This window comes from Spongiibacter thalassae (genome assembly GCF_012272835.1).
Taxonomy (GTDB): Bacteria; Pseudomonadota; Gammaproteobacteria; order Pseudomonadales; family Spongiibacteraceae; genus Spongiibacter; species Spongiibacter thalassae.
Genome location: NZ_JAAWWK010000001.1, coordinates 634,387 through 692,057, shown reverse-complemented (window position 1 = coordinate 692,057; position 57,671 = coordinate 634,387). Strand labels below are relative to the sequence as shown.

Annotated in this window: 49 protein-coding genes and 1 pseudogene (2 of these 50 only partly in view); 19 read left to right on the top strand and 31 right to left on the bottom strand. The window is 57.0% G+C overall.

Annotated elements, in window-relative coordinates; translation table 11 throughout:
* Window positions 1-1,637 carry the 5' portion of a TonB-dependent receptor gene (locus tag HCU74_RS02900; protein WP_168448884.1) on the bottom strand. 802 nt of this gene lie to the left of the window's left edge, so the window shows 1,637 of its 2,439 coding nt (coding positions 1-1,637); the start codon lies at window positions 1,635-1,637; its stop codon lies off the left edge, out of view.
* Between the two features lie 356 nt (window positions 1,638-1,993).
* Entirely contained in the window at window positions 1,994-4,417 is a 2,424-nt protein-coding gene (locus HCU74_RS02895) for a TonB-dependent receptor (protein ID WP_168448883.1), read from the bottom strand.
* Window positions 4,418-4,667: 250 nt separating this feature from the next.
* Here HCU74_RS02895 and HCU74_RS02890 point away from each other — a divergent pair, with 250 nt between their 5' ends.
* The 4 genes from HCU74_RS02890 to HCU74_RS02875 all read left to right on the top strand — a co-directional run bounded on the left by HCU74_RS02890 (window position 4,668) and on the right by HCU74_RS02875 (window position 12,008).
* Window positions 4,668-6,653 (top strand): FAD-dependent oxidoreductase, encoded by a 1,986-nt coding sequence (locus HCU74_RS02890; protein WP_210425080.1) that lies wholly within the window; start codon window positions 4,668-4,670, stop codon window positions 6,651-6,653.
* A gap of 63 nt (window positions 6,654-6,716) precedes the next feature.
* Window positions 6,717-9,080: a glycerol-3-phosphate 1-O-acyltransferase gene (locus HCU74_RS02885; protein ID WP_168448882.1), complete on the top strand. Its 2,364-nt coding sequence runs from the start codon at window positions 6,717-6,719 to the stop codon at window positions 9,078-9,080.
* A complete protein-coding gene (locus tag HCU74_RS02880; protein ID WP_168448881.1) occupies window positions 9,073-10,572 on the top strand; it encodes a wax ester/triacylglycerol synthase family O-acyltransferase in 1,500 nt (499 codons plus the stop codon). Before HCU74_RS02885 ends, HCU74_RS02880 begins: the two co-directional genes overlap by 8 nt.
* Window positions 10,572-12,008, top strand: a complete 1,437-nt coding sequence (locus HCU74_RS02875) for an HAD-IB family hydrolase (RefSeq protein WP_168448880.1) — start codon at window positions 10,572-10,574, stop codon at window positions 12,006-12,008. Before HCU74_RS02880 ends, HCU74_RS02875 begins: the two co-directional genes overlap by 1 nt.
* Window positions 12,009-12,172: 164 nt before the next feature.
* Here the strand turns inward: HCU74_RS02875 and rrtA are convergent, their stop codons facing one another.
* The 6 genes and pseudogenes from rrtA to HCU74_RS02845 all read right to left on the bottom strand — a co-directional run bounded on the left by rrtA (window position 12,173) and on the right by HCU74_RS02845 (window position 18,777).
* Window positions 12,173-12,745: a rhombosortase gene (gene rrtA / locus HCU74_RS02870; RefSeq protein WP_168448879.1), complete on the bottom strand. Its 573-nt coding sequence runs from the start codon at window positions 12,743-12,745 to the stop codon at window positions 12,173-12,175.
* Window positions 12,696-13,145 (bottom strand): Zn-ribbon domain-containing OB-fold protein, encoded by a 450-nt coding sequence (locus tag HCU74_RS02865; protein ID WP_210425079.1) that lies wholly within the window; start codon window positions 13,143-13,145, stop codon window positions 12,696-12,698. Before HCU74_RS02865 ends, rrtA begins: the two co-directional genes overlap by 50 nt.
* A 77-nt stretch (window positions 13,146-13,222) precedes the next feature.
* A complete protein-coding gene (locus tag HCU74_RS02860; protein ID WP_168448878.1) occupies window positions 13,223-14,413 on the bottom strand; it encodes a thiolase family protein in 1,191 nt (396 codons plus the stop codon).
* A complete protein-coding gene (locus HCU74_RS20255; RefSeq protein ID WP_168448877.1) occupies window positions 14,413-16,713 on the bottom strand; it encodes an acyl-CoA dehydrogenase family protein in 2,301 nt (766 codons plus the stop codon). The genes HCU74_RS02860 and HCU74_RS20255 overlap by 1 nt, the downstream gene beginning before the upstream one ends.
* A 182-nt stretch (window positions 16,714-16,895) precedes the next feature.
* Window positions 16,896-17,654 (bottom strand): annotated as a pseudogene (locus HCU74_RS02850) (MaoC/PaaZ C-terminal domain-containing protein); the annotation flags it as partial.
* A 307-nt stretch (window positions 17,655-17,961) separates the two neighbouring features.
* Window positions 17,962-18,777, bottom strand: a complete 816-nt coding sequence (locus tag HCU74_RS02845) for an SDR family NAD(P)-dependent oxidoreductase (protein WP_168448875.1) — start codon at window positions 18,775-18,777, stop codon at window positions 17,962-17,964.
* A gap of 245 nt (window positions 18,778-19,022) precedes the next feature.
* Between HCU74_RS02845 and HCU74_RS02840 the strand changes: the two genes are divergently transcribed.
* The gene (locus HCU74_RS02840) at window positions 19,023-19,175 is read left to right on the top strand and encodes a hypothetical protein (protein WP_168448874.1); all 153 of its coding nucleotides are present in this window, start codon (window positions 19,023-19,025) and stop codon (window positions 19,173-19,175) included.
* Between the two features lie 135 nt (window positions 19,176-19,310).
* Window positions 19,311-20,822 carry a class I adenylate-forming enzyme family protein gene (locus tag HCU74_RS02835; protein ID WP_168448873.1) on the top strand — a complete coding sequence of 504 codons (1,512 nt, stop codon included), beginning with the start codon at window positions 19,311-19,313 and terminating at the stop codon, window positions 20,820-20,822.
* On the opposite strand, the gene HCU74_RS02830 is transcribed toward HCU74_RS02835, so the two are convergent.
* Both HCU74_RS02830 and HCU74_RS02825 read right to left on the bottom strand, forming a co-directional pair.
* Window positions 20,823-22,628, bottom strand: a complete 1,806-nt coding sequence (locus HCU74_RS02830; RefSeq protein ID WP_168448872.1) for a CocE/NonD family hydrolase — start codon at window positions 22,626-22,628, stop codon at window positions 20,823-20,825. It lies immediately after the preceding gene.
* A gap of 88 nt (window positions 22,629-22,716) precedes the next feature.
* On the bottom strand, window positions 22,717-24,249 hold the full coding sequence (locus tag HCU74_RS02825) for an acyl-CoA synthetase (protein ID WP_168448871.1): 1,533 nt from the start codon (window positions 24,247-24,249) through the stop codon (window positions 22,717-22,719).
* 249 nt (window positions 24,250-24,498) lie between these two features.
* On the opposite strand from HCU74_RS02825, the gene HCU74_RS02820 reads away from it, so the two are divergent.
* Complete coding sequence (locus HCU74_RS02820) at window positions 24,499-26,697, top strand: TonB-dependent receptor (protein WP_168448870.1); 2,199 nt, start codon at window positions 24,499-24,501, stop codon at window positions 26,695-26,697.
* Between the two features lie 70 nt (window positions 26,698-26,767).
* On the opposite strand, the gene HCU74_RS02815 is transcribed toward HCU74_RS02820, so the two are convergent.
* The 9 genes from HCU74_RS02815 to HCU74_RS02775 all read right to left on the bottom strand — a co-directional run bounded on the left by HCU74_RS02815 (window position 26,768) and on the right by HCU74_RS02775 (window position 35,154).
* Window positions 26,768-27,235: a nuclear transport factor 2 family protein gene (locus tag HCU74_RS02815; RefSeq protein ID WP_168448869.1), complete on the bottom strand. Its 468-nt coding sequence runs from the start codon at window positions 27,233-27,235 to the stop codon at window positions 26,768-26,770.
* A gap of 26 nt (window positions 27,236-27,261) precedes the next feature.
* A complete protein-coding gene (locus tag HCU74_RS02810) occupies window positions 27,262-28,068 on the bottom strand; it encodes an enoyl-CoA hydratase (RefSeq protein ID WP_168448868.1) in 807 nt (268 codons plus the stop codon).
* A gap of 153 nt (window positions 28,069-28,221) precedes the next feature.
* Window positions 28,222-29,244: an acyl-CoA dehydrogenase family protein gene (locus HCU74_RS02805; RefSeq protein WP_168448867.1), complete on the bottom strand. Its 1,023-nt coding sequence runs from the start codon at window positions 29,242-29,244 to the stop codon at window positions 28,222-28,224.
* Between the two features lie 24 nt (window positions 29,245-29,268).
* Window positions 29,269-30,423: an acyl-CoA dehydrogenase family protein gene (locus HCU74_RS02800; RefSeq protein ID WP_168448866.1), complete on the bottom strand. Its 1,155-nt coding sequence runs from the start codon at window positions 30,421-30,423 to the stop codon at window positions 29,269-29,271.
* Window positions 30,420-31,649: a CaiB/BaiF CoA transferase family protein gene (locus HCU74_RS02795; RefSeq protein WP_168448865.1), complete on the bottom strand. Its 1,230-nt coding sequence runs from the start codon at window positions 31,647-31,649 to the stop codon at window positions 30,420-30,422. Before HCU74_RS02795 ends, HCU74_RS02800 begins: the two co-directional genes overlap by 4 nt.
* Window positions 31,650-31,692: 43 nt before the next feature.
* Window positions 31,693-32,874 (bottom strand): acyl-CoA dehydrogenase family protein, encoded by a 1,182-nt coding sequence (locus HCU74_RS02790; RefSeq protein WP_168448864.1) that lies wholly within the window; start codon window positions 32,872-32,874, stop codon window positions 31,693-31,695.
* Window positions 32,871-33,941 (bottom strand): acyl-CoA dehydrogenase family protein, encoded by a 1,071-nt coding sequence (locus HCU74_RS02785; RefSeq protein ID WP_168448863.1) that lies wholly within the window; start codon window positions 33,939-33,941, stop codon window positions 32,871-32,873. Before HCU74_RS02785 ends, HCU74_RS02790 begins: the two co-directional genes overlap by 4 nt.
* A 10-nt stretch (window positions 33,942-33,951) precedes the next feature.
* Window positions 33,952-34,725, bottom strand: coding sequence for an SDR family NAD(P)-dependent oxidoreductase (locus tag HCU74_RS02780; protein WP_168448862.1), 774 nt, complete (start codon window positions 34,723-34,725; stop codon window positions 33,952-33,954).
* Between the two features lie 60 nt (window positions 34,726-34,785).
* Window positions 34,786-35,154, bottom strand: a complete 369-nt coding sequence (locus HCU74_RS02775; RefSeq protein WP_168448861.1) for a Zn-ribbon domain-containing OB-fold protein — start codon at window positions 35,152-35,154, stop codon at window positions 34,786-34,788.
* Window positions 35,155-35,392: 238 nt separating this feature from the next.
* Between HCU74_RS02775 and HCU74_RS02770 the strand changes: the two genes are divergently transcribed.
* Window positions 35,393-37,024 (top strand): AMP-binding protein, encoded by a 1,632-nt coding sequence (locus tag HCU74_RS02770; RefSeq protein ID WP_168448860.1) that lies wholly within the window; start codon window positions 35,393-35,395, stop codon window positions 37,022-37,024.
* A 106-nt stretch (window positions 37,025-37,130) separates the two neighbouring features.
* On the opposite strand, the gene HCU74_RS02765 is transcribed toward HCU74_RS02770, so the two are convergent.
* Window positions 37,131-37,802: a TetR/AcrR family transcriptional regulator gene (locus HCU74_RS02765; RefSeq protein WP_168448859.1), complete on the bottom strand. Its 672-nt coding sequence runs from the start codon at window positions 37,800-37,802 to the stop codon at window positions 37,131-37,133.
* A 290-nt stretch (window positions 37,803-38,092) separates the two neighbouring features.
* Between HCU74_RS02765 and HCU74_RS02760 the strand changes: the two genes are divergently transcribed.
* Window positions 38,093-39,094 carry a Rieske 2Fe-2S domain-containing protein gene (locus HCU74_RS02760; RefSeq protein ID WP_168448858.1) on the top strand — a complete coding sequence of 334 codons (1,002 nt, stop codon included), beginning with the start codon at window positions 38,093-38,095 and terminating at the stop codon, window positions 39,092-39,094.
* Window positions 39,095-39,160: 66 nt separating this feature from the next.
* A complete protein-coding gene (locus HCU74_RS02755) occupies window positions 39,161-39,481 on the top strand; it encodes a 2Fe-2S iron-sulfur cluster-binding protein (protein ID WP_168448857.1) in 321 nt (106 codons plus the stop codon).
* 23 nt (window positions 39,482-39,504) lie between these two features.
* Here the strand turns inward: HCU74_RS02755 and HCU74_RS02750 are convergent, their stop codons facing one another.
* Window positions 39,505-40,788 (bottom strand): outer membrane protein transport protein, encoded by a 1,284-nt coding sequence (locus tag HCU74_RS02750; protein WP_168448856.1) that lies wholly within the window; start codon window positions 40,786-40,788, stop codon window positions 39,505-39,507.
* Window positions 40,789-40,910: 122 nt separating this feature from the next.
* Here HCU74_RS02750 and HCU74_RS02745 point away from each other — a divergent pair, with 122 nt between their 5' ends.
* Complete coding sequence (locus HCU74_RS02745; RefSeq protein ID WP_168448855.1) at window positions 40,911-41,522, top strand: TetR/AcrR family transcriptional regulator; 612 nt, start codon at window positions 40,911-40,913, stop codon at window positions 41,520-41,522.
* A gap of 6 nt (window positions 41,523-41,528) precedes the next feature.
* Here HCU74_RS02745 and HCU74_RS02740 read toward each other — a convergent pair whose 3' ends face one another.
* From HCU74_RS02740 to HCU74_RS02730, 3 genes are read right to left on the bottom strand one after another with little or no spacing between them, the layout of a single operon-like run.
* Window positions 41,529-42,362: an alpha/beta fold hydrolase gene (locus HCU74_RS02740; protein ID WP_168448854.1), complete on the bottom strand. Its 834-nt coding sequence runs from the start codon at window positions 42,360-42,362 to the stop codon at window positions 41,529-41,531.
* Window positions 42,363-42,369: 7 nt separating this feature from the next.
* Window positions 42,370-43,023 (bottom strand): START domain-containing protein, encoded by a 654-nt coding sequence (locus HCU74_RS02735; protein WP_168448853.1) that lies wholly within the window; start codon window positions 43,021-43,023, stop codon window positions 42,370-42,372.
* Between the two features lie 17 nt (window positions 43,024-43,040).
* On the bottom strand, window positions 43,041-45,329 hold the full coding sequence (locus HCU74_RS02730) for a TonB-dependent receptor (RefSeq protein WP_168448852.1): 2,289 nt from the start codon (window positions 45,327-45,329) through the stop codon (window positions 43,041-43,043).
* A 117-nt stretch (window positions 45,330-45,446) separates the two neighbouring features.
* Here HCU74_RS02730 and HCU74_RS02725 point away from each other — a divergent pair, with 117 nt between their 5' ends.
* Together HCU74_RS02725 and HCU74_RS02720 are read left to right on the top strand one after the other, a co-directional pair.
* A complete protein-coding gene (locus HCU74_RS02725) occupies window positions 45,447-46,460 on the top strand; it encodes an AraC family transcriptional regulator (protein ID WP_168448851.1) in 1,014 nt (337 codons plus the stop codon).
* 97 nt (window positions 46,461-46,557) lie between these two features.
* A complete protein-coding gene (locus HCU74_RS02720) occupies window positions 46,558-47,775 on the top strand; it encodes an Nramp family divalent metal transporter (RefSeq protein ID WP_168448850.1) in 1,218 nt (405 codons plus the stop codon).
* An 8-nt stretch (window positions 47,776-47,783) separates the two neighbouring features.
* Here the strand turns inward: HCU74_RS02720 and HCU74_RS02715 are convergent, their stop codons facing one another.
* The gene (locus tag HCU74_RS02715) at window positions 47,784-48,464 is read right to left on the bottom strand and encodes a TetR/AcrR family transcriptional regulator (protein WP_345889647.1); all 681 of its coding nucleotides are present in this window, start codon (window positions 48,462-48,464) and stop codon (window positions 47,784-47,786) included.
* 239 nt (window positions 48,465-48,703) lie between these two features.
* Between HCU74_RS02715 and HCU74_RS02710 the strand changes: the two genes are divergently transcribed.
* Window positions 48,704-49,324, top strand: coding sequence for a superoxide dismutase family protein (locus HCU74_RS02710; protein ID WP_168448849.1), 621 nt, complete (start codon window positions 48,704-48,706; stop codon window positions 49,322-49,324).
* A gap of 51 nt (window positions 49,325-49,375) precedes the next feature.
* On the opposite strand, the gene HCU74_RS02705 is transcribed toward HCU74_RS02710, so the two are convergent.
* Both HCU74_RS02705 and HCU74_RS02700 read right to left on the bottom strand, forming a co-directional pair.
* Window positions 49,376-49,813 (bottom strand): ferritin-like domain-containing protein, encoded by a 438-nt coding sequence (locus HCU74_RS02705; RefSeq protein WP_168448848.1) that lies wholly within the window; start codon window positions 49,811-49,813, stop codon window positions 49,376-49,378.
* 215 nt (window positions 49,814-50,028) lie between these two features.
* Complete coding sequence (locus HCU74_RS02700; RefSeq protein WP_168448847.1) at window positions 50,029-50,454, bottom strand: CBS domain-containing protein; 426 nt, start codon at window positions 50,452-50,454, stop codon at window positions 50,029-50,031.
* 633 nt (window positions 50,455-51,087) lie between these two features.
* Here HCU74_RS02700 and HCU74_RS20395 point away from each other — a divergent pair.
* On the top strand, window positions 51,088-51,453 hold the full coding sequence (locus HCU74_RS20395) for a L,D-transpeptidase family protein (protein WP_428480330.1): 366 nt from the start codon (window positions 51,088-51,090) through the stop codon (window positions 51,451-51,453).
* Between the two features lie 9 nt (window positions 51,454-51,462).
* Here the strand turns inward: HCU74_RS20395 and HCU74_RS02690 are convergent, their stop codons facing one another.
* Together HCU74_RS02690 and HCU74_RS02685 are read right to left on the bottom strand one after the other, a co-directional pair.
* Complete coding sequence (locus HCU74_RS02690; protein WP_168448845.1) at window positions 51,463-52,605, bottom strand: acyl-CoA dehydrogenase family protein; 1,143 nt, start codon at window positions 52,603-52,605, stop codon at window positions 51,463-51,465.
* A gap of 102 nt (window positions 52,606-52,707) precedes the next feature.
* Window positions 52,708-53,478 (bottom strand): 3-hydroxyacyl-CoA dehydrogenase, encoded by a 771-nt coding sequence (locus tag HCU74_RS02685; RefSeq protein WP_168448844.1) that lies wholly within the window; start codon window positions 53,476-53,478, stop codon window positions 52,708-52,710.
* Window positions 53,479-53,671: 193 nt separating this feature from the next.
* Between HCU74_RS02685 and HCU74_RS02680 the strand changes: the two genes are divergently transcribed.
* The gene (locus tag HCU74_RS02680; protein ID WP_168448843.1) at window positions 53,672-54,697 is read left to right on the top strand and encodes an AraC family transcriptional regulator; all 1,026 of its coding nucleotides are present in this window, start codon (window positions 53,672-53,674) and stop codon (window positions 54,695-54,697) included.
* Here HCU74_RS02680 and HCU74_RS02675 read toward each other — a convergent pair.
* A complete protein-coding gene (locus HCU74_RS02675; protein WP_168448842.1) occupies window positions 54,685-55,275 on the bottom strand; it encodes a tRNA-uridine aminocarboxypropyltransferase in 591 nt (196 codons plus the stop codon). The two genes, HCU74_RS02680 and HCU74_RS02675, sit on opposite strands and share 13 nt — an antisense overlap.
* Window positions 55,272-56,432, bottom strand: coding sequence for an SMP-30/gluconolactonase/LRE family protein (locus HCU74_RS02670; protein WP_168448841.1), 1,161 nt, complete (start codon window positions 56,430-56,432; stop codon window positions 55,272-55,274). Before HCU74_RS02670 ends, HCU74_RS02675 begins: the two co-directional genes overlap by 4 nt.
* A 109-nt stretch (window positions 56,433-56,541) precedes the next feature.
* Here HCU74_RS02670 and HCU74_RS02665 point away from each other — a divergent pair, with 109 nt between their 5' ends.
* The 3 genes in view from HCU74_RS02665 to HCU74_RS02655 are tightly spaced (at most 32 nt apart) and all read left to right on the top strand, a layout consistent with a single transcriptional unit that may run on beyond the window.
* Window positions 56,542-56,985, top strand: coding sequence for a DUF411 domain-containing protein (locus HCU74_RS02665; RefSeq protein WP_168448840.1), 444 nt, complete (start codon window positions 56,542-56,544; stop codon window positions 56,983-56,985).
* 32 nt (window positions 56,986-57,017) lie between these two features.
* Window positions 57,018-57,497: a PaaI family thioesterase gene (locus tag HCU74_RS02660; protein ID WP_168448839.1), complete on the top strand. Its 480-nt coding sequence runs from the start codon at window positions 57,018-57,020 to the stop codon at window positions 57,495-57,497.
* Window positions 57,482-57,671: the beginning of a group II truncated hemoglobin gene (locus HCU74_RS02655; protein ID WP_246864396.1), read on the top strand. Its footprint extends 251 nt past the window's final position; only the first 190 of its 441 coding nucleotides appear in the window; it begins with the start codon at window positions 57,482-57,484; the stop codon falls past the right edge of the window. Before HCU74_RS02660 ends, HCU74_RS02655 begins: the two co-directional genes overlap by 16 nt.

Here is a 57,671-nt window from a genome sequence, read left to right as displayed (position 1 = left end):
CGACCACCAAGGCGTCCGGACCAGTCTGCCGCTTCGCCGTCGGTCACGTGATTGTTTTCTTCGTTCAATATCGCTGCCGTCAGGTCAACATCACAGAAGTTGTTTTCACAGCTGTACACGCTCGCCACAAAAGAGCGCTGACGGTGGTCCAGGGTTGCCTGCTCGTCGGTCCAGCGCAAACCGGCAAATACCTGGAAGGCTTCACTGAGATCGTAGGTAATATCGCCGAAGACCGCCCATGAGGTTTGTTTAAGATCATTCATATACGGATCAGAAACAATAAAGGGCGTTGGCGGCAGCGGAATGCTGGGGTTTTGGCGTACCCACACCGGCACAGCAACCGAGCCATCTTCGCGGTAGTTCTGGTAATAACCACCGGCGACCACGCTCATCAATTCATCGCCGTATTCAAAGCGCAATTCCTGGGTTTGATACTCCACGCCGTTTTTGCCACCAGAGCGACCTTCGGGAGAATAGTTGGTGCCATCAACCGCTACAGCAAACAGACCAAAGGTATTTTCGGTTTCAGTGCTATTGGCAGTGAGCGAGTTCAGGTTATTCAGGCTGGCCGGAGTGGAGTCAATATCCAGACCGAATTCCTGCTCCCAACCCCGAGCACTGGTCAGCGACTTCAGCGTCCAGTTGTCGTTCAACTGCCAGGTCAAATCTGCAACAACACCCCACTGTTCGAAGTTGTAGAAATCGGGTGAGTTGTTATTAATCGTAAACGGGTCCGCCATGATCTCGCGACCGCGTTGGGCATCGCCGTTACCCAGCGCCGTATAACGCGCCTCGGGATCGTAAAGCGTGTCGGTATCAAAGGTGACCAGCGGATTGCCACCGGTTTCGGAATCGTTGATGTCGGCGCTGAACATCAGGCTGACATCGTCAGAAAAATCAAAGGCCAACTTGAGCACGGCGGCAACGGTTTCATCGCCACCGGCATCACCGCGACCCGGGTGCAGGTTTTTGATATGCCCGTCGCGCTCTTTGCTCAGAATATTGAGACGCCCCATGACTGAATCCGAGATCGGGCCATTCAGCATCAGCTTCAATACGGTTTCAGAGTCATCCGTCACGCTGCCCGATACATAGGCTTCGAACTCCGGCGACGGCCCTTTACGAGTAATATTCAATGCACCGGCGGTAGAGTTACGACCAAATAGCGTACCCTGGGGACCAGTAATTACCTCGATACGTTCGATATCGCCCAAGTCGGCACTGAACTCACCGGAACGGGACAGCGGCACACCGTCGAGAACGGTTGAAACGCTGGGCTGTACGCCACCCTCAGAGGAGAACGACCCCAGACCACGCATGGAGATTGAGTTTGCCAGGCCACCACCGGTCGCCGCGGAGAAGGTAAACGACGGTGATACGTAGCGCAGGTCGCCCAGCGACTCAATACGCTCACGTTCCAGCTTTTCGGCGCCCAGCGCCTGAATGGACAGGGGAACATCAGCAATAGATTGGGCACGCTTCTGGGCCGTAACGATCACCTCTTCGATCACATTACGCGACTGCGCCTGCTGGGCGTGCACTGCCGTGGACACCGAGAGCAAACCCAGAGCCATCGTTGGCAGAGCCAGTGCAGATTGCCTCCACCCTGCTTTGATTGTTTTGTTCGTCGTCGTCATTCCTATCTCCAAGAGCCAGACTTATATTTCTTCAATAAGTGACTATTATTCAGTTTTGGAGAAATTTTACAATAGGGAAGACGAGGCAATAGTCTTGGCGCCAATCAAATTGATGTTATCAGCCTCTTGAAAACTTTCTCCGACATTTCTTCAAAACGCGCTAACTAATTGTAATTTATACAAATACCAAAAGCCTTCGAACACTGTGCCCGGCGATTTATGCGCAAATATTAAATTTTTTGATTTGGGCCATCACTCTCTTCGATATCATAACTGTTAACCCGTCATTTAAAAAAATGGCGCCCTCCTCCCGGAGCGCGCCATCTGATTTTGCCGCTTGAATTACTCGCCTACCATCAGAACTGGTATTTCGCGGCAATACCCCAGTAAGCCTGCGAGCCCCTGTTGGTAAACTGGAAGTAGCCACCAACCGGGTCAGCCTGCCCCTTGCTCAGGGAGTAGTACTCATCGGTGACATTCTTGCCAAACACCGACACTTCGTAGCGCTCCTGGGTATCGCGAATACCAAAGCTGACATTCAACAGACCGTAGGCATCCTGCTCAAGGCGGGGATCGCGGGCCAGGTCAGTGGCGGTTTCATCCTGCCAAACGTAACTCACGTTGGTGAAGCCCACCACCGGCAACGCTGGCAGCGGCTGCTCGTAGTTGGCCGACACGGTGTATTTCAGCTCAGGTGCCTGAGGTGGACGCTCGCCACTCAGATCCTGCTGCCCGCCCACACAGCCCTGCGCGGCTGTCTGACCAACATAGCAGTCCATTTCAAACTCCTGGAACTCCGCATCGGTATACGCCACGCCCAGCGTCAGCATCAGCATATCGGTGGCCAGCCAACTGGTGTTCAGCTCAACACCCTGACTGCGGATCTTGCCCACGTTAACCGGCGCGGTCAGCGTGCTGCCGGGGATACGCTTGGTCGACTGAATATCATCGACGGTCATGTGGTAGATCGCGCCGTGAACCTGAGCAGTTCTATCGAACAGGTCACTCTTGAAGCCCACCTCAAAGGAGTCGGCCACTGAAGGCTCGAGATAGGTGTTATCCGGCGTCGAAGAACGGGTGTAGTTCACACCGATACCGATAAAGCCACGGGAGTAACTGGCGTACACATTGCTTTCTTCTGTGACATCCCATTTGGCGCCCACGCGACCAGACCAGTCTGCCGCATCGCCATCGGATTCAAAGTCCACTTCCCGGTTCACATAGGCGGTGGTCAAGTCGACATCACAGATGTTGTTGGTACAGTCGAAGTCACGGGCCACATAGCTACGCTGCCGGTGCTTCAGGGTCGCTTCTTCGTCGGTCCAGCGGATACCGGCGAACAATTGCACCACCGCATTCAAGTCCCAGGTGACATCACTGAACAGCGCCCAGGTTTGCTGGCTGTAGTCGTTGTAGTACGGGTCAGACTGAATAAAGGGCGTGGGCAGGCCCGGCGCGCCGCGAATCCACAGCGGCACATCGATTGCGCCATCTTCCTGGTAATCCTGCACATACAAGCCGGTTACCAGGCTCAAATCCGCCCGCTGGTACTCAAAGCGGATCTCCTGAGTGAAATATTCCATTTCATTGCTGATCCCCGACCGACCGCCCGGCGACAAATTGGTGCCATCCAGGTAAACGCCGAACATACCGTAGGTACTGCCGCCGACGGTGGACGTCGCGGTGGTGCTGTCCAGGTTACCCATCGACGCCGGCGAGGAATCGATGTCCTGATTAAAGAACTGCTCGGAGCGGCGCAAGGCGCTGATCGACTTCAGCAACCACTCTTCATTGAGCTGCCAACTGACATCGGCGACCAAGCCGTTCTGGTTGTAGTCCAGGTAGTGCTCGGTGTTGGCATTCACGGTAAAGGGATCATCCAGCACCTGCTGCCCCCTTGCCGCATCGCCATTACCCAGCGCGACTAGACGTGTCTGCGGCGCCGGATACAGGGTATCCAATCCAAAGGTGACCAAGGGATTGCCACCCGTCTCGGTGTTAACGTAATCGAAGCTCAGCAACACGCTGACATCGTCGTTTACATCAACATTCATTTTCGCCATAAATCCGCGGGTTTTTTCGCCGCCGGCATCGCCCTGGGTCGCATCAAGGTTGCGAATGTGGTCGTCGCGATCTTTATAAAAAGCGTTCAGCCGCACCTGTACCGAATCGGTCAGCGCGCCATTAATCATCGCCTTGGTCATCACCTCGTCGTCATCGGTCGCCGCCACCTCTACCGACGCGGCGAACTCCTCTGACGGGCCAGCACGAACGATGTTCAGCGCGCCGCCAATAGAGTTCCGACCAAACAGGGTGCCCTGTGGCCCGGTAATCACCTCGATGCGCTCAATATCGCCAAGGTCAGAGCTAAATTCGGTCGAGCGCGCCAGGGCAACCCCATCCACCACGGTAGACACACTCGGCTGCACGCCGCCCTCGGTGGAAAATGAACCCAAACCACGCATGGAAATGGAATTGGAGAAGTTACCTGCCGTACCGTGGCTAAAGGTAAAGCTTGGAGAGATCAGCTTGAGATCCGCCAGTGACTCAAAGCGCTCTGACTCGAGCTTGTCGGCGGTCAGCGCATGAATCGCCAGCGGCACATCAGAAATCGCCTGAGCGCGCTTCTGGGCGGTAACGATGACCTCCTCGATCACATTGCCCCGAGTTCTCCCGCCATCCTGGGCAATCGCCGCGCCGGACACACTCGCGACACACATCGCCAGCATCGTCCGCGTGAACGTATTCCTGTTACTACCTGCACTATTAGCCTGTGACATTTTATTACCCACTTTGGTTATCGACCCATTTAAAACTTACTATTTGTCAGCTATTATGATGATACTCTTGGATGAACTGCTCCATTATAAGTAGTTCTACCTACTGGCTTAGTCAAGCAATACAACGAAATATGCCAGGGTCGGCCATTTATGGGCCTTGACGACAATAACAACGAAACGAAAAACAGGTAACTGACAATATCATAGTAATGGAAAGGATCTCTTTGATGTTTACTACGCGGAGCACCACTTGAATCACCCACTGCTTTTCAAGCCCTTGCAAATACGCAACCTGCTGATTCCCAATCGCACGGTAATGCCGCCGATGTCGACCCAACTTGGCACCCCAGAGGGCGAGGTCAGTGACGAGCAAATCGCCTTTTATCGCGCCCGCGCAGCGGGGGGCACCGGCATGATTATCGTCGAGTTTTGCTGCGTAGAGCGGCGCTCCGGGCAGTCCGAACCCAACCAGCTCGCCCTTGAGTCGACAGCGCATATCGCCGGACATAAACGCTTGGTCAACGCCATAAGAGCCGAAGGCAGCGTAGCCTGCCTGCAACTGCAACATGGCGGCGCAGCTGCAAAACGCAGTTTGCTGGAGATCGACACGCCTATTGGCCCCAGCGACATTTTCTCCCGCAAAGACCCCAGCCGCAGAACCTGCCGCGAAATGTCCCACGCCGAAATCGAGGCGATGATCGAGTGCTTTGGCATCAGCGCCGAGTTGGGCATAAAGGCGGGTTATCAAGCGGTGGAGCTGCATGGTGCCCACGGCTATTTACTCACCCAATTTATGTCGCCGCGCAGCAACCAGCGCAATGATGTCTGGGGCGGCAATGAAGCTGGACGACTGGAATTCCCACGCCGGGTGATCAATCGCGTGCGCCGGGCCATCGGCAACCGCCCGCTGATTTACCGGTTGTCGGCGGACGAATTCAGCAAGAATGGTCTGACCATTGAAGACATGGAGCGCATCACACCGATGCTGGTCGATGCCGGTGTTGACGCCATCCACGTCTCTACCGGGGTCGGCCCAGACAGCTTCGACAAGGTTATCGACCCTATGTCGGCCCCCGACGGCTGGCGCCTGCCCTATTCCCGCCGCATCCGCAAAATCTGCAATGTGCCGGTCATTACCGTGGGCCAGATACGTCATCCGGACACCGCCGAACAGGCCCTGCGCGACGGTGATGCCGATCTTATCGCTTTGGGCCGCACCTTACTGGCCGACCCTGAATGGAGTAACAAAACCCGCGCTGGCCGGGTCGATGACATTATTCCCTGCACCTCCTGTAATTTCTGCGTCGCCAACGGTTTCGCCGAAAACAGCATTCGCTGCGCCAACAACCCCCTTACCGGGTGTGAACGGGAGGGCGGCATTCCCTTATTGAGGGAGCCCGGCAAAGCCGTTGTGGTCGGCGGTGGCCCCGCCGGCATGGCCGCTGCACTGGCCCTTGCCGAGGCCGGCGCAGATACCACACTGCTGGAACGTCAGGATCATCTCGGCGGCGGTCTGGTGGTATCCGCTGCACCGCCGATGAAGGACAAACTGGAACGCTACCGCCAATACCTGTTGCGGCAGGTCGCCGCGAGCGCGATCAAGGTCAAACTGGGGGCAAGCGCCGAGCCCGGGGTTATCGAGGCCCTGCACGCCGACTTCGTGCTGTTTGCCACCGGCAGCCGCTCCCGCTCCCAGTCGTACCCGGGTTTGAACGAGCTCAACAGCTGCGATGCCTTCGATCTTCTTAATGACCTCGATCATCACCCCCTCCCGGCACCACAGGCAGGCCCGATTCTGGTACTCGGCGGTGGCGAGACCGGCTGCGAAGCCAGCGAGGCGCTACTGGAGCGTGGCTACCGGGTCATCCTTTCCAGCCGATCTCCAGCCCACAAGCTGGCCCGGTCAGCGGAAATGATCTATCGCGGCGACCTGCTGCGCAGACTGCTCGCCAACCCCGGGCTTGAATTTATCAGCGACAGCACCTTCACCAAACTCGACGGCGGCACAGCCTGTTTCAGGGCCGCCGACACGACAATCGAGCGCCGCATTGCCTATTGCGTGCTTGCTCAGGGGCGCGATCCAGAACAGCGCCTGCACAATGCCCTGGCTGCAAAAATCAGTGACGGCGCGACCATTGGCGACGCTAGCCAGCTGGGCCGCATCGGCGATGCTGTCGCCGCCGCTGACCGCGCCGTAAGAGATTTCGTGCAGCGCAAAAACGCCACCACACTCTAGCCTGGGCAGGAGAATCAGGACCACAGACAACAATAAATTGCAGTAGAGACAGGGATTACGTACATGAATGCATCTGGCAACACCACCGTCGAACAAGGCCTGGTTTACCTCGCCCAGACCCGCGGACCTACGGAAAAGAAAATTATCTCGCAGTGGTTACGCCAACAGGAAAACGGCAAACACGCCGAGATTATTTATATTGACTATCCGCGCATGGACGCCAGCCGAACAAACGCTGCACTCCGCCAACGGCTGGCGAGGGGCGACAACCCCCGACTGTGTCCGGTTCGCGTAGCGTGGCTGCCAAAATCCCGCAATGGCAAGCCTCAGGTTTATCTGCGCGACCTTATTATTATCGGCGACCCGCGCGCCCCCAGAGAATACGCCAAATATTTACTGGCAGGAAAACAGGCTGAGCGCACTCGCATTCTTGAAGGCGAGCCGGCGACAGTCGCCGAATTACGGGACATCTGGACCGCACAGACCAGTGCCACTGTCGAGCGGGAATTTGCCCGCTTTGTCGTTCGCCGCGCCACCCTGTCGCTTGAACGTTCGGCCTCGCAGGTGCTCGGCCCCCAATACAAGATGCCGCGACTGGTGCTGGAGGAAATCCGCAGTTCCGCCCGTTTCAAAGAGGGACTGCGCCGACTCGCTGAAGAGAAGAATCTGCCCCTGGATCAGGCTGAAATGCTCGCCGAAAAGGCGCTCAAGGAGCTGGCCTCAGGCTTTACTCCCCTTGGCCTGGACATCAACCTGATTCTCGGCCGCATCCTCTACCGACGCGGCTACGTCGAACAATTGGACATCGACCCTCAGCAAGTTGAAAAGGTACGCGCTGCCCTGCGGGGTAAACCCGGCATTATTCTGCCCTCCCACCGCTCCAATATGGACGTTGGCGTCATGTCAGTGGCCCTGCACGAGTCCGGCCTGCCCCGCACCAGCACTCTCGGCGGCATCAATATGAGCTTCTGGCCGATGGGTTATATCATGCGCCGCTCCGGGGTAATTTTTATACGCCGAGACATTCGCGAAGACCCGACCTATCGCTGGGTACTGAAAGAATATCTCGGCTATATGGTGGAAAAGCGCTTCAGCTTGCAATGGTATATCGAAGGCACTCGCTCCCGCACTGGCAAGTCGCTGCCACCAAAATTGGGGCTGCTTAAATATGTTGTGGATGCCTATCGCGAAGGCCGCTGTGACGACATCGCCCTCATACCTGCCTCCACCACCTACGATCAACTGAACGAGGTAAAAGGCTACGCCGGAGAGGCGATGGGGGCCGCAAAAAAGAAGGAAGATCTGAAGTGGATGATCAGCTACTTCAAATCCGCCCACGGACGCTTTGGCCGCATATATGTTCGCTTCGGTGAACCACTTTCCCTGAGCAGCTACCTGGGCAGCCACGAGGAGGCGCGTCAACTCAGCGACAGTGAATACCACCTTGCCCTGCAAAAGTTGGCCTTTGAAATCTCCCTGCGCATTAACCAGGCCACGCCCATCACCGCTATTTCGTTAATTACCATGACCGCGCTCAGCGCCTTTCGCCAGGCCCTGAGCTTCGACCAGTTGCGCATGGCCCTGCGCGAATTCGTCGAGCACACTGAACTGCACGGCGCACCGATGACCGCCAGTGCCCGCAACCTGCTGCACGATGAGGGCATTCAGGAAGAGCTGGACGCACTGATCAGTCAGGGCCTGATACACGCCGAAACCGACGGCCCCGAGGCGGTCTACACAATTAACCGAGATGCCCACGTCGCCGCGTCGTATTATCGAAATTGGGTGATTCATCACTACCTCGACACCGCCATCGCCGAGTTGGCGCTCACCGCCGCCGCCAATTGCGATGCTGGCACCGACGCCCTGGAAACCTTTTGGAATACCGCCTACCAGTTGCGCGATCTGCTGAAATTCGACTTTTTCTTTCTGGAAAAGAACCAGTTTCGTCAGGCCTTGAATGACCGCCTGAACCGCATCAACCCCAATTGGCAACACACGGTTTCCAGCGGACGCGACGCCACACTCGCCCTGCTCGACGGCATGCAGCCGATTACCGCCGACAGCGTATTGCGCTGTTTTCTGGAGAGTTACTGGGTCACCGCCGTGTGCATGAAGCTGCGCAGCGGCGGTGTGATTACGGGCGACAAGGACTTCTTTAAATTCTGCGCCGGTGCCGCACGGCAATACCTGTTGCAAAAGCGCATTATTCATTTAGAGGCCGCCTCGCTGCACCTGTTTAAAACAGGTTTGCAAATTGCGCAGAATCGCGGTGTAACCAATGCCGAGGGCCACTACCAGCCCGCAGCAGGGCAGGCCCATATCGAAGAATTGGAAGCCCTCCTGCAACTCAGCGATCAACGCTTTGACTCCGCCCGCCGCACCTTTAACTTACGGTATTTCAACCGAGGCCAACACAATGACTGACCATCCCACCTTCAAGGACGACGTTGACGCGCTGGAGTTACTCATGCTGCGCGGCGAAGGCTCGGTAAAAACCCGCAGCGCCATGCTGTCGGTATTGCTATTGGAGACGGCGCCGGATTTTACCGAATTGCGCGCCACCTTCGATCAGGCCAGCCGGCAGTTTATTCGCCTGCGTCAGCATGTGGTGATGCCAGCCATTGGCATTACTCCACCCAAGTGGGTGGTCGACCCGGACTTCGACCTGAACTACCACCTGCGGCGCCTCAGTGCCCCGGCCCCGGCGCGCCTGCGCGACGTGCTCGACAGTGCCAGTCAGATTCTGGCGGCACCCATGGACCTCGACCGCCCGCTGTGGGAGGTCTACCTGATTGAAGGCCTGCAGGAGCCCGGTGCAAATGCCGCCCTGCTGATGAAAATGCATCACGCCGTGTCAGATGGCATGGGCGGATTGCTGTTACTGAAGCTGTTGTTCAGCACCACACCGGACGGCAAGCCACAGGCCGATATTCCGCCGCCCATCCCCCAGGACCTCGACCCACTCACCCTTACGCGCCGGGGGCTCAACCGAGCAATCACCCACGCACTGCCCACGGTAGGCAATACGCTTAAGCGCGGCGTCTCTTTCGGCAAAGGCGTACTGCGCAACCCGAGCGAAAGTTTGAATACCCTGCGGGAACAGTGGCAGTCCAGTAAACGCATATTAGGCCCCAGTGACAGCACTCCCTCACCGCTGTTAATGCGGCGCAGCTTTGGCAGGCATCTTGATGTACTGGACTTCCCTCTGGCAGATATTCGCCGATGTGCGAAAGCACTCAACGCCACTGTGAACGACGTGTACATCGCCGCCATCGCCGGTGCGATGCAACGCTATCACCAGGCACTAAACAGCCCCCACGATGCGATTCCGCTGGCGATGCCGGTAAGCCTGCGCACCGACGGGAATAGTGGCGGAGGCAACCAATTCGCGGCAGCCCGTATCAATTTGCCGCTTAATGAAGGCGACCCGAAGCAGCGCATTGCCGCCATCCATGAGCAGACCCTCAAGGCCATTGCCGAGCCCGCCATCAATATTGTCAACCGCATGGCACCCTTGCTGGTGCACCTGCCAAACGCGGCCCTGCAAGAGCTGGGTGAAATGGCCAGCCAAATCGACGTGCAAGCCTCCAATGTGCCGGGGCTGCGGGAATCCGCCTATATTGCCGGCAGTAAAATCAACAAAATGTACCCCTTCGGTCCACTACCCGGCATTCCACTGATGCTGGTAATGATGTCCCACGACGGCGTGTGCTATATCGGCAGCCACTGCGACACTGCAGCCATTCGCGACCCGCAGCTATGGATGCAATGCCTGCAAGAGGAATTTTCCGCAATGTTTACCGCTGAAGCGAAAGTGACCAAACCCCGAGCGCCGCGCAAGAAGACCCCCACAGCCAAACGTCCCGCGCGCGCCAAGGCCGCCGCTCAGTCCAAAGCCGGAAAAGGAAGTCTTTAATGAAACATTCCGCGACCCCCATTGAATCCACCTTGGCGGCAATCAAAGCCTCACCCACAGGCGCCAATGTATGCGCATTTTTCGATCTCGACGGCACTATTATCGCGGGCTTTTCCGCAGCGTATTTCAGCAAACAGCGCCTCAAGAACAAGGATATTTCCCTGCAGGAATTTCTGCGCACGGTCAACACCGGCATCAATGCCGCAATCGGCAAGGCTGACTTTGAAGACCTGTTGCAGATCGGTGCCGACGCTTGGACAGGACGTCCTCACGACGCATTGATGGACATGGGCGATGCCCTGTTCAAGCGCAAGATCGTCAACCTGATCTACCCGGAAATGCGCCGTATTATCAAAGCCCACCAGCAACAAGGGCACACGGTAGTACTGTCGTCCTCCGCCACCTGCTATCAGGCCGAACCCATTGCCCGCTTTCTGAATATCGAGCATGTGCTGTGCAACCGTTTTGAAGTGGTCGACGGCAAACTCAGCGGCAAACTCAGCAAACCGCTGATCTGGGCCGAAGGCAAAGCCACCGCCGCCCAAACCTTTGCCAAGACCCAGGGCGCCGCCCTTGCAGACTGCTTTTTCTACGCCGATGGCGACGAAGACGAAGCCCTGATGCACCTGGTCGGCCACCCCCGTCCCACCAATCCCGGCAAAAACCTGGCCCGGGTAGCCCGCTCTCGCGGCTGGCCAGTGCTGCGCTTCACCAGCCGCAAAAACAACGGCGCACTGCGCTCCGCCGCCGGTGTATTCAGCGTATTCCCCTACGCCGCCGCCGGTGTCGGACTCGGACTACTGAAACGGGACAAGCGTGCGATTCTCAACTACGCATCGCCGCGCTGGATCGACCAGATGTTTAAAATAAATGGCGTAAAACTTAACGTTATTGGCGGCGACAACCTCTGGACCCAGCGACCTGCAGTCTTTATTTTTAATCACCGCAACAACTACGACGCCTTTATGGCCGCCAAACTAATCGAGAAAGACTTTACCGGCGTTGGCAAAAAAGAACTGGAAGACCACTGGCTTACCGGCACCATCGGCAAACTCGCTGATGTCGCCTTTATCGATCGCGCAGACTCCAAGGCCTCAGTAGAAGCCCTGAAACCCATCGAGGAACTGGCCCGCAAAGGTATCTCGATTTGCCTCGCCCCCGAGGGCAACCGCGTCGATACCGATCTGGTAGGAGAATTCAAAAAAGGCGCCTTTCGCATGGCAATGGCCGCTGACATTCCCGTAGTACCCATCGTTTTTCGCAATGCCGAAATGATTGCCGCCAGAGACGCCGCTGTGATGAGCCCCGGCACCGTTGATGTTGCGGTACTGCCGCCGATATCCGTCAGCGACTGGACCCTGGACAACCTTGGTGAAAAGATTGCTGAAGTGCGGCAGTTGTATATTGATACCCTTACCGAGTGGCCTACATCGTAACCGGCGTAGAAGCTGCCAACCCAGCAAGCCTTCCAGGATTTCCACGGCGGGCCTTGTGCTCTTACCGATTTTCTTTGCGCTGTTTCGACCGCGTCTTTGCAGCGATACAATACAAAGCCCCTGCACACCCGCCCAGCAAATGCGCTTCGGTAGCGACTCGCACTTCAATCAAGCGCGGTGCTTTGATGCGGGTATACACCGAGCTGTTCCGCCCACAGCTTCGCTATTAACACAAAAATGCCAATACAGACGAGTTTGAACGACGTTGACAGGTTCTCGCAAAGCAGGATGAGAGCGTAGCCATGAAGCACGCCAGACAGTCCCAGGTAGTGTTCGAGGCCCGGGTAGAAGATATAGATCCCGACACTAATCATGCAGGACAGCAACATCAAGGCCGGCAGTCTGTGCATTAAGTGGCTTTCGTCGAAGCTGTTGAGCAACAGCATTAGCACGGCGCTACCGAGCAGGTGGTAGCCATTGCTGTGCACCCACTGGCCAGTGAGCATTCGCCACACCTGCCCCTCGTGAATAGCGGAGCGGATATAGGATAAATCTGAATAACAGGAGTGAAATAGTTGAAGGAAGATGAGCAATGCAAGAATTGCCAGCGGTGCGAATAATCGCTTGTTGCTCACCTGGCAGGTCATGTTGGCAGAAAGGGCCTGACAAAGGCCCTGTCCAATCGTATTACGCGAGCGGCGCGAAAAATGGCATCCACACGTCTTCTCGCTGTTCAAACCATACCTTTACCCGGTCGCCGATGGCGACCTGTTCGGGATCGACACTGGGCATGGCCGAGGTCAGGCGCAGGCCGGGTTGTTCGTCCAGTTCAACAATGACCAGAACATAGGGTACTTTCAGGCCCGGCATCCACGGCATACGGTTGATGGTGACGGCGGCGACGGTGCCTTCACCGGACAATTCCCTGGGGGCAATGCCCTCGCCCAGGCATTTACGGCAGCACACACTGGGCGGGTGCTGCCAGTACTGGCAATCATCGCAGTACTGCATACGCAGTTTGCCGTCGGCACCTGAGGTCCAGAAAAATTCGTTTAATTCGTCCAGCTCAGGAACCGGACCCATGGTTTTTTCCTCAGCGGCAGTTTGCGCCGAGCCTGTTTCTTTTGTATCTGCCATTGTTATTCATCCACCGTTTGGCTGAATCATGCTATTTGCCTTTGTAGCGGCCCTGGAATTGCAACCGCCGAATACGATCAGTCTTTACGCAGCAACGCTGCACCGGCAAGATTACCGCCGCCGTTACTAACCACAGCGAGCTTGCGGTCACCGGCAAGCTGGTGACTACCCGCTTCGCCGCGCAATTGTTTTACCGCCTCGTGGAAGTAACCCAAACCGTGGGTGCGCCCTGCCGAAAGCTGGCCACCATGGGTCGCCAGGGGCAGTTCGCCATCCCGTGCAATACGCTGACCACCTTCGACAAAGGCGGCTGCCTCGCCGCGACCACAGAAGCCCAGCCCTTCCAGCCACAACAGCGTCAGAAAGCTGAAGCCGTCGTACAGCTCAGCGAAATCCACATCCTTCGGCGAAAAATCGGTACGCGACCACAGCATTTTTCCGGCATCTTCGGCGCAAAAGCGAGTGAGGTCGTCCTGCTGATCCCAGCTATCCCGACCATACAGTGGCCCGGCTACCGACTCGATATGAATTGGCGTTGCCTTGAGGTCTGGCGCACAATCCTTGTGGGAAATGATCAGTACGGTAGAGCCGTCGATGGGTACATCGCAGTCAAACAGGCAAAGGGGGTCGGAGATCATCCGTGCCGACAGGTAGTCCTCCATCGACAGGGGGTCGCGATACACCGCCCGCTCGTTAAGTTGTGCGTTGCGGCGTGCGTTGAGTGCAATCTGCGCCAACTGCTCCCGGCTGGCGCCAAACTCGTGCATATAACGTGAGGCGATCAGGGCCGCCCAGCTGCTGGCGGAAAAAGCGCCAAAGGGGAGCTGCCACTGGAAGGGGCCACTGATGCGTTGACTGCCGGTGCCCTGCACACTGGAGCGGGTTCCTTTGGCCATAGAGCTGGCCTCGGTCATGGTGCGAAAGCAGATGACATGCCGGGCCTGGCCACTGGCCACCGCCATGCAGGCATTGATAATCGCCGACATTTGGGTGGATTCGATGCCGGCGTTATACCAGCTCAGTTTGAGGTCCATGGCTTCGCGCAGGTCGGTGATAGACACCGGTGAAAAACCCGGAGCCGAATTCTGCATTTGTCCCGGCCAACTCGATACGCCGTCGATGTCTTCCCGTTTCAAACCGGCATCATCCAGGGCCTTTTTGACCGCATCAACGGTCAACTGCAATCCACTGCGAGGCAGACGGCGTCCAATTTCAGACTGGCCAACACCGGAAATCACACACTGTTTTTCAGAATAGGGGTTACTCATCAGCTCAGCTCTTTAAAGGGTTTATTTTTATCAGGACGGTAGTCCTGGGGCATACCCAGCACCCGCTCCGCAATGGTGTTCAGCAACACCTCATCGGTGCCGCCGGCAATTCGACCGGCGGGGTCGATCCACGACCAGGCAAAGTCGGTGCGAAAATCGCCCTGTGGATCCATATACACGCCGTCGGGTCCGATCAGGTCAAGTGCCAGCGCGCCAAGGCGTTGACGGGCACGGCCCATAATCAGCTTGCGAATACCCGCCTCTGGCCCGGGCTCTTTACCGTGACCGACAGCGGCCATGCCGCGACGATAGATCGAGCGCAGCCCCTGTCGCTCGATATACGCCTCCAGCAGTGTGGCGCGGATTTCGCCGTCGGCGATCGCCGGCCGGCCCGCCAACTCACTTTGTTCTGCATGCCGGAACAGGCTATTCAGCGACATTCCACCAATGCTTTCGTCGTAGACACCTGCAACGCGTTCGATCATCAGCATTTCCATGGCCACGGCAAAACCCCGGCCCTCGTCGCCCAATCGCTGGCTATCTGGCACAAAGACATTGTCGAAGAACACTTCATTCACATCATCGTGACCAGCCATACGACGAATCGGACGTACGCTGATGCCTGGGCTGTGCATATCGGCATAGAAACAGGTAATACCCGCATGTTTGGGGCCGTCGCTGTTCGTCCGCGCGACAATAAAACCCCAGTCCGCGACCTGCGCCCAACTGGTCCACAGTTTTTGGCCGTTCAACAACCAACCTTCCACGCCGTCTTTCACGTGGCGCTCCGCCTTCAAACGCACCGCTGCGAGGTCTGAGCCAGCTCCCGGCTCGGAGAACATCTGACACCATATCTGCTCGCCGCGAATGGCTTTCGGCCCCAGTTCCCGGCGCGCTTCCTCCGGCGCATAACGCAGGAAGATTGCCATCAGCTGTGCGGTGCTGATCACAAAGTATTCCGTGGGCAGCAGGTATTTCAGCTCCTCCTCACCGAATACAATTTTGTGCAATTCAGTCAGGCCGGCACCGCCATACTCTGCGGGCAGGTTTATGCAAGCGTAGCCGCCCTCGGCCTTTTTTGCCTGCCACTTGCGGCCCAACTCGAGGTCTTCTGCAAAGCTGAGACCCTTGCGTACCTCGCCGGAAAAGGCCGGAGCATTCTCCGCCAGCCACTGGCGTGCCCGCTGCCGGTATTCCTTCAATTCGGGCAGGGCTTCAATCGGTTCCCGCTCCCCGGCATCGCTGCGACGACAGGCAAAGAAGCGCTCCCGCCATTCCAGACGACTACCCAGCTCCAGGGCGAGAACCCGCGAGCGCCGGTAGTGGTGCTGGGGCATTCCCTCCCAGGTAGAGCCCAGGCCACCAAAGGTTTGCATACTTTCCCTGGCGCTGAATTCATAGGCTTCAATAGCCGCGACCCGCGAGGCCGCGGCCAATTCCCGCCAGCTGTCATCACCGGCCTCAAAGGCCAGCAGCGCATCGTCGGCACAGCCTCTGGCCAGTTCAATACGCCAATACATATCGGCAATCTTGTGCTTGATCGCCTGCAAGGCCCCCAGGGTTTGACCAAACACCTTGCGCTCAAGGGCATAGTCACGGGCCAGCAACATGGCGGCCTCGGCCCCGGAGGACTGCTCAAATGAAGTGACCAGCGCAGCAATCAACAGGCAATCGTCGTACAGGCCGTCACTGCCATCAGTGGCCAAAACCGCCGCATCCACACCGGCAAAGCCCAGTGTCGCCTGTGCACGGGCCTGATCTATAGCCGGCACCGCTTCACGGCTGACGCCTTCCTGCTGCAAATCCACCAGCAGTAATACCGACTGCTGATCCTGTTGTGCACGCACAAGCCCATACTGGGCCACCGCCGCAAAGGGTGTCGCGGTGGTGCTTCCGGTCAGCTTCCCTTCGGACAGCGACAGCTCGCCACCGTTAACGAAGCAGGCAATAGCGCTACCGGCCAACACCTGTTCAAACATTTGGCCGACACTCTCGCTAACCTCAACTTGTCCCAACACGCAGGCCAGTTGGTACACCGGCAGCAGCGGCAGCGACAATGTCGTGCGCCCCATTTCCTGGGCCAGAATGGCCAACCCCCGGGCGCCCAGACCAAGGCCACCGCGCTCCTCGTCAACAGCGAGCATCGGCCAACCCAACTCGGCCACACTGCGCCAACTGTCGCTATCGAAGGACGCTGGCTTGTCCAGCAATGCCTTGAGATGCTCAGGTTCTGCGCGCTCACTCAGAAAGCGCGCCGCCTGATCCTGTATTGCCTGTAGATCTTCGTTAATTGCAATCACGTATTTGCCGCCTGACTTGTCTCTGTTACTACACTTCGCTGAAATCGGCTGGATGCCGAAGCCGCTACCTACTATTCAGCGGCAGCAAATTCAGCATAGCCATTGTTAAGCACCAGCAGTTCGCGCTCTACCACAAATGTGCGGAAGGCAGCGCTGCCATCGGACTCTTTCCAAATTTCGGTGCGCAGGGTTTCGCCTGGGAAAACCGGGTTGGCAAAACGCAGGTTAAACTTGCGCAGACGCGACGGGTCGCCGTCACATACCGCAGAGATCACCGCACGCGCGGCAAAACCGTAGGTGCAAAGGCCATGCAGGATCGGTTTGGGGAAACCGCCCATCGCCGCAAATTTCGGGTCGATGTGCAGGGGGTTATTATCTCCGGTCAGACGATACAATGCGGCCTGCTCCTCACGACTAATGGCGTCGATCACCACATCGGGAGCGCGCTCGGGAATCGGCTGGGGCTTGGGCTGTCCGGTGCTCGGCCCACCGCAGCCACCGTTGCCGCGCAGAAATACCGCAGAGGTACAGGTCGCGAGAAGCTCGCCACTGTCAGCGTCGCTGATTTCTCTCGCGAGCATCATCACCGAGCCTTTTTCCACACCTTTATCGTAAATTTCTTCCACATAGCTGCGGCTCTTGACCTTGGCCGAGGTCGGAAAGGGCTTGTGAATTGTCAGGTACTGCTCGCCGTGGAGGAGCTTGCTCAGATTGATGCCGGTAGCGGGATCAGCAACCCACATCGTACCCTGTGATGCCATGGTCACCGCCATCGTCGGCAACACTTTAAGCTGCTTTTCGTAGATCAGATCCAGATCGGCGGCGGGATCACCGGCGCCGGCACCCACAGCGAGGGCATACAAAATGCAGTCATTCGCCGAGTATTCCTGATAACCCTCAGGAATTGGCCAGTTTTTGATTTTCTCGTATTCGAACGCCACGCCGTTTACTCCACGCAAGTTAAAGAATTCAACCAAGGTTGCTGCACCGCCGCCGGAAATGAGCGAAGGCGGCCTGTGCCGAAGGTGAAAACGCACCGCGATAATTAACTGTGCTTTAAACCCTGTCGTAACAGCAGCATCCTAACCAGAACAAAAACTAACATGTATTCAGCTACTGTTCAACTACGGAGCTGATTAACGAGCGTGCAAGACTTCTATAAACGATAAAAATCAGGGCCGATCAGCCCCGCTTATGTTATCAAAAACCAAACTAACGAGTTGTCATGAGTGGAACGACTGTTTTCCGTTAGCCGGAGGCCGGCGTAAGCTGCTTCAGCTGCCGAATAATGAGCCGTGCCGCCGCGGCGGGACTGATTCGGGACACCAGGTCGAGCATAAACGCATCCCTGCCGACGAGAATCCGGTATTTGTTTTTGGCAATCCCATCGACGATTTGCCGCGCGGCTTCGGCGGCGGGCAACATCTTGAAAGATACGTTTGCCGAAGACACCGGCTGGGTTTTTTCTGCCCCTGAGTTTTTGACGATTCCAGTTTCAATCGCACCGGGAAAAACCACCGATACCACCACCCCCGTATCCGCCAGTTCTGAACGCAGGCCCTCGGTAAACATTTTTACCGCCGCCTTGGCTGCACCGTAGAGGGTTTGCCCCGGCACTGGAGCGAACGCCCCCATACTGGAAACATTTGCGATGTAGGCTTGCTCCCGCGCCATCAATGCTGGCAAGAAGGCCCTGGTAACATTGACCGTACCCAGGAAATTCACATTCAGCACACGATCAATATCCGCCTGAGAAAGATCCGAGACGGAGTGAAACTGCTGAATTATGCCCGCATTGTTAATTAAGCCATCGACACGAGCATGATGGGCAATGACCTGCTCTGGCAGCGCCGCAACACCCTGCCGATCGGTGACATCCACGACATGAAGGGAGCAACGATCAGAGGCCTCACCTGGAAACAGTTTAAGGGTCTCACGCAGTGCGGCACCGTTCATATCCACTAAAGCGACCTCTGCGCCGCGCTTTAACAATTCATGGGCCAACCCCCGCCCAATACCGCTACCTGCACCGGTTACGACATAAACCTTACCGCTAATATCCATTTCAACCCTCCGCCAGCCACCCCGAAACTATACAGCTGTATAACTTGAGGCGGCATTTTGTTATTGATCTATTCATCGAGCAGATCTGCTCAACGCCGACGCCCCTGAGAATAGCCCAATAAATTACGAAAAGTAAGTTATTGGAGAACAAATTGGACCAACGACAATGCACATCGCAGCCGAGAACAGCAGGACAGCTAACACCTCGCGGATACCGGCTAACACAAACAACAAGCCACGCATCAATGGCTGAAAGGAAAATCAGCAACACCGGCCACTACACGAATACACATGCAGCGCCGCAGCGACTCAACCACGACGACCGGCTAACCCTCCGTCGTCAGCTGACAGACGGCACCTACGGCGCCGAAGAGCGACGCTTTGCCACCACACATTAACTGACATATACTCACTTAAAACTATAAAAACCCCTGCAATCATGGATGCGGAACTGCTACAGCAGCTCTGCCAGCAGACCAACTACACCCGGCACTGGCACTTGCTGTGTCCGTTAACACCGAGTACAGACCACTATGAAGCTCTCACAACTCCCCCAGTCATCATTGGCAAAGCAGCTTTTTACCAGCCTCAGTCAGTGCAGCGATGTCGATACCGCTTTTTACTTCAACAACCGGGAGTATCCCTGGCAAACCGTGAAGACCGTCGTGGCCCGACTGGATCGAGTCCTCAGCGAGCAGCAGCTGGGCTATCAGGGTCAGGTCGCTTTCGTCGCCCGCAACCGGCCGATGCATATCAGCTGTTTGTGGTCACTGCTGATAACTGATCGTTGCGCATCGATGATCCACGGCTACCAATCCACCGCAAAAATTATCAAGGACATTCAACAGGCGGGATTTACCGTGGTGCTCGCCGACGAACAGGACTGGAACGAGGAATTAACCGCCGCTGCCCAGGCGCTGAATTGCCTCGGCATTGCCATTGGCAGCAACGATATCGAGGTGCGTACTCAGCCCAGTGATCCTGCCAGCACAGCACAGCCCTACTGTGATGACGACACCGCTGCCGCTATCGAAACACTGAGCAGTGGCACCACAGGCGCGCCCAAGCGCATTCAACTCAGCCGCCGCAATCTCGCAGCGAGCACCAATGCGGCGGTGCAATCGGTGTCACAGATGAACAGCGGCGCACGTACACCGATTATTTCGGTATTGCCGTTGAGCAATATCAGCGGGGTGTATGCGACGACACCGGCACTCGCAATGGCGATGCCATTGGCGATTCTGGATAAATTTCAGCTGGATGACTGGTTGGCGCTGGTGGAACGATTTCAGCCTGCCACCGCCGATGTGCCCCCTGCGGCCCTGGCCAGCCTTTACCAGCGCCAGCTCCCTGCAGAGAAATTCCGCAGCATCAAAGTAATTCGCACCGGCGCGGCACCACTGGACAAAAAAGTACAGGCTTACTTTCAGAACGAGCTGGGTATTCCGGTAAACCTCAGTTACGGCGCCAGTGAGTTTTGCGGAGTGATAACCACCTGGACTATGGCCGACCTTCAAGCGTATTCCGCGACAAAAATGGGCAGCTGTGGTCGCGCTCTACCCGGCGTAGCGCTGCGGATCACCGACCCGGATAGCGGAGAGGTATTACCACCTGACCACGTTGGCCGACTGGAGGCCAAAGTTGACCGTGTTGGCCCCGAGTGGATAGCCACCTCGGATCAGGCGCGCATAGATCGCGACGGCTTTATGTGGTTCGAGGGCCGGCTGGAAGAAACCATTTTCCGCGGGGGCTTCAAATTATCGCCATTGCTCATCGCCGAGCAGATTCGTCTTCACCCTGACCTCACCGACGCGGCGGTGATCGGCGTGGACGACCCACGCCTTGGTCAGATACCCGTCGCAGTGGTGGTTGCCAAGTCTCCCGACCAGAAGCCGGATGATACCGAGCTGACCGACTTCCTGCGTCACCATCTCAGTGCGCCGGAAATCCCCAGCCAATTTATCTATGTGGACACCCTGCCCCGCACGGCCAGCTATAAAATCAGCCTTGTAGAGTTACAACAGCTGATAGAGCGCAGCCGTTGATTATTCCAGGCCAGGTATCACCGGCAGGGTAATCGCCGACGCCTCTACCCCGCCAAGGTGCACGGTCATCGTCGTGCCCGGCATCGAGGCCTGAAGGTCAGCCGGCACCACATATTTGGTGTCGTGAAAGGCCACCCGCAGACGCAAAAAACTCCCCGCAGGCACGCGATGGGCGGCAGGCATAAAGCTGAGGGGGTAGCGATAGATGCCCTCGACAACTTGCCTTGCTTCCTCAGTCAACAGATGGCGCGGGTGCAACAGCGCCCCTTCGCTGTCGTACAGACTTCCCTCAATATCCAACGCGCGCTCACGTCCGCGCAATTGCGCATCGCTGATCAAATTCTCTACACCGTCCTCGCCCACAAAGTACAGTACCGCCGACAGAGCAAAATCAGGCCTGTCGACCGACACCGTGAGATAAGCGCTGATCGACCCGGCAAGTGTCAAGGGCTCATCCAGCACCGGCGTATCGAACACCAGAGAGGGCTCCGGAGTGCTGGCAGTGCAGGGCAGACAGGTTAAGCTGAGTGTGCTCTCGTCAATGGAAGGCTGCTCGCTCAATTCGCCACTGCCGTCGCGATTAACGAGATAGTAAGGCCTGAACTCGGTTTGTTCCGCAGGTATGCTGTTAGCCTGCACCGCCCACCCCTCAGCGCCTTCGGGGAAGACATTAAATCGTGGCAACTCGGCAATGCCGTTGTCGCGCCCCTTTAACCAGTGGTCGAACCAGGCCTTGACCAGACTGCGCTTGGACTCGTTATCGCGACCCGCATAGCGGTACTTCTCCCAGCCCCCTTGGGCGCAATGGCTTCCAGGAGAAATAAAAAACGAAGCATGGGGCGAGTTCTTCAAGCGCTGCGCATAGTCAAAGGAGGTCAACGACAGCTGCCACAGGTCGTCTGTCGCCGCCGTCATCGCCACTGGTATATCAATTTCCGCAGCCCTGGGCACAAAATTAATCACCTCCCAAAATCCGTCGTAAGAGGATGTGCCTGCGGTGGTTTCGGCCAGTTTCGAATAAATGGGTTGATTGGGCTGGGGGCTGGGGTTTTGCGGATCAGCCCCCGCCGATGAAGCTCCGATAAGCCCGACAATGGCATAGGCCGCAGGGGAGGTACTGGCACCGCCGGCACCCACCACCGCACGATACACATCGGGGAAAAAGCTCTCGGCCCACGCCGCGTAAACCGCTCGAGGCTTACCCTCGGCCATGCGAACCTGATCCGCCGTAGCCGCAACAATGGTCGAGCCACCCAGATTGGAACAGCCAGTCACCCCAACCTGCGAATTTGACCACGCCTGTTGCTGAACCCAATCAAGGATATCCTCGTGATCGCTTTGCCAGGTCTCGGTATACCAATCCCCTGCCCCGCTCTTGCCGGTGCCTCGCCAATCGACACTGATTACCACATAGCCAAACTCAGCCAGACCAATGGTTTCCGGCGAACCCGGGTTCAGACATCCGGCACTGGAATCGGGAGGACTCGTGGCCGTTGCCGCGCCGCCGCCCCCCTCCACCACATCTTTGCCATAGGGCGTTGTCGTCAGCAGAGTGGGAAATTGCCCTGGCACGTCGGGTCGGCTGATATTTGCGGACAACACCGTGCCATCACGCATGGTGATTTTGGTGTCGCACTCAAGTACCGTGGTAAAGGTTTCTTCACCGCCACCACCCGCCGGTGGTGTGGGCGACGACGACGGCCCTGCCGGACTATTGCTATTGCCTCCGCAGGCAGAAAGAAGAACCAGTAGCGCGAAAAGTGCCCCGCGCGCATGACGAAATAACCGAACCCTGCTGACTATCATTATTATGTCCCCGCAATATCCGTTTGTAGGGGTGGCCCTTGGCCGTCATACAACACTTTGCCAGCAAGGGCCTCCCAGTTTTACTCCCTTACCAGTAGCGGTCCCTCAGCGCCTTTTTGTAGAGTTTGCCATTGTCCATACGCGGCAACGCCGGATCAAAGTCTACTGAACGCGGGCACTTCACCGCCGACAGCTTCTCCCGGCAGTACGTCATCAACTCCTCGGCCAAGGCGTCTCCGGCATCGTTCCAGTCCACCGGCTGCACCACCGCCTTAACCTCTTCACCGAATTCGGCATTGGGCACGCCGAATACTGCGACATCCATCACCTTGGGGTGAACGGTGAGGACATTTTCAATCTCCTGGGGATAAATATTGACCCCGCCGGAGATAATCATGAAGCTCTTGCGGTCCGTCAGGAACAGATAGCCCTCGTCGTCGAGGTAACCGATATCCCCCAGCGTAGACCAGCTCGGGTGCTTGGGATTGCGGGCATCCCGGGTTTTGGCTTCATCGTTTTTGTACTTGAAGTCGAAACCGCCTTCAAAATAGACCGTACCCTGCTGTCCGGCGGGTAGTGGCTCGCCGTCATCGTCACAGATATGCAAGGTGCCCCACTGTGCCCGCCCCACTGAACCGGGCTTTTTCAGCCATTCTTCCGAGGTGATATAGGTCGCGCCATTGCCCTCTGAACCGCCGTAGTATTCATACAGAATCGGCCCCCACCAGTCGATCATCTGATGCTTGATCGGCACCGGACAGGGCGCCGCCGCATGAATGACACACTCCAGACTGGAACAATCAAAACCGCGGCGCTGTTCCTCGGGCAATTTCAGCAGGCGCACAAACATTGTCGGTACCATTTGCATATGGCTTACCTTAAACCGGGCGACCGCCTCCAACAGCGCTACCGGTTCAAATTTTTCGCAGATCACCACGCAGCCGCCGATACTCTGCACAGTCATACTGAATACCAGGGGAGCCGCGTGGTAAAGCGGTGCCGGCGACAGGTAAACACTGTTTTCGGACACGCCGTACTGCTCACGCTGCATGGCGACAAAGGGCAGTGGTTGATCGGCCGACGCACCGCTCAAGGGCAGCTGTACACCCTTTGGTTTACCTGTGGTGCCAGAGGAATACACCATGTACTGGCCCGCGGTTTCATCGGCAATGCGCTCGGCGGATTGGTCTGCTATCGTCTGCGGCCAACAGGGTAAATCCCCCTGGGGACGGTCGAGGTAAAAATGAAAACCGTCACCGAGCACCTTATCGACGCCCTGCTTCACCAGTTCATCAACACCCGACAAACCGGGGGTCGCCACCAACAGGGTGGCGCCGCTGTCCTTGATGATATAAGCCGCTTCCTCAAGGGTCAGGTGGGTGGAAATCGGCGTAAAGTACAGGCCCGAACGCTGCGCCGCCCAGCAAATCTCCAGAAACATAGGGCAATTTTTCATCCAGATCGCAATGCCCGCTCCAGGCTGCAAACCCAGTTGCCGAAACAGCTGCGCTCCCTGATTAGAGCGCTGCTCCAATTGCGCGTAGGTCGTTTTCTCACCACTTCCCGCCATAATGACCGCAGCGGCGTCCGGGCGCTCCTGTGCGTGAACACTGGGATGCATATGACACTCCTTTGTTAAAATGTTGACTCGATATTGCTGTAAAACGGTCGAGCGGGATGTTTACCGAACGCCCGAACCTTGAACTGACTACTTGTCATTTTAAATATTGTTATCCATACTACATAATGCCGAACAACAAATACAATAACTATTAAAGCTCGACATCTCAACACACGTTATACCGTATATTCATAGCATCACTACCAATACAAAAAAACTAACAACTTTACATTTTTATAGGGATATATCATGTCGCATATCGCACGATACACCACGCTTGCCGTTGTGCTATCTCAGGGAAGCGCCGCCGTGCTCGCCCAGGATGACGCACCCCTGATGATCGAAGAGGTACTGGTCACTGCCCAAAAACGCAGCGGCAGCCTGCAGGACGCTCTGATGTCAGTTAGCGCGGTCAGCGGAGAGGATATGTCCTTCCGCGCCCAGACCAGCGTCGAAGATCTGCAAAGCTCAGTGCCGGGACTGAACATCAGCAACACCGGCGGCGCCGTGCTGATCAGCATGCGCGGCATCGGCACCAATGTGTTCTCCGGCGCTACAGAACCCGGCGTCGCCCTTCATATCGATGGCGTCTACCAACCGCGTCCGTCAATCGGGCCTATTGGCTTTTCCGACCTGGCCAGGGTCGAATTATTGCGCGGCCCCCAAGGCACACTCTATGGCCGCAACTCCAGCGGCGGTGTGATTAACTTTATATTGAACAAACCCAGCGAGGAGTTTGAAGCCAGCACCCTTTACCGCGCGGCAAACAACGACACCCACGCCGCTGTCGTGAAACTGTCAGGCCCGATCAGCGAACATTTTCGCGCCCGCATGGTGCTGGAGGGCGACATCACTGACGGCTATATCAAGGAGCAACCCGGCAACCGGGACTCCAATGAGTCCAACGGCTGGGGCGGCAGGCTCGCCTTTAGTTACGCGACTGATGGCATATTCAGCGCCGACCTGTCCTATCTCTACCGCTACGACAACGGCGCAGGGATGAGCTCCAATGCGGTGAATCGGGTGTCGCCAAACCCCGAGGCGGAATCCACCGGCCTGTTTTTCCTTCCCACCGATACCTCAGAGCCCGATGACTCAATCACCGGCGAACCCTGGGAACGAAAACTGAATTACCATCCCGACGGCGAGCGCCGCACTGTTAATGTCAGTACCAAGCTAACCTGGAGCTGGGAATTGGCGGAGCTGAGTTATATCGGCGGTTACCAGGATCACTTCCGCACCGAGTTTTTCGACGCTGACTATACTGCCAACGACATTTACTATATTCCCGGTCGCCACGACAGCTCGGAATCCTTTGGTCATGAATTGAACCTGTCAGGCGACACCGACTCACTGCAATGGTTGGTTGGCCTGTACTACTTTGAAGAACAATTCAGCCCCTACTTACCCGCCGATGTCCCCCAGGCCGGTGGTGGTGCGGGCATATCCGTGCGTCCCAGAACCGTCGAGGATATCGAGGCCATTGCGGTCTTCAGCGACATCACCTACGCCATTACCGATCGCGCCGAACTGAACCTCGGTGTACGCGCGTTGCACGACGAAAAGGTCGCCCTGCAAAACATTACCTTTACCACCAGCGATGGCATACCAATACCTACGGTGCCTGACACCCTGGAAAGCTGTGAGAATCTGGAGTTAAAAACCGAGGCCAGTGAAGTCACACCAAAAATCGGCCTGCGCTACGAGTTCAGCGACAGTTTCTCGGTCTATGGCAGCCGCAGTGTTGGCTATAAATCCGGCGGTAGTAACTTCACCTCCTGCGGCGACACCTACGACCCGGAGGAAGTGGTATCACTGGAATTGGGGATTCGCAGCACTTGGCTTGACCGCCGTATCATCGCCAACGCGTCGATCTACGACAGCCAGTATAAAAATTTCCAGACCCTGAAACTTAACGGCCTGCGCGGCGACATTATCAATGCAGAGGGCGCCAGAATTACCGGCGGCGAAATCGAAGCCCAGTTCCTAGTTACCCATTCCCTTACCCTCAGCAGTAATATTTCGGTGATGGACGCCTACTACGAAAAATTTTCCGACGATGACTCAACCAATCCCGACGCCGGAGAACAGGATCTCAGTGGCGAAGAACTGACCCGCGCCCCCGACTACACCATAAACATTGCCGCCGACTATCGCTGGCCCCTCAGCCTGCAAACCTTTGACGAAATGCGCTTTCGGCTGGAACACTTCCGAAGCGCGGACGTTACCCTGCGTCCCTTCGACGGCCCCGCCGACGTACAGGACGCCTACGGGTTCAGCAATGCTTTTTGGGGACTCAACGGCCCTAACCTGTCATTGAAGCTGTTTGTGAAAAATATCGAAAGTACCGAGTACTATCTCTTTGCCGCGGGGGACAGCACCGAGCGGGTTCACGCCTCAGCGGGTGCACCCCGCCAGTATGGAATGGAAATCGACTATCGCTTTTAGTGGGAGAGATTCAACTGGAGGTGGAAGACGGATTAGTGTCTCCCGCCTCCCGTCCAGCGTCCAATGCCACTCAAGCTAACAGGGCATTCAGTGCCGACTCAGGGTTCACCCAATCCAGACAAATTTCCCGATAAGTGAAGCGCCAATCTCCAGCCTCAGCCGGTGACAGCTGATCGAGATAGTAGCCGGTATGGTCCAGGCCAATCGTTGAATACACCGCAAAGCGGGTCTCCACCGAGGCCTCAGTGTCGGAGATAAACTCGATATCAGGCAGGGAAAGATGGTGTTTCAAGCGGGGTGGCACAGGACCACCCGCCTTCATCGCGGCAATAAACTCCGCTTTCAGATCAACGAAGAACTGCCTGACCCCGACGGGGCCACGATAGCTATCGCGCCCAGCCATCGGCCGGTATTCGCTGTTTGCATAAAACAACTGCGACAGGGCGTCGCTGTTACCGCTATCAACATAGCGACAATAACGAGCGAGGGTGGTGCGTATCGCTTCGGCGGCGACACTGCGCTCAATACTTCCAGGCACAGCTTGCACTCCCCCACTCGGCGATATTACTTGTCGGAACCCGAGTTCTTGCCACCGGCGACCATTGCCGCCACACCCTGATTCACGATATCCCAAAACTCCTTGGTCGAAGAACTCACGGTATGGGTGTCAAAGTGGGCATTCAGGGAGTTGCGGTAACCCTGAATGTCTGCGGTGCGGTTCAGGGAGCGCTTCAGCATTGCTGTAGCATGGGGCGGCGCCTTGGCAATTTGCTGGGCCATTTTCATGGTGAAATCTTCGAGGTCAGCGCGGGGAACCACATGGTTGACCATGCCCCACTCCTTGCCTTCCTCGGCGCTGATCTTACCGCCGGTAAACAACAATTCCTTGGCCTTGCGGGTATTCAGCACCCAGGGGTGCAGCAGGGCTTCTACCGCAGCAGCGCCCATAGAGTGCAGCACGGGATCCGAGAAATAGGCGTCGTCACTGGCAATAACGATATCGCAGGAGTTGGCCACCATAAAGCCACCGGCGATACAGGCGCCGCTCACCTCGGCGATGGTTGGCTTGGGCAAATCCCAGATACGCATGGCATTGCCCAGAAAGTGCTCCTGCTCCCAGTGCCAGTGTTGCTCCACAGTGTAATCACCGCGCAGTTTCATACCATCGGCCAAGTCGTGGCCGGCGGAAAAGTGTTTGCCCTGGCCACCGATAATCACCACGTGAACTTCGCTGTCGGCCTTGGCCCGGGCCAGCGCATCATCCAGCTCTGCCAACAGGCGTGTGGACTGGGCATTCCCCTTGTCTGGACGGTTGTGGCACACACGCAATACGGCGCCGGTTTTTTCGTAGGTAATATCGTTATATTCCATGGTTTTCTCCGTAGACTCGGGGCCGACACACCTTGGTCAAAGCCCGCTGCTGATGGGCTGGGGGCAGCACTGATTCGCCACCCCAGCAACTAACTATCTATTAGTTTTTAACGTTAGCACAGACTCGCTGCACAGGCAATTCAATGCCAACATTCACGCGGTCAGCGACGACCAGAGCTGGGCGGCTCCGGCTTGCAATACCCTCGAACCGAGCTGCTCGGACCAGTAGCGTTCACTGCCCCCGTCGACCCGCCACTGCCACAGGCGGCGGGTAAAATAGTGCAACTCATGTTCGTCGGTAATACCGATGGCGCCAAACACCTGGTGGGCAATGCGGCTGACTTCCTTGGCGGCAACACCGGCAGTGTATTTCGCAACCGCCGCACCGCTGCTGTGTTCACCCAAATCCAGTTTCCGGCAAGCGTATTTCGCCGCCATTTCCGTCGCCGCAGCGCGGCAGCTGGCTTCGGCCAACTGGTGTTGCAGGGCCTGAAATTTACCAATGGGTTTGCCGAACTGTTTGCGAGTATTGGCATACTCCACCGCCAGCTCAACCACCTTGTCGCAGGCACCGCTAATCATCAGTGCCCGGGCCAGCGCAAACTGGCTCCTCATCAATGTCGCATCGGCAATCGGCGCCACAGCCAGGGCCTGCACTCCCGTCAAATCCACTGACAGGGTCGGTGCCCGCTCCAGGGTGGTCACTGCCTCACCCTCGCCACGGGCAACACAAAACAAACGGGATTCACCCGACTGTTCCGCCACGCCCACCCAGTGGCTGGCCCAGGGTGCCCAGGTCATCATGTCTACACGACCCTGTAACACGCCATTGGCATCCAGTGTTAGCACATCTTCAATCAGCGCCAGCGGGCCGTCCGGGACGGTCATACCAACGCTGCTGAGCAAGCCGCGACCGATCAGCGTCTCGGCCAACGGCAGAGGTGCGGCGTGGCGACCCAACACCCGGAACAACTCAGCGCAATCCTGCCATCCCAGCCCGGCATCATCGGCACCGCTGCGCATCACGTCGGCGATACCCATTTCCTCTACCTGCTGCCACAGTGACAACGTGCCGACACCCTCTTCCAGCGCGGCCAGGCTCTCTGCGCCGACTTCGGCGGAGAGCAGCTTATCAAGCTGGTCAGCCAGCAGTTCTGCAATATTCAATTCGCTCATTTCTATGTCCTGTCGCGGAATCCCTTAGAGCCCCATGCCCCGGCCAATAATCATTTTCATAATTTCATTCGTGCCACCGCGCAGGGAAAAGCTCGGCTCCACCTGTATCAGATAGGCCAACGCCTCGGAAAGTTTGTCGCCGGACCGACGCAGCGGCTGCGCGTCGACAATATCGGCAATCAAGCCTGGCATACGCTGTTCAAGGCCGGTGCCCAGCAGCTTGGTAATTGCCGCCTCCTGAAGAGGAGTTTCGCCGTTTTCCAGTTGCGCCTGAATCGACAGGGACATTTGCCGCAGTACCGTCAGCTCCGCCACCATTGCACCAATGTCACGGGCGATCGAGGGGTCATCAACGCTCTGCCCCAGTTTTTCCAGAGCCAGCGGCAACAGGGGAAAAGAACTCAAATAGCGGTCGGGGCCACTGCGCTCAAAGGCCAGCTCCGCGTTGGCCTGGGCCCAACCGCCATTTTCAACACCCATCAACGCATCTTCGCCGAGCATGACATTGTCAAAGACGATTTCATTGAAGTGGGATTCCCCGGTCAGATCCTTGATTGGATTAATTTCAATGCCGGGTGTTTTCAGATCGATCAGAAACTGCGACAGTCCCTTGTGCTTGCCGTGCTCCTCGCCAAAACCGGTGCGGAACAGACCAATCATCACATCGCAGTCCTGGGCATAGGTGGTCCACACCTTGCGACCATTCAAGCACCAGCCACCGTCCACCCGTTCGGCCTTGGAACGCAGGGAGGCGAGATCCGAACCCGCATCCGGCTCCGACAGACCAATACAAAACGCAGCCTCACCGCGACAGATCGCGGGCAGATATTTCGCCTTTTGGGCTTCACTGCCCAGCCGCAGAATCAACGGGCCGCTCTGACGATCAGCTACCCAATGGGCACCCACCGGCGCCCCCGCCGCCAATAATTCCTCCAGCACAACATAGCGTTCCATAGCACTGCGCTCGTGGCCGCCGTAGGCCTTTGGCCAGGTCATGCCGATCCAGCCGCGTTCGCCGAGCTTGCGGCTTAACTCACGATCAAAGCCCGTCCAGGAATGGGCGACTTGCCAGCCGTTCCAACTGCGCGATTCCTGTTGCACAAACTCCCTCACTTCGGCGCGCAACGCCTCTGCTTCCGGGGGAAGCTCGTAGGGAGAGAACCGATAGGCTGTGCTCATATTGCCCCCTTCTCTTTCAGGGCCTCTACCTGAGCGTCGCTCAAGCCCAGCCACGAGCTGAGGATTTCGCGGTTGTGCTCACCCAATTGCGGCGGTGCAAGCCGGTAGGTCACCGGAGACGCCGAGAAACGCATCGGGCTAGCGGCACTGCGAATGGTGCCACCCTGGGGATGCTGTTGGCTGACAATCAGCTCGCGGGCCAATACCTGGGGATCTTTTTCCAGATCGGCCATTTCGTTAATTCCGCCGCAGGAGACCTGACCGGCGTTCAGGGTCTCAACCCACTCCGCCTTGCCTTTACCCTTGAGTGCCTCGGTCACCAGCGCTTTGAGTTCTTCGCGATTGGCCACCCGTGCACCCATGCTGCAAAAACGCGCATCCTCGGCCCATTCCGGGTGACCCAGTACGCCGGCAAGCCGCACAAATTCACGGTCGTTGAAGGTCGCGATCAGAATGTAGCCGTCATCGACCGGGAATACGCCGTAGGGGGCCGCACTCGGGTGATCGTTGCCGGTGCGGCCCAGCGCCGTACCGGCATTGAACCAGGCAGAGAAGGTATTGAGCATGGCCGACAACTGGGAGTCAAACAGCGAGACGTCAATGAACTGACCCTGGCCGGTAACATTGCGATGATTGAGCGCCGCCAGTACTGAGATGGTCGCGTAGAGGCCAGCACTGATGTCGGCAATGGGGACGCCGACACGCATGGGGCCGTCACCGGGCTCACCGTCGTGGTGGCCGGTGACCGACATCAGGCCAGACATCGCCTGCACCAGATAGTCGTAACCGGAGCGTCCCGCATAGGGGCCGGTTTGCCCAAAGCCGGTGACTGAACAGTAGATCAGCTTGGGGTTGATCTCCTTTAGCTGCTCATAGCCCAGACCGTATCGAGCCAATGTGCCGGTACGATAATTTTCCACCAGAATGTCCGCATTGGCCGCCAATTTACGAATCAGCTCGGCACCGGCCTCGGTGGCAAAGTCTACCGAGATAGAGTGTTTGTTGCGATTTACCGACTGGTAGTAGGTCGAGTCCTGGCCCTGACGGCCAAGTTCGGTATCCATCCACGGCGGCCCAACACGGCGACAGTCGTCTCCCTCACCCTTGCGCTCTACCTTGACCACCTCGGCCCCGAGGTCGCCCAGAATTTGTCCGGCGTAGGGGCCAGCAACAACGCGAGTCATATCAAGTACACGAATACCAGCAAGTGCGCCTGTATTATTCATTTCCATACTCCTTTGCTGCCGACGGCCCGCGCCGACAGCGAGATCAGGCCTTCAGGCCCAGAACGGTTTTGGCGAGAATATCCCGCTGAATTTCGTTGGCCCCGGCAAATATCGTCACCGGGCGCGCCATCATCAGCTGCCAGTAGAGGTCGAGTTCGGATTCAGCCCCTTCCAACGATACATCGCCGACCACAGCGCCGTATTCAGCGCTGATTTCCACATTGAATTCGCTCAGGCGGTGCAGCAGCTCCGAGGCGTAGACCTTGAGCATAGACACCTCTGGCCCCGGCGCTTTGCCACTGTCGGCAATGGCGTCACAGACGCGAGAGTAAAGCAGGCGATAGTCGTGCAGATCAGCCTGCAACTGTGCCAACTGATCCATCACTCCGCGATCCTGTTCCAGGCCGAGCTGGCCTACCAGGTACTGCCCCAACTCAAGGGCCTTGCCCGCCAGTGCCGGGCTACCGATCCATACCCTTTCGTAGCCCAGCAGGGCCTTGGCCACTGCCCAACCCTGATCCAGCTCACCGACCAGACTGCTCTTTGGCACCCGCACATTGTCGAAGAACACTTCACAGAATTCGTCTTCGCCGGCCAGGTTGATAATCGGACGAATGGTGATGCCCGGAGTGTCGAGATCGATCAGCAAAAAGCTGATGCCCTGCTGCTTTTTCTCATATTTACCGGTGCGTACCAGGGTGAAAATATGGGTGGAGTCATTGGCATGGGTGGTCCAGATTTTCTGGCCATTGACGACAAACTCGTCGCCGTCCAACACCGCGCTGGTTTTCAAACTCGCCAGATCAGAACCGGCGTTGGGCTCCGAATAGCCCTGGCACCACACGTGCTCACAGTTGAGAATACGCGGCAGGTAGTGCTCGCACTGTTCCTTGCTGCCCATTTTGATCAGGGTCGGCCCGAGCTGGGTTTCGCCCAGGTCGATAATGCGGGCGACTCCGGCGTGCTCCAACTCCTCGTGATAAATCAGCTGCTTGCGGAAGGACAATCCCATACCACCCGCCTCACGGGGCCACGCCGGGGCGCGCCAGCCATGCGCCTGCAGGGTGCGCATCCAGCTATTGGCCTGCTCACCGCGCAAGCGACGGAAGGGACGATGAAAGTCCTGCTTTAATTCCGCGGGATAGTGCTCCGCCAAAAACGCCCTGAATGCGGCGCGAAATTCCTCGTCGCCCATTGCGTCGCGATTGATTGCTGCATCGCTCATGACTGCACCTCCACACCCGTCGAAGATTGGAAGCGGCGGCGCATGGCTTTGGCACTGCCCAGCCAGTTTCCGTATTGCAGCGCCAGGCGCAAAAACTCTCCCACCGAACACTCCTCAGTAAAACCCATTGCCCCGTGTAGCTGAACAGCCTGACGACACACATTTTGTGCAACGTCACTGGCCCGCGCCTTGGCTGCAGCCAGAGTAGCCTCGTCGCTGGACTCGGCGGCGGCGCGCCAGACGGCGTCGGCCAGTTCAATATGAATATGCATATCGACACAGCGGTGGGACACACTCTGGAAACCTGACAGCTTGCGGCCAAACTGCTCCCTCTGGTTCAGATAGTCCACTGTCTCTTGCAGACAGGACCGCGACAAACCGGTAAGAAAGGCACTGCTTAACAAACGCCCGGCACTTAACGCCGACGCGAGAGCGCGCTGTGCTGCCTCGCCGGAAAGCAGAGGCTCAAAGGGAAGGTCGTTGAACTGCACCTTGCAGAAACTGCCCGAGGCCGTTGCAACGCGCTGCACCACCAGATCCTCGACTGCCCCGTCAACCAAACCAATTACCGGTGTTCCACTATCATTGGCACACACCAGCAAGCGACTGCCCTGCTCACAGGCTGCAACAAATACCTTGCTGCCGGAGATACGACCGCCATTGACCGAGCACGCCGCAAACGCCTCATCACTGCCGGGCTGGTCTTGCCACGCCAGGCAGAACAGAGCCTCACCGCTGACCAGATCCGCGGCCAAGACCTCATTTCCGGCTTCGGCCAATATCTGCCCCGGCATGATCGCCGCCTCGATATAGGGAACAGGGAAGCGATAGCGCCCCATCATTTCTGCCAGCTCTGCCGCAGCGGAGATTGGCAGCGCCAGCCCCCCTAATGACTCAGGCAATAACAACCCCAGCCAGCCGAGCTCTGCGATCGACGCCCAGGTGGCGGCATTAAGTGGTCGCGCCACCGCAATCTCGGTTTTGGCATCGGCGGAAGACTGGTAATCAGCCAGAAAACCCTCCGCACTGTCGCGAAGCATCGCGACAAATTCATCCATTTCCTGCATAGCATCCACCTTACATTGCGATGGTAAAACCGCCGTTGACCGACAGAACTTGCCCGGTGATATACGAGGCGGCGTCAGACAGCAGGAAACAGACCGGCTTGGCCACTTCTTCCGGCGACGACCAGCGTCCCAGCGGAATCTGCGCCAGATAGTTGTCGGCGAAGCGCTCATCGTTGCGCACTGTTTCGGTCATTTGAGTAGCCACCACACCGAAGCACACTGCATTACAACGAATACCGAACTTCGCCCACTCCCGCGCCGCGGTCATGGTGGCACCAAAAATACCGGCCTTGGCCGAGGCGTAGTTGATTTGACCGAGGCTGCCGCGACGCCCCGCGTCAGAGGCGATATTTACAATCGCACCGGGCTCTTTGTTACCGGCCTTGGCCTCTGCCAGCATGTGGCGCCCTACGGCCTGCATAAAGTAGACAGAACCGCTCAGATTCACGTCGATCACCGACTGCCAGGCTTCAATAGACATTTTGTCGATCATCGCCGGGCGGGTAATACCGGCGTTATTAATCAAGCCATTCAACGCACCAAAGTGTTCTACCGTGCGCGCCACGGCGTCGGCGGCAAAGGCCACGTCGGTGACACTGCCAGGCAGGGCGAGGAAGCTCTCACCCAGGTCTGCCGCAACACCGTTCAGGGTATCGGCGTTCATATCAATACCCACGACCTTTGCGCCCAGGTCCAGAAGCTGGCGACTCAACGCCAGGCCGATTCCCTGACCGGCACCGGTCACCATGATTACTCGGCCTTCCATCGACATTGGGTTATTCATACTTTTCTCCATTACTGCTTGGTTGCGACGCCCGGAGGCCATCAATTAGGTTTAACCGGCTCAGGCCGGATCAAATACGACATAGGGGGGCTCGTCGCCCTCAGTGAGAATGCGCGCCTTCACCGCCATACCAATGCGCACCTCATCAGGAGATACACCTTCCACACGGCTCATCATGCGCGGGCCTTCCTGGAGCTGCACCAAGGCCACGTTGTAATCGCTTTTTGGCGGTCGAGCGCGCACGGTGGTGGTGGAATAGACCGTGCCGCGCCCATCGGCTTCAACCCACTCGAGATCGTCCAGGCCACTACCAGGGGCAATGGTGCGGGGGTAAAACACATAGGCACCACTGCCAGTGCTGCGCTGTATACAAAACTTACCTTCTTTCAGAAAGTTGAGATACTCGAGATCGGGACGAATTTCAGCCATCGTACTCACTCCATTTCGGGCGCTGCGCCCGGTAACCAACACAATGCATCTATTTACAGGCCTCGCTCCGCAGCGCACTGCGTGTGGCCGACCGATAGAAAATGCATCCCGCATCACGACATTTCCCGCGACACACCTATAATCAGTAAAAACATGCCGAGGCACGTTTGCACCAATAAATGACTATGTGTTAGTTTATGGGTGTTCGATAACAAGGTCAACTGTGGGAAGCCAGACAATGACAAACGAAAGGTCGTCAACACGATGGGGAAGTGAGCAACAGGATACAATCAACGCCGTACTGCGGCGGGCTCTTGAAGCCAATCCTGACAGGGAGTTTTTGGATTTTCTGGGTAAGAAATTCAGCGTTGCCGACCTGGACCGGCAGGCATGCAGGCTGGCCAACGGGCTTAGCGCCCTCGGCGTAAGCAAGGGCCAAACCGTGGCAACACTGCTGGACAACAGCGAAGATGCCGTTTTTATCTGGCTGGCGATCAACAAACTCGGCGCGATTTCAGTACCGATCAACACCGCCTATAAAGGGGAGTTCCTGCGCCACCAGCTTGGCGACAGCGACGCAACCGTGGTCATCGCAGAAAGCGATTACGCCGAGCGAGTCATCGACATCAGCGACCAGCTGCCCAGTGTAACGACCCTCGTTCACCGCGGCGAAGCACCATCAAGCACGTTCAAAGGCGACACTATGACCTGGGAGCAATTGCTCTCTGACGACGCCAGCGACCCGGCCGTTGAGGTGTCTCCCTCTGATTTGGCTATGCTGATCTACACCGGCGGCACCACCGGCCCATCAAAAGGCTGCATGGTCAGCCATAATTACGCCTGCAACCTGGCTCGCCTGGTTAGCGAAGGCACCGGACGCAGCGCCGACACCGTGAGCTGGACCGCCCTGCCACTGTTCCACTTCAACGCCGTCAGCAACGTCATCTGCGAATTGATGCACGGCGGCCGCATGGCCCTGTACCCCCGCTTTTCGGTATCCAATTTCTGGCCCGAAATCGAGCGCACCGGCGCCAATTACACCACCCTGCTGGGCTCCATGTTCCCCATGCTACTGGGCGCACCGGAAAACGAGGCAGAGAAACGCTGCTTTGGCCAGATTTCCATTATCGGCGGCGCACCCTTCCCAGACAAACTCCAGCAGGCGTGGAAGCAGCGCTTCGGTGCCAAACACACGGCCTGCCCGGGCTTTGGCCTGACCGAATGCTCGCTGGTGACCTCGGTACCTCTCGGTGTCAAAGTCCCCGGCGACAGCTCCGGTATGCGCAATGACAGCTTCGATGTGCGCATCATCGACGACAACGGCGCAGAAGTGCCCGATGGCGAGTCCGGTGAAGTGATCGTGCGCCCCCTGCGCCCCAATGTCATGTTCCAGGGTTACTGGAAGCGTCCGGAAGACACGCTTAAAGTTGTGAAGGATATGTGGTTCCACACGGGCGACATCGGCAAATTCGACGAGAATGGCTTCTTCTACTTTGTCGATCGCAAAAAGGACTACCTGCGTCGTCGCGGCGAGAACATCTCCAGCTTTGAAGTGGAATCAGCCTTCCGCCGCCACCCGGCCATTGAAGACGTCGCCGCCCACGCGGTACTGTCAGAACTGACCGAAGATGACCTGAAGGTAACACTCACCCTGAAGGAAGGCGCCGAACTCACCGAGGAAGCCCTGTGCGAATGGGCCGCCGATCAGCTGCCCTACTTCGCCGTACCACGCTACTTCGAGTTCCGCAGCGGAGCAGACATGCCCCGCAGCCCGGTGGGGCGAATCCTGAAATACAAACTTCGGGACGAAGGCGTGACCGAAAATACCTGGGATCGCGAAAAAGCAGGCTTCCAGCTGAAAAAACGCTAGGAAGGTTCGCTGAAAACAAAAAAGCCCGCTCGATGCGGGCTTTTTTGTTTTTGGCACACAGGGAAAAAACCCCTGAAACACCAACCGGTTCTGCTTGGCTTGCAGCTCAGTCGGTTTTTTTAGCAAAGTCCGATGGCGACGCGGGAAAGCTAAGGGTTTGCGCAATAATACGGGTCATTGCGTCCCACATTGCATCGGCACCCACACCCTCTTCTACCGCGCCGGGATCAGTGGCAGCGAGTCGCTCCATCGCCGCAACAAGCACAGAGGCATCTGCACGAGCTGTTTGTTGATTACCACCGCCCCCTTCTTTGTAGGCCACCTGAATGTGCTCGGCAAAGCGATTGACGATACGCACGAAGGTTCTCAACCGTATATTCTCAAACACCGGATCGCCTCGATCAGCCTCAAGGTTCCGATAGCGCAACACTTCCCGGTGCTTGTCCCATACCGAGGCGAAGGCCTGCACCACCCGCCGGGAATGCTCTACGTCGAGCACCTTTGGATCCCAGGGCTCATCCAATACCGCGTGCACCGCCTGCATATCGGTTTCAGCTTCCTCGGTCAACGCCAGCAGTATTCCGCGTACATCGGCGAAGTACAGGTAAAACGTCGCCGACGAGGATTTCGCCTTTTTCGCTATAGACACCGCGGTCAATTCCACCGGCGAGCCGGATTTCAGCAACTTGCGCGCCGCATCCATCAGCCGCTTGCGCGTTTGCATGCCCTTGCGCCCAAGAGACTGACCGTGATTGTTTGTCGTAACGACTGTCCGCATTTCTGCTACACCTTAAAACCTACACTATGAATTTTTCGATTTTACCTTATTCCGCCGGAAAACCCATACTTTAAGCAGTGGCTAAGCCGCAAACTGGCTCTTAAGTCGCAGTTACAGCGTTATTTACTGAACTGACAGAGCGAAACTTATTTCCCTCAGGGGCTTTGCAGAGTTGCTCACGCCGATAACTGATGATATATTAGTTTTAGAATCGGAAACAGCCACAGTTGCGTGGTTTATTCTTCACAGACAGCAGTAACCATGCGATTACCAAATTCGGAGTCTGCCCTATGAACCTGAAAGAACTACCGTTTTCAATGAAGCCCGTCGGCTGGTTTCAAATAGCCTGGAGCGGTGAAATCCCTACAGGTGAGGCCATCCCACTGAAATATTTCGGCCACGACCTCGTCGCCTTTCGCGGTGAAGACGGTACGCTGCGAGTGATGGACGCCCACTGCCACCACATGGGCGCTCATCTGGGCCACGGCGGTAAGGTAAAAGGCAACTGTGTGACCTGCCCCTACCACGGCTGGGTATGGAGCGGCGAAGGCAAGAATGTTGAAATTCCCTATCAGGAACAAACCGTCAACAAAAAGCTCAGGGTATGGCCAATAATTGAACAGCACGGCTGCGTCTTTATGTGGCACGACCCCACGGGTTCACCCCCGCGTTGGGGCCTGCCCCATATGTTCGACAGCTTTACCGAGTTCTCCGACATGTCGGAAGAGGAGTTCTACCCGATCTTCCCCCACGGCACTCGCCGCTGGCCTAACGAACCGGTTCATCCGCAGATCACCTTTGAAAACAGTGTCGACTCCATGCATTTCCGCTATGTCCACGACTCTCCGATGGACCCACTGCTGCTGGAAATGGATATTCGCGAGAACGACACCGTATTCCGCACGCTGTTTGGTTTCAAATCGCTACGCACCAAGGAAATCGAGATGGTCTTCGATACCCGCACCACCGGTGTCGGTTGTTCCTTCAACGTGTTCAAGGGCGCTTATAACTATCGGGTGCTGTTTTCGGCAACACCGATCGACGATGAAACCTCGGAATTGTTCAACACCATCTGGTGGCCCCGTCGCGAAAATGACAGCGGTGATATTCCCGAGGATATTCGCCAGCGCATCGAAAAGGAAATTTTGACCACGGTGGACGAAGACCTGCTGGTGTGGCGCAACCAGAAATACGTCGATCGCCCACTGCTCGCCAAACAGGACGTAAAAGCCTTTACGGCACTGAGAAAATGGCAGGCGGGCTTCTACGACCTGCCCCCCGTAGAGGACTGATATACCCTCTGTTCATCAGCGGGTGGTGGCAGACACCACCCGTATTCACAATAGCGCGCGATAACCATGACTAAACTTGTATTTGTAAAACCTGACGGTACAGAGATGACCGTAGAGGCCACTAACGGTAGCACGGTGATGCAAACCGCCCTCGATAATGGCATTGAAGAAATTGTCGCGGATTGCGGCGGGTCCTGCTCATGTGCGACCTGCCACTGCTACATTGACGATGCCTGGCAATCAAAGCTCAACCCGCCCGATGAGATCGAAACCGATATGCTGGATTGCGTGCTGGACAGAAAACCTGGCAGCCGTCTGAGCTGCCAGATTGAAGTAAGCGATGACCTCGATGGCCTTCACATTGCGCTACCGAGCGCCCAGTTCTAAAGCCGGAGTTTTATTAGCCCCGCTTACTGCCAGCGATAATTCAGCTCAAACAGCACCGAGTATAAACCAAAGGTTTCCTTCGACTCCTCTCCCAGTGGCATAGCACTGTTCACATAGCGCTGGGACTTGTCGGGAATGTAACTTACAGCGACAGCCCCCGCCAGGCGCGATGAGAAGCGGTGCTCCCAGCCACCATTGATATGCCACTTGGCTTGCAGGTTGTTCAGGGGATTCACAGCCGTCTGCTTAACGACATTACCCGCGTGATTTATTCCCCCGTACAGAAGATTTTGGTCGTTGTGACGAAATCTGACACCCAGCGAACGGGAGAAGTTATCCTGCCCGCCAAATTGGCTTGTTGCCTCAACCATCGCAGGCACCAGGGGATTATCCGGACGTCGAAACCGCGTTGACACCTCACCCAACGCCTCGCTCCACCAGAAATAGTTGATATCAGCCCCAAGGGAAAACCGTGGGCTCACCTGCCACGCAAACCCCAGACTCGCCTCTTCCGGCAGCGCCAGCCCGGAAATCTCCGCGTCGCGATAACGCACCCTGCCCAGACCCAGGGATTCGAAGTTCACCACAGCACTGCCCTTGCGCAGGCGCAGTTCAGTCTCGGCGCCATAGGAGACACCCAGCACCAGAGTATCACTGACATCGTATTGCATACCGGCCCGCCAGGAAAATGATGTACCGCTGAGGTCGTTGATTTTTACCCCGAAGAACTGGGTGGCCGCATCAGAGGTATTGGGCAGCAGTTTTTGCTCAGCCTGGGCGTAGTTGACCGACCCCGCCAGACCCAGTCGCAAGCGCTCATTGACCTGCCAGGCAAAGGCAGGCGCGAAACGAAACACGCCAAACATAGCGGTCAGGTCATCTTCATTTCCATAATCGGTCGCGAGACTTTCGTAGTTAAATCCTGCGCCACCCTGGGCGAAAACCCCCAGCCCCACGGTAATATCAGGTCGCGCCTCCAGCGGCGCCGTCCAGGCACCACTCAATAAAAAGGTAAGCCTTGAGTCCACCCGCTTATCATTTCCCAGCGAGTCCTTGTGGCGGTTTTTGGTTATGTACACCGGCTCAAGTCCAACGCTGAACTGCTCGACCCCGGCCCTGGCGATGCCCGCTACGTTGTTATTGATACCCGTCGGCTCATGGGAATAGCCGCTGTCAGTGCTCGCCATACCCACAGACTGAGAGCCGAACCCCAGCGGCGTGACCGCAATACCCGCTGCAGCCCATTGACTCCCCCCAATCGCCACCGCGGTCACTACCATGCGCCGGCAAATCATTGCGTACAGCACTTGAATATCCCCTTCTCCAGTAAATACCGGTCGGTATTTTATTGGATAATATACCGACCGGTATGCCATTGCAAAATGAATGCTCGGCCTTTAGAGTTATCCTCCGGCAGAGCGAGAAGAACATGAAAGATCCGATAAGCAAGCGAGAAAAGACCCACGCCCTGATACTGCGGGTGGCCGCCCGACAGTTCGCCGACAAAGGGTATGCGGCAACCAGCATGGAAACCCTGGCCAAAGCCTGCAAACTGACCAAGGGCGCCCTCTACGATCACTTCAACGGCAAGGCCGATGTCTATCTGAAAAGTATTTCCAGCTACCTGAGCGCGAGTCTTAAAGAGATTGATGAGAAAAGCCGCTGTCGCCCCGACGACAGCGCTGAACGGCGGGTATTTGTGTATATCGAACAAATGCTTAAAGCCCTGAACGAAGACCGTGTCATGCGCCGGTTACTGCTCCGCCTGTTGATTGAAGCGGACGCCGACAGCGCCGCACCGGTAGTGAAAAACGTGCTGGCCGCCTCTTTTAATCGCTTTCGCGAACTCCTGCAGCAATACCGCCCCGAGATTAACGCCCGCGACTACACCTATTCGTTTTTCTGCAATGCCATACTGGGGGAAGATCTGCGCAAGTGGGCAGATATACTCACACCGGAAACCAGCAGTCTCGACACCAGCGAAACCCTTATTGCCCACTTCAGAAACTCGCTGAATGCCAGCTCTCACCACGCCAAATAAGGCCGTTTAATCTGCGGTCGCCATCGCAATACTGCGCTCAATAATGGCCACCATCGCATCCGGCTGATCGTACATAGGCACGTGACCCGCATCCTCAAGGATCGAGTATGCCGCCCAGGGCAGCGCTTGCTGCATCGGTGGCATAAACACCTCTCGGGGCAGCACCCGATCTTCCCCCGACCAGACAATATGCACGGGAATATCCAGGGGCGGCATCGGCTTCAGTCCACCTCCGTTGCCAAAGCTGGCGATCAACGGCGGAATCACCGGACAATGGCAAACACCCAATAGCATACGCTGAGCCTCGGCCACCGACACCCGCTCGCCATACTTCATTTGACTGCTAAACAGCAGCTTGCGCACAGCGGTCAGCCGCATCAATGGCGTCATCAACGGACGCAACAGGGGGAACACTCGACAGGCAAACACCATTGCCCTGGCAATGCGCAAAAATGCTCGCTCATCGGGCCAACTACCAGCGGGGGAAAAGGCGGTAACCGATGCAGCAAAACCCTTGCGCGCCAGCTCCAGGGCCAGCCAGCCGCCCAATGAGTTGCCCACCACATGGGCACAATAAACCCCCTGACGGGCCATAATGGCAATGATGTCATCGGCAAGCCGCTCTATCGTCACTGGTCTATCCAGTGCAACCGGCTCACCCTCCAGGTGTCCCGGCAGGGGCATAGCAATCACTGGTTGAGTGGCACTGAACAAGGGTAACAAGGGCGACCAGATGTCATGCAGTGATGTCGCGCCGTGTAACAATAACACCGGAATAGCAGCCTCCCGGGAAGTGCCTGCCGACGGCGCCCCGGGCGCTTCGCTGCCAGTTTCTATCATCGCTATGCTACCTGTCTGTCTGGAGAACAACTCGCAGTCGTTCAATGGTTTTTGCGGGCTGGCTCAGCGCCAGGCGGTTGAGCAGCCACGCCGGTATCGGCCCGGCGGGATCCATATACATTTCCGCGACAACATCGGTGGCTGTCGCCGAAACCGGGGTCAAGCGCCAGAGGTACCACGCCTCCGACACCCGCACCCGACCGGGCTGCGGCGGATAATCGCTGGACAGCGCCACGCTATTAATGGTGAGCCCGTCCTCATCACGGCGAATATCCGTCGCCAGCACCACATCACGATCCGCGACCGGCCAGGGCATGGCGTAATGAAAATAGGCGGTATTCGATAACTGGGACCGCGACAAGACCTCCACTGTGGCGCACATATCATCCCATAGGCTGCGCTTGGCCGGGTCAATTAACAGATCGGCTACCCGGTCTATTGGCCCCGGCAAGCGGGTCTCAATACGTACCGCATTCAGCGCCGAACCCTGGCTTTGACGGGTGTAGATTTTGATCTCGGCGGACTCCCGGCGCAGCTGCCAGCCTTCAGCGGCCAGTGAACCGCAACCGAGCAGCACCGCGACTGCCAGCCCAACACCTGCGCCGCAGCGCCACGCGCCAACAAACAATGACACTCCCCCAGCGGCGTGATACTTACCCATTGGCATAGGTCACCCACTCAACGAAGGTTAAACTCAATCCCCAGCGTTACCGAGCGCGGGGGATTGTAGATGGTGAGAATACCGCCGGTATTGGGGGTATCAAACACCACTCCCGGTTCAAATTCGTTGGTCAGATTATTGCCGACAAGGTTGATCGAGGGTTCGCCCCACATTTCGGGGAAGCGGAAATTAACACTCGCCCCCAAGAGCTCCATCGGCGGGTGTTCATAGGTCTGAGCCAGATTGTTGTAGTTACTTTCCTGATAGGTGTAGGTCACTGTGCTGACGATTTCCGCAGAACCGAGGTTACCCAGCCAGGCCACCAACAGCGAACCGGAAAGCGGTGGCGAGCCGGGCAATTCCGTGCCCGCTTCCGCCGGGCCCTGGAAGTCGTCGAAAAAAGTGGTGGTGTGAGCATCCACATAGGAGCCGTTAAGTTTGACTGCAAAGCCACCGGGAAGCAGGGTGTTCAAGCCAAACTCGACACCGGTGCTCTCGGCGCCCCCAACATTGGTGGTATAGGCGAAGGCGCCTGTATACTCCCGCTGCTGCACCTGCATATCGGTCCATTTCAGGTGAAAGGCGGTTACGTCAAACTGTATCGCCCCCTCAAACCATTCCGTGCGCATGCCCAGTTCGTAGTTCCAGATATTGTCAGATTTAAAGAACAAGGGAACATCGGGGTCGCGGGTAGGATTCTGGTTCGCCCCCGCATAGCGAAAGCCCTTCACTGCCGAGGCGAAGATCGACAGTCCATCGGAATAGGCCCATTTGACTGTGAGTTTGGGGTTAAATACCGTCTCGGCGATCCGCCCCACATCGCGCCCCAGCGATCCACCCACCGTTGCCCCCATTTCCCCCACCACCGGTGTAATCGCCTCGCCCAGCGCGCCCACGCCGGGCAGACCAGACACTTGCAACAGTGTGGTTTCGATATCAGCCTCTGTGCTCTGCCGGAAATAGCGGGCACCCAGACCGACCTCCCAGCGCTCGCCCAGCGACCGGGTTACATCGAAGAAGCCAGCGTATTCCTCGGCATCGACATCGCCCTGCAAGCGCAGGGTGTCACCGCTTTCGTCGGTGCCGATATTCAATGCAAGGAACTGATCGCTATAGACGTAGAACACGCCTGCGACATAGGTCCAGTCACGTAGTACCCACCAGTCAGAATCCGTGGGTTCTCCGGATACGATGCGCAACTCTGCGCTGGGCTGTTCAGACTCTATAAAAGTGTCGCCATAGGTACCCGTGTTCGTTTGGGAGGTACCAATAAACTGGCTGTAATCCAGGCGCTGGGGGTAGTCCTTGGTCATATTGGACACAATCGCGACCAAATCAAAGGTCTCAAAAGCCCATTCCGCCGACACAATATGAATATCCGTGCGCGAGTCGATCACATCGGCATAGTAACGCTCCGAGTGAGTGGGCTCGCCAATGGTATTGGCAAAGGCACCATCGTCCTGATGTGTTTCCCGGCGAATGCCGTTGTAGTTCAGCGCGAAATCGTCAGTCAGCCGCCACGTCAACAGAGCTCGCACCTGCTGGGACTGGGCGGAGTTAATGTCGTCTTCTCCCGAACGCAGGTCCTCTATATAGCCAGGCCGAGCTGACTTGCTCGCCACCACTCGCAGGGCCAGTTCGTCACCGACGGGGACATTGGCCATGGCATCGTAGCGGTGGGACAGGTTTTCACTGCGGGCATGTTGTCCAACCGATGCCGCGAGCTGGCCGTAGGCTTCTTCAAAGTCGGGTTTATTCGGCACGTAGCGAATCGCCCCGGACAAGGCTGACCCGCCAAACAGGGTTCCCTGTGGCCCCTTCAGAATTTCGACGGTCTTCATATCGTAGGGGTCGATATTGGGCTGTGGCCCGAGGATAGACGGATTGACCATCGAAATATCCTCGTAAAACATGCCAAAGGTGCGGGTAAAAAAGGTGAAGAACGTGTCCGTTGACACCCCCCGAATAATGATCTGGGCGGCCTCGGGATCCAGCCCCGGACTCACTGACACGCCGGGCGAAAAGCGCGCGATCGATTCGATGTCGGCGGCACCGATGTCCCGCAATGACTCCCCGGTAAACGCGTCGATACTCAGGGGAATATCCCGCAGATCCGCATCCCGCTTGGTCGCCGAGACAATGACTTCCTCAATAATCGAGCTTCGCGGCTTTCGAGTGCTAGCCCCGTCCTGGGCGAGAGCCGACTGCCACCACAGCGGCGTTGACAATACTATTCCAAGCAAAACGGGGGTAATCACCGAACACCTGTGCGGAGCCTCCTCCAGACCACATTCATTATTATTCATAGATAATCCAGACGTTTCTCTACCTTGAGAGGGTCAATATCCTCCAAACCTGCCCTCGCCTCAATGTCATCTATGGACTAATATCTTGTCCATAAATACCTTCGCAGCGAGTGCGGTATGAGCAATTTCTATATTCCCCAACACATCAAGCGCGCCTTGATCGCCACGCTCTCCGATCGGGGTATAGACGTTGAGACAATACTGAACAGCAGTCCCACACCACTGCCTCTGGACTCTGCCGACTACGATTTGCTGGTTTGTCACCGCTTGCTACAGGCCGGCTGGTATCTTCTCGATGACGAAGACCTTGGTCTGGGTGATGGCCCGCCACTAAAGCCAGGAGCCTTTTTTTACGCCAGCAATCTGATGGTGAACGCCCATAACCTTGGCGAGGCATTAAAGGTCGCGGCCAGTTTTTACAATTATGTCTCTCGCTCCTGGCAAGCCGAATTGTGCGTCGATGACCGCCACGCGTACTTCCGTGTGCACCGCTCAGGCACCGCCAGGGACCCCCATCATCTACTCGCAGACTATTTGCTGATCGGCTTCTATCAGTTCGCCAGCTGGTTGATTGGTGAGCGTATCGCGCTGAAACGGGTCGCCTTTGACTACCCCCGCCCGGCACACGAAATCGAATTTCACGGCCTGTTTCCCTGTCAGCGGCAATTCAGTCACGACTGCCTGGAATTCGCCTTCCACAACAAATACCTGAAGCAGGACATTGTGCGTAATGCCGCCGCACTGGAGCACTTACTCTTGGCGTCGCCATCCTTCCTGCTGACACCACAGCAGAGCGCGCGGAGTTTTCAGACCGAGGTGCGGCATTTACTGGAAGCCTGGCCACACGCCGAGTTACCCTCCCTGGGCGAGGTTGCCGGGATACTCAAGTTAACCCCGAAAATGCTGGCCAGCCGCTTGCGCAAGGAAGCAATCAGCTTCAACGAGATCAAGAAAAATGTGCGTCTGCACAAGGCGACCCAATTGCTGATACACCACAATATAGCCATTGCCCAGATCGCCGAGTCCCTCGGCTTTGAAGAAACCGCCGCTTTCAGCAAAGCCTTCAAAAACTGGACAGGAGAGTCTCCCGCTGAATACCGCAAATCGCGCTCCAGCCTGGGCGAGCAATAGCCGTGGGCGAATTCTGCGCCTGGGCGCTCGGCCTGCCAACGGGTCTATGCTATAAGAGGCAAACCAGCCGCTGCCCTCCTGTTGAGATCCCTTCACCATGAAAAACCCTGCTCACCACCTAGCCGCTTTCTCTGCCGTCGGGCCTGGGCTGGTCATCGCCGCCACCGGACTTGGTGCCGGGGATCTGGTCGCGGCAACCGTGTCCGGAGCGGAGTTGGGCGTCACCATCGCCTGGGCCGTCGTCGTCGGCGCAGTGATCAAGTTTGTACTGAATGAAGGGCTCGCCCGCTGGCAGCTCGCCAGTGGATCAACCTTACTCTCAGGCTGGGTCGAGCACCTGCCCCGCTGGGTGCGGTATTACTTCTTTGCCTATCTCTGCGTGTGGTCGCTATTGGTTGGTGCCGCGCTGATGGCGGCCTGCGGCCTGGCAGGGCACGCCCTGATGCCGTCGGTGTCGATCAGCGGCTGGGCAGCACTGCACTCTTTCGCCGCGCTGCTTATGGTTTGGCGGGGCAATTACCGGCGACTTGAGACGGTGATGAAGGTGTTGATCGCCGCAATGTTTGTCGTCGTCATGGCAGCGTTATGGAAAATAGACACCTCGGAGCTGGGGCTGATACGCGCCCTGCTTTCACCACAGCTGCCCGACGGCCATCTGCCACTATTACTGGCGGTTGTTGGTGGCGTCGGCGGCAGTGTGACCCTGCTCTGTTACGGCTACTGGATTCGCGAAAAGGGCTGGCAGGGGCCGGAACAGCTCGCCCGTGCCCGAATCGACCTGGCAGTGGGGTACCTGGTCACAGGAATGTTTGGCATCGGCATTATGGTGTTGGCCGCCAGCGCCGCGCCGCCGTCGGTGTCCGGCACTAAAATTATCGTGGCACTGGCCGATGAGTTGGCGGTGCTGCTGGGAGAGGAATTCCGGCTGATCTTTCTGCTGGGCTTTTGGGCCGCGGTATTCAGCTCCATGTTGGGCGTATGGCAGGGCATCCCCTATCTGTTCGCCGACTTGCTCGCCCAGCATCAGGGTGAACCAGACCGGGAAATTTCCCAGCAAGCACAAGGCTACACTCCCGCCCTGTTGTTTCTGGCCGGACCGCCGCTGCTGCTGCTATTACTGGGCAAACCGGTTTGGCTGGTGCTGCTCTACTCCGTGGCGGGAGCGTTTTTTATGCCTTTTCTTGCCGCGACATTGCTCTATCTCAACAACCGTTGCATTCCAGCACCAATGGCGAATTCGCCGTGGTCGAACGCGGCGATGATACTCGCACTACTGCTGTTCAGCGGCATCGGTGTTCAGCAACTGTTTCGCTGAGTGCCCCGCTAGCCAGCGTCGTTCGCTGTCGGTGCGAGATAAGACATCACCAGCGAGTGTACGGTGTCGCCTACCTTGCGCTTGGAGCTACCGGCAAATCGCATATGGGCAATGGTATGGGCCATACCGACGACCACCCGCGCCGCGTCGGTGGCATTGAGTTCCTTGCAGATGGAGTTGTCCTTGCGCCCCTGCATAATCAACTTGCGAATGCCGCTGATCGCCTCATTGTAGAACTCCAGATACATATCCCAGATAAACCCTCGGGTAAAGCCCGACCACTCCAGCCAGATAGTGACAAAATGACGGTGTTCCTCACTGTCAAACAATTCCTGGAAGGACAGCAGAATATCCTCGACCCGGGCATAGGCCGGTGCGTGCTCGCTGAACCGTGTCATTATCATCTCGTTGATAAAGAAACGATGAATATCCTTGAGCACAGCGGTTTGCAGGTTTTCAATGCTCGAGTAATAGTGAAAGATGGTCGGAATCGACACGCCGATGCGCTCGGCAATATCCGCGTGGGTCGCATTCGCCAAACCGCGCTCGGCAAAAACCTCCACGCCTGCGGCGAGAATTTGCGCCTGGCGCGCCTCCGGAGACATGCGCTTTGCCCGCGGCTTGGTCGAACTGGTGGTTCCAGCCGCTGTTTTTTTACCCGCTTTCACTGCCCGAACTTTATTATTCACTGCTGTGCCTTTCCCCGTGTCTTTGCTATCTCCGGCCTGGGAGACTCCCCTACCCTCAATGCTGTGGAATGGTAACGCACTCCCCCATCAGCGCGCCATACACGATATCGGTGCTAATTACCCCGCATCGCGCAGCAAACCAGTACAGTGCCGAGTGGCCTGCCGGCGGAATTGAACCGCCTGAATGTTGTCACTGATTTACCCCTCTGACAATGTTATACGCCAAAAGGAGTCCCACTATGCTGCGCGCCACTTTGCTCGTTTCCACCGCCCTGATCTGCGCTGCCGGTATTACTGCCTGCGAGCGCTCCGCACCCCGCCAGCCGGCGGCATTAAAAGATCAAAACGCAGGCCCTCAGCCCGGCGCACAGGGCAGCGACAAATTTTCCCTTATTGAGGCTGCCACCGCCGAAATTGCCGCGACCAGCGACCGGCAGGTAAAGGGCACGGCGCGCTTTGCCCCGGACACCGGCCAAAACCAGATAAAAATCGAGCTCTCATTAAGCGGGCTGACACCGGGCTTGCACGGCTTGCATATTCACACCCACCCGGACTGCGGTGATAACGGGAGGGCCGCCGGCCCACATTTTAATCCACACGGCGAAGAACACGGCGCACCAAATAGCGAGCGCCAACATGTGGGCGACCTGGGCAATATCGAAGCCGACGCCGAGGGCAAGGTCAATACTGTTATCACAAGCCGTAAGCTGGCATTTAGCGGACCCAATAATGTATTGCATCACACGGTGGTAATACACGCCAACGAGGACGATCTGCACAGCCAGCCCAGCGGCAACGCCGGTGACCGAATTGCCTGTGGGATTATTCGGCCAGCCCAGGATATTCTGGCAAACCAGTGAACACCCATGGCGGCCAGCCTCCTGGCCGCCCGCCTGGAACAGCAGAGTGTATCAGTGACGCCGCTGAAACAGATCAATGATCTGTTCACGGGTTTCATCGCGAATCGCGCTCAGCAGGGCAACCAGATGATCGTTGCGACCGTAGTAAAGTGCTATCTGATCCTTGCAGCGTTCAATAATTTCCTGCTCCTGCTGACAAAAGGGCAATAGCATCCGCTCCGCCACATGAAAATCCTTCACCTCGTCCATCGCGCAAAATTTATCGCGGGGCAACTTGACCGGCTCTCCGCCAAGGATACGCACCACCTCGGCCAGCTCATTGATATGACGCAGGTGGGTTTTACGCAGCTTCGCCAAACGGCCCGCCAAGGGCTCAGCGGCGACGGTGAACATATATGTGCATTGTTCGGTAGACTGGTGGAGCAAATAGAGCAGGCTGCTGAGTTGGGGTAACGCGTTGGAATCATTATTCGCGTAATGCAATTCCATAAATTTTTCTCCAGGGGCTACGGACTGGTGATGAATGCTGCGCAGCTTACCGCCTGGTCACCCGCGCCAACGCCCCACTCCCACTGCGAACGGGAAGCGCGGAGGCTGAGAGTAACGGCTTTGCCGCTGAAACAATGGTGGCACATCCCTGTGCCCAAGCCGGAAAAACGATATGTCTGCCACGGCCGAGCGTGCAGCACATCATTTCAATCCGCTTAATGGCTAACAATAACTCGGGCGGTTTCCGCGCTGAGTTCAACCCGGTTGTGACGCAGCACATCGGCGAGGCTGATAATGCCGCTAAAGCTCTTTTCTTCGGGATTGTTCAACACAACCAGACGATAGGTTTCTGCCTGTTTCATGCTGTCAGCCGCCTGTTCGAGACTGTCATTTTCAAAGCAATACAAGACCTTATCGGTTTTAACCTCTGCGGCCGCCGTATTGTGTGGGTCCAGACCTTCAGCCACTCCGCGCACGGTAATATCCCGATCAGTGACAATGCCTTGCAATTTTTTGTTGTGGTCGTCGGCGATAGGCAAAAACCCCAGGTTCAGGTCACGCATTTTCTGCGCCGCTTCTTCCAGAGTGGCATTCGCCAATAAATACTCGGGGTTTTTGCTCATAACTTGCTGTACTTGCATAGTGAACTCCTTACCGATAAACCAACCAGCGTCACCGACACAAGATCGGTTTTAACGATGATTTTCGCGATATTATTTCCCGCAAAACACCTTTTTAAAAAAAGTATTTCGCGTTCTTTTCAAGACTCACGTTTTTCCATCAAGTTCACGATTAACCGTCAATACACATGATTTAATCGCGACATAATCCTATCGTTATTTTATTTTCCCCGAGCCGACCTATCGCCACCGAAACGGAGTCGAGAGGCTAGGAAACCTTCCTACCAAAACGGTGGTCAGCCTTAAGGCTGACCACCATTCTGCAACTGCGGATGCTCTCTACCTATTACACGGGAACCGACAGGGAATCCTATGCATCAGCGACAACGCCACCCTTTCGCCAGACCTTGCCAAAGTGCTCCATGCGAAACACACGGACACCCGCTGAACCAACAAACAGCGAAAAAATCTACTGACGGCGATAGACCACTGCGCGCCACACTTGAATAATTACGGGATATAGCTAGGGATGATGAGAGAAATCACATCATTGGCGACGGCGCACTCCTGCACTCGGGAATGTCCTCCCAGGGGTAGCGCAATTGCACCAGCGTTTGCTGGCAAGGAAAAGCGACCACCGTCTCTACGACGTGGTTGTGGGTCAGCCTTACCGGCAAACACCAGTGTTTTCAGCTGCAGACTCGACAGCGCCCCGGCCCGAAATACCCGCGGGGGCCAATCAATTTCATGTTCCCCAACAAGCATGCCGTCTATATTCACGACACGCCATCCAGAGAGCTGTTTCAGAAGACTCTGCTCGATTTTTCCTCCGGCTGCATTCGCGTGGAACGGCCCCGGAAACCCGCCGAGTGGGTATTGGCCAACACCATCGATTGGCCACCTCCCGCCTGCAACAGGCTCTGGACTCGGGAGTCGAGCGAAGGAGTGATGTCGCGCCGCCAATACCGGTACATATTGTTTATTTTACCGTTCTGGACGAGGGCGACGACCCGGCATTGAACCAAAGGTCTACAGCCCCCGCGCAATAATCATGCGCTGAACTTCGCTGGTCCCTTCATAGATACTGGTGATACGCACGTCCCGCGACAGACGTTCCAGCGGATATTCCCGGTTGTAGCCATTGCCACCCAGCACCTGCAGACCGGTGTAACAGGCTCGATTCGCCGCCTCGGAGGCATACAGCTTGGCCATGGAGGCCTGCCGCGCGAAATCCTTGCCAGCTTCCTTGGTCGCCGCCGCCTGCATCAGTAACAGTCGCGCTGCTTCCAGTTCGGTGCTCGCGTCGGCCAGCATCCACTGCAAACCCTGGAAATTAATAATGGGCTGACCGAACTGTTCCCGTTCCTTGGCATAGGCGACAGCGTATTCCACCGCAGCCTGACCAAGTCCCAGCGCCAGCGAGCCGATACCGATGCGCCCCCCGGCCAGCTCTCCCAGCGCCACCTGATAGCCGCGATTCAACTCCCCCATCAACGCATCGCCAGGTACGCGGCAATCGTCAAAATACACCGCATTTGTCGCAGAGCCCTTTTGGCCCATTTTGTGTTCCGCGGGCGCTACCGAAACACCGGGTGTGTTGCGCTCCACCAGAAAGCAGGAAATCCCCTTGCCGCGTTTGGCTTCGGGATCCGTTACCGCCCACACGACAAAGACGCCAGCGAACTCACCGCTGGTGATATAGGCTTTTGAACCATTCAATACCCAATCGTCGCCGTCTCTTACCGCGCGGGTTTTCATCGCAGAGGGGTCGGAGCCGGCGCCCGACTCGGTCAGACAAAAGCCCGCCGCCAGATAATCGCCAGAGCAAATCAGTGGCAGGTACTTTTCTTTCTGCGCCTGACTGGCTACCGACTGAATTACCTCGGCAACCATATTGGTCACGGACACCGTCACCGCGGTAGAGGCACAGGCCTTGGCCAGCTCGGTGATGGTCAGACTAAAGGCCAAGGTGCCGGCGCCGGTGCCACCAAAGGCGGGGTCGACATTCAGCCCCATAAAACCCAGTTCAGCCAGCGCTTTCAGGTTTTCCTTGAACAGTTCACCACCCTCACCCTCGTCCAGGCGCGCGGCATTCTCCGCTAGAGCCTTTGTCGCAAAGTCACGGGCGGTACTCTGTATAAGCGATTGTTCTTCCGAAAGTTCAAAGTTCATAACATGTCCTGCTGTTAACTGGGTCGAACTCCGGGGCGTCAACGACCCACCCCCGTTGGCGACAGGGGCAGCGTGGGCCACCCCGGTTGAAAGTAAAACGGCTTACTTGGGCTGCATTCTTACACCGCCATCCATGCGGATACACTCGCCATTCAGGTAGTCACTCTCGATAATAAAGCGCGCCAGCTCGGCGATTTCAGCGGGACGGGCAAGACGCTGTGGGAACAATACGGTTTTCGACAAGCCTTCGTAAACTTCCTTGGGCAGCGACTCAAACATCGGAGTGTCTACCAGGCCCGGCACAATCGTATTCACTCGAATACCCTTTGGTGCGAGGTCGCGGGCGATGGGCAGAGTCATACCGACAATGCCACCCTTACTGGCGCTGTAGGCGGCCTGACCAATCTGGCCTTCGTAGGCAGCGATAGAGGCCGTATTGATGATAACGCCGCGGGCGCCGTCATCGTTTACCGGCTCATTTTTCACCATTTCGACGGCACACAAGCGCAGTACATTGAAGGTGCCTGTCAGGTTGATCGCGATGGTTTTGTTCCACAGCTCCAACGGGAACGCCCCGTCGCGACCCACCGTTTTCGAACCGGTCGCAATACCCGCGCAGTTCACACAGATATGGATCGCAGAAAAACGCGCTATCGTTTTATCGACACCGGCCTGAACAGAGGCCTCGTCAGTCACATCCACCTTGGCAAACATCAGGGACTCACCCAAAGAGGCTTCCAATGCGGTGCCAGCGGCATCATTCAAGTCGAATATTGCTACCTTCGCGCCCTGGGCGACCAAAAGCTCGGCAATTTGACGCCCCATGCCAGAGGCTCCACCGGTGATAACTGCTACTTTATTACGAATTTCCATAGTATTTCCTATCAGGCAAGGTTAGGGGGTGGCGGCCAAAAAGCCTGCGAATAGACATTGTGTTAATAACACTCGACCTTTCAACAGGCGAAGACCACCGCTGCACCGTGGACAAACCCGCAATTTTACTGACCTTTACCGCGCGAACAATGATATTCTGCAAAACGAAATAGACATTTTGTAAAACCTCCCTATGAGCAACTACCCGAGTATCTCCAGCTACTTCCTCAGCGCCGCACTGAAACACTACAAAGACGGCCCGGCCCGCAACCAACTTTTGCGCCGCCACCATATTTCACCGGAGCTACTAAATAGCCCGTCGGCTCGCATCGCAGGCAATCATTTCGCCGACCTGCTGCGGGATTTGATGCTAACCATGGAAGACGAAATACTCGGCTACGGTGCCCAACCCCAGCGCCTCGGCTGCTGGCAGACCATGAGCAAGCTGGCCTGCCAACAACAGGACTTGCAGGGCGCCCTGCTCGAACTCGCCCGCTTTTATCGCTTGATTCCCTGGGGCGTGCAAAGCCGCTTTCGCCATCGTGGCGAAATAGCGACCTTTTCCCTCACCCCCGATGCAGGGCAGGTATTCGAGCCCTATCTCTATGAGTCATTCCTGTTTTATATTTATCGCATGGCGAATTGGCTGATTTCATCGCAAATACCGCTCACCCGAGTGGATTTCAACTTCCCCCGGCCCCGCCACCACCGCGAATATCGCTTCCTGTTTTTGTGCCGCAACATTCGCTACGAGCAGGACCGTTGCCAGCTCCATTTTCCCGCCAGCTTTCAACACCGTCCCGTTGAGCAGAATGCGCTGTCTCTCAGCCGCTTTCTGCAACATGTAAACCTGTCTACCATCGCCCAAACCTTCACCCGGGATTCCTGGCGGGAACGCGTGTGGCAGGAAATTGAACAGCACTTGCCCCGCAATGTGACCTTCGCTGAAATCGCCAGCAACCTGGGTCTTCCTGCACATCAATTGCGCCAGCACCTGCACAACGAAGGCTACGACTACCGGGAAATCAAGGATCAGCTGCGCCGGGACCGGGCAATCCATTTTTTAAGCATAGACGGGCTGAGTGTTGAGCAAACCTCTGCCCAACTGGGCTTCTCTGAACCGAGCGCCTTTATCCGCGCCTTCAAACAATGGACAGGAGTCCAGCCCGGCACCTACAAGCGGCGGCGATCAACACCCGGGCGGATTCAGGCTGGGTAATTCTCGCGATACACCGCATCGCCCATCGCAGCAATTTGCAGATCGATCATTTTGTGAAAAGCACCGAGCACCGGTGAGTAATCCTGATCGGGGTACAACAGATTCAGCGCCGCGACCGCGGCCTCAATGGTCGACAGACCGTCGCGGCGTGGCGACTTGCGTATTCGGTACTCACTGCCGGCGTCCGGCGCCAGTGCCAGGCAGGGCAACTCGAGCAACCAGGGATTGCAATGGATTAACCGCCGCACTTTACGCCACGTACCATCAAGAAGCAGTACACGACGAAACCCCCTCGCCCGGGCCTTCGGCCCGTCCAGAGCAGTGGGGCCGGGATAGATCAGCAAGGTGTCGGTGCGCCACTGCGAGCCGAGGAGCACCTCGGGTTGACATACCTCGTCGACAACCAGGCGACTGCCTTCGATGGCGCGGTGCAGCAGCGGCGCCGACGACAGTGCATGACGCGACTCTGTTGGATCCTGCAGCACGACCAGCTCGCAGGGCGGCGCCAGTGTTACTAACGCATCGCACAGACAGGTTCGCTGGGGGCGCTCGCAGGCCGGGCAATACGCTCTGCTCAAAACGCCTCCGGTGGCGCCACCGTTACCGGCACCCCCGGTGCCTCCGTCCGCAGCAAACCTGACTTGGGGTAAGGCACTCGCAGTATGCGGTCACCGACATAGGAGCCGATATACACTCGGTCTCCCAGGCGCTGGGCAACGGTGCCATTGCCCATTGGCGCGCCATTCTGCTCAATCAGTACCCGCAGCGACATTGTCTCGGGATCAAGTTCCAGTATTTGAAAGGGCGATGTGCACGCGCCATGTGTCAGCCGCGAACAGCTGATAATATCGCTAAGACGCAGCTGCTGGCTGGCCACCAACAACTTACCCTCCCCATCCCACTGCAGGTTATCGGGAAAGTCTACGCTCACCTCGGCGACAAGTTCACTCTGTTCCAGGTCCCACTTTTGCACCAGCCCATCCCGCCAGAGATTGACGAACAAAAAGCGGCCATCTGCGGATAGCTCTATGCCATTAGGGAAATTGCCGGAAAACGCCATTCGCTGAAAACCTGACTTATTCCAGCGCCATATTCCGCCAGGGTTCAAGCCCAGCAGCATTTTCACCTCGGCAAGCCCCGGCTTGCTCAGGTCAGACCCGGCATTTCTATCGTACATATGTGTGACGATAAAGCCGCCCTCAGGTAATGCCACCACGTCATTAAAGTAGGCTCCGTCAGGCGCCAGCGTGCACCCTCGCCACGACAGCGAATATCGTTCGCCATCGGACAATACCTCGAAAAATTCGACCGACTCACGGCCGCCGTGATTGACCACCAGCAACTGCAGGCGACCGTCACCCCGCTGGGACAGGTGGACGCCGTGGGGAGAAAACGCATCAATCGGAGGTACATCACAGTCTATCGCGCCCCACACTTCAGTCTGGGCCCGCCCCTCGCGACTAACCATCAGCGGATCAATTGTCCAAAGCATGGCATAGCGACTGTCGTCACGACTGTCGAGCAGGGACAGGCTGCCCGCCAGCACAGCATGATTATTGGCCATTTCGCTGACGATCAGACTAATACCATCGGGTAGCAGCGCCATGTCTTCCGGCTGCTGCCAACCACAGATCGGCGTGCGATCACCGACGCTTTCGCAATCTCTGATAATGGCTGAGCTATCGCTACAGGCAGCAATCACCAACAACAGCGAAAACACAAACAATTTTCTCATATACCGTGCTCCGAAAGCTGGTGTGCTCCATAAGGTGGCATAGCGCCGAGTTATTGATGGTACACTTAACACTACAACTCCCGTCAAACCTTTTCGCGAGAGAATCCAAATGAAGTCACAGCTGTTCTCCCTTCTGCTACTGGGCAGCTTCTCACTACCGCTTCTGGCACAGAACGCAGACCCTTTTACGGTCTATAAAAACCCCCAGTGCGGATGCTGCAGCAAATGGATCGATCACCTGCGCGACGACGGCTTTTCCGCCAGCGGCGAAAATCGTGACGATATGCCGACGTTAAAAGCCGAGCTGAAGGTACCCGCAAACCTGCAATCCTGCCATACCGGTGTTCAGGGAAACTTCGTTTTTGAAGGACATATTCCCTCCGCCGTTGTACGTCGCTTCCTCGACAATCCGCCCGAAGGTGCGTATGGCCTCGCGGTGCCGGGAATGCCCATAGGAAGTCCCGGCATGGAGATGGGGCCACGCCGCGACAGGTACGACGTTATCGTATTGATGCACGACGGCAACCATCAGGTTTACACCACTATTAACTAGCGTCAGCCCAGCGTTACGCCATCGGAGATGTCATGATTTCCCCCGACAACGCCATACAGGACCAACTCACCGGCAACCATTGCTTCGGCTGTGGCGCGGGCAATCATCAGGGCTTGCGAATAAAAAGCTTTTGGCTGCCCGCCACCCGCTCCGCAACCTGTACCTATCACCCTGCAGCATATCAGTGCTCCGGCTCGCCGCGGTTTCTCAACGGCGGTATCAGTGCGTCGGTCATCGACTGTCACAGCGTGTGTACCGCCATTGCCGACGCCTACGCCAGCGCAGGCTATGCACCCGGTGACGGCGAGCCGCTATGGTATGCCACCGGAGAGATGACCCTGAAATATAAACGCCCGGTACCCATTTCCGCGCCAATCGTGCTTGAGGCGCGCGTTGTGGACTCCAGCCCCAAACGAACCCTGGTGCAGTGCCAACTGATGGCGAATAATAAACTGTGCATCGAAGCGGAAGTGACCGCAGCCAAAGTGGACAACGCATGGATGCAAGCGTGACCATGGCAACACCACCGCGCTTTGGTGAAGGCGACGCCTCCTATCGCGCCGCCGGCGGACTGGACGGCATTCAGCGTCTGGTAGACGCATTCTATACTCAAATGGATAACCTGGAAGCTGCCGCAACGATCAGGGCGATGCACGACAGCAATCTGGACGAAGCCAAACAGCGTC

What these genes read in the sequence shown, in the direction of transcription:
- HCU74_RS02755 (WP_168448857.1), top strand. Translation starts at nt 39,161, where the DNA reads ATGACTAAACTTGTATTTGTAAAACCTGACGGTACAGAGATGACCGTA.
- HCU74_RS02845 (WP_168448875.1), bottom strand. Translation starts at nt 18,777, where the DNA reads ATGGATATTAGCGGTAAGGTTTATGTCGTAACCGGTGCAGGTAGCGGT.
- HCU74_RS02770 (WP_168448860.1), top strand. Translation starts at nt 35,393, where the DNA reads ATGACAAACGAAAGGTCGTCAACACGATGGGGAAGTGAGCAACAGGAT.
- HCU74_RS02730 (WP_168448852.1), bottom strand. Translation starts at nt 45,329, where the DNA reads ATGAATAATAATGAATGTGGTCTGGAGGAGGCTCCGCACAGGTGTTCG.
- HCU74_RS02830 (WP_168448872.1), bottom strand. Translation starts at nt 22,628, where the DNA reads ATGATAGTCAGCAGGGTTCGGTTATTTCGTCATGCGCGCGGGGCACTT.
- HCU74_RS02740 (WP_168448854.1), bottom strand. Translation starts at nt 42,362, where the DNA reads ATGATAGAAACTGGCAGCGAAGCGCCCGGGGCGCCGTCGGCAGGCACT.
- HCU74_RS02665 (WP_168448840.1), top strand. Translation starts at nt 56,542, where the DNA reads ATGAAGTCACAGCTGTTCTCCCTTCTGCTACTGGGCAGCTTCTCACTA.
- HCU74_RS02865 (WP_210425079.1), bottom strand. Translation starts at nt 13,145, where the DNA reads ATGGCAGATACAAAAGAAACAGGCTCGGCGCAAACTGCCGCTGAGGAA.
- HCU74_RS02790 (WP_168448864.1), bottom strand. Translation starts at nt 32,874, where the DNA reads ATGAGCGATGCAGCAATCAATCGCGACGCAATGGGCGACGAGGAATTT.
- HCU74_RS02875 (WP_168448880.1), top strand. Translation starts at nt 10,572, where the DNA reads ATGAAACATTCCGCGACCCCCATTGAATCCACCTTGGCGGCAATCAAA.
- HCU74_RS02795 (WP_168448865.1), bottom strand. Translation starts at nt 31,649, where the DNA reads ATGAATAATACAGGCGCACTTGCTGGTATTCGTGTACTTGATATGACT.
- HCU74_RS02765 (WP_168448859.1), bottom strand. Translation starts at nt 37,802, where the DNA reads ATGCGGACAGTCGTTACGACAAACAATCACGGTCAGTCTCTTGGGCGC.
- HCU74_RS02810 (WP_168448868.1), bottom strand. Translation starts at nt 28,068, where the DNA reads ATGGAATATAACGATATTACCTACGAAAAAACCGGCGCCGTATTGCGT.
- HCU74_RS02820 (WP_168448870.1), top strand. Translation starts at nt 24,499, where the DNA reads ATGTCGCATATCGCACGATACACCACGCTTGCCGTTGTGCTATCTCAG.
- HCU74_RS02805 (WP_168448867.1), bottom strand. Translation starts at nt 29,244, where the DNA reads ATGAGCGAATTGAATATTGCAGAACTGCTGGCTGACCAGCTTGATAAG.
- HCU74_RS02700 (WP_168448847.1), bottom strand. Translation starts at nt 50,454, where the DNA reads ATGCAAGTACAGCAAGTTATGAGCAAAAACCCCGAGTATTTATTGGCG.
- HCU74_RS02775 (WP_168448861.1), bottom strand. Translation starts at nt 35,154, where the DNA reads ATGGCTGAAATTCGTCCCGATCTCGAGTATCTCAACTTTCTGAAAGAA.
- HCU74_RS02710 (WP_168448849.1), top strand. Translation starts at nt 48,704, where the DNA reads ATGCTGCGCGCCACTTTGCTCGTTTCCACCGCCCTGATCTGCGCTGCC.
- HCU74_RS02835 (WP_168448873.1), top strand. Translation starts at nt 19,311, where the DNA reads ATGAAGCTCTCACAACTCCCCCAGTCATCATTGGCAAAGCAGCTTTTT.
- HCU74_RS02685 (WP_168448844.1), bottom strand. Translation starts at nt 53,478, where the DNA reads ATGGAAATTCGTAATAAAGTAGCAGTTATCACCGGTGGAGCCTCTGGC.
- HCU74_RS02725 (WP_168448851.1), top strand. Translation starts at nt 45,447, where the DNA reads ATGAGCAATTTCTATATTCCCCAACACATCAAGCGCGCCTTGATCGCC.
- HCU74_RS02705 (WP_168448848.1), bottom strand. Translation starts at nt 49,813, where the DNA reads ATGGAATTGCATTACGCGAATAATGATTCCAACGCGTTACCCCAACTC.
- HCU74_RS02785 (WP_168448863.1), bottom strand. Translation starts at nt 33,941, where the DNA reads ATGCAGGAAATGGATGAATTTGTCGCGATGCTTCGCGACAGTGCGGAG.
- HCU74_RS02760 (WP_168448858.1), top strand. Translation starts at nt 38,093, where the DNA reads ATGAACCTGAAAGAACTACCGTTTTCAATGAAGCCCGTCGGCTGGTTT.
- HCU74_RS02825 (WP_168448871.1), bottom strand. Translation starts at nt 24,249, where the DNA reads ATGCATCCCAGTGTTCACGCACAGGAGCGCCCGGACGCCGCTGCGGTC.
- HCU74_RS02840 (WP_168448874.1), top strand. Translation starts at nt 19,023, where the DNA reads ATGGCTGAAAGGAAAATCAGCAACACCGGCCACTACACGAATACACAT.
- HCU74_RS02860 (WP_168448878.1), bottom strand. Translation starts at nt 14,413, where the DNA reads ATGAGTAACCCCTATTCTGAAAAACAGTGTGTGATTTCCGGTGTTGGC.
- HCU74_RS02660 (WP_168448839.1), top strand. Translation starts at nt 57,018, where the DNA reads ATGATTTCCCCCGACAACGCCATACAGGACCAACTCACCGGCAACCAT.
- HCU74_RS02800 (WP_168448866.1), bottom strand. Translation starts at nt 30,423, where the DNA reads ATGAGCACAGCCTATCGGTTCTCTCCCTACGAGCTTCCCCCGGAAGCA.
- HCU74_RS02690 (WP_168448845.1), bottom strand. Translation starts at nt 52,605, where the DNA reads ATGAACTTTGAACTTTCGGAAGAACAATCGCTTATACAGAGTACCGCC.
- HCU74_RS02880 (WP_168448881.1), top strand. Translation starts at nt 9,073, where the DNA reads ATGACTGACCATCCCACCTTCAAGGACGACGTTGACGCGCTGGAGTTA.
- HCU74_RS02780 (WP_168448862.1), bottom strand. Translation starts at nt 34,725, where the DNA reads ATGAATAACCCAATGTCGATGGAAGGCCGAGTAATCATGGTGACCGGT.
- HCU74_RS02720 (WP_168448850.1), top strand. Translation starts at nt 46,558, where the DNA reads ATGAAAAACCCTGCTCACCACCTAGCCGCTTTCTCTGCCGTCGGGCCT.
- HCU74_RS02735 (WP_168448853.1), bottom strand. Translation starts at nt 43,023, where the DNA reads ATGGGTAAGTATCACGCCGCTGGGGGAGTGTCATTGTTTGTTGGCGCG.
- HCU74_RS02885 (WP_168448882.1), top strand. Translation starts at nt 6,717, where the DNA reads ATGAATGCATCTGGCAACACCACCGTCGAACAAGGCCTGGTTTACCTC.
- HCU74_RS02745 (WP_168448855.1), top strand. Translation starts at nt 40,911, where the DNA reads ATGAAAGATCCGATAAGCAAGCGAGAAAAGACCCACGCCCTGATACTG.
- HCU74_RS02895 (WP_168448883.1), bottom strand. Translation starts at nt 4,417, where the DNA reads ATGTCACAGGCTAATAGTGCAGGTAGTAACAGGAATACGTTCACGCGG.
- HCU74_RS02680 (WP_168448843.1), top strand. Translation starts at nt 53,672, where the DNA reads ATGAGCAACTACCCGAGTATCTCCAGCTACTTCCTCAGCGCCGCACTG.
- HCU74_RS02670 (WP_168448841.1), bottom strand. Translation starts at nt 56,432, where the DNA reads ATGAGAAAATTGTTTGTGTTTTCGCTGTTGTTGGTGATTGCTGCCTGT.